The 56,101-nt window shown below is 73.5% G+C and carries 52 protein-coding genes; 38 read left to right on the plus strand and 14 right to left on the minus strand.

Annotated elements, in window-relative coordinates; all coding sequences use genetic code 11:
• Positions 1-148 precede the first annotated feature (148 nt).
• From IEZ05_RS34770 to IEZ05_RS34820, 11 genes are all read left to right on the plus strand, one after another.
• Positions 149-331, plus strand: coding sequence for an LxmA leader domain family RiPP (locus IEZ05_RS34770; RefSeq protein WP_189234317.1), 183 nt, complete (start codon positions 149-151; stop codon positions 329-331).
• A gap of 195 nt (positions 332-526) precedes the next feature.
• On the plus strand, positions 527-748 hold the full coding sequence (locus tag IEZ05_RS34775; protein ID WP_229869998.1) for an LxmA leader domain family RiPP: 222 nt from the start codon (positions 527-529) through the stop codon (positions 746-748).
• Positions 718-900, plus strand: a complete 183-nt coding sequence (locus IEZ05_RS34780; RefSeq protein ID WP_189234319.1) for an LxmA leader domain family RiPP — start codon at positions 718-720, stop codon at positions 898-900. The genes IEZ05_RS34775 and IEZ05_RS34780 overlap by 31 nt, the downstream gene beginning before the upstream one ends.
• Before the next feature lie 138 nt (positions 901-1,038).
• Positions 1,039-2,049: a methyltransferase gene (locus IEZ05_RS34785; RefSeq protein WP_189234320.1), complete on the plus strand. Its 1,011-nt coding sequence runs from the start codon at positions 1,039-1,041 to the stop codon at positions 2,047-2,049.
• The gene (locus IEZ05_RS34790) at positions 2,043-2,933 is read left to right on the plus strand and encodes an ABC transporter ATP-binding protein (RefSeq protein ID WP_189234321.1); all 891 of its coding nucleotides are present in this window, start codon (positions 2,043-2,045) and stop codon (positions 2,931-2,933) included. Before IEZ05_RS34785 ends, IEZ05_RS34790 begins: the two co-directional genes overlap by 7 nt.
• Complete coding sequence (locus tag IEZ05_RS34795) at positions 2,930-4,099, plus strand: ABC transporter permease (RefSeq protein WP_189234322.1); 1,170 nt, start codon at positions 2,930-2,932, stop codon at positions 4,097-4,099. Before IEZ05_RS34790 ends, IEZ05_RS34795 begins: the two co-directional genes overlap by 4 nt.
• A gap of 37 nt (positions 4,100-4,136) precedes the next feature.
• A complete protein-coding gene (locus IEZ05_RS34800) occupies positions 4,137-5,936 on the plus strand; it encodes an ABC transporter ATP-binding protein (protein ID WP_189234323.1) in 1,800 nt (599 codons plus the stop codon).
• 94 nt (positions 5,937-6,030) lie between these two features.
• The gene (locus tag IEZ05_RS34805; RefSeq protein ID WP_189234378.1) at positions 6,031-6,972 is read left to right on the plus strand and encodes an LLM class flavin-dependent oxidoreductase; all 942 of its coding nucleotides are present in this window, start codon (positions 6,031-6,033) and stop codon (positions 6,970-6,972) included.
• Positions 6,969-7,661 (plus strand): flavoprotein, encoded by a 693-nt coding sequence (locus tag IEZ05_RS34810; RefSeq protein ID WP_229869992.1) that lies wholly within the window; start codon positions 6,969-6,971, stop codon positions 7,659-7,661. The genes IEZ05_RS34805 and IEZ05_RS34810 overlap by 4 nt, the downstream gene beginning before the upstream one ends.
• A complete protein-coding gene (locus IEZ05_RS34815) occupies positions 7,658-8,584 on the plus strand; it encodes an aminoglycoside phosphotransferase family protein (protein ID WP_189234324.1) in 927 nt (308 codons plus the stop codon). Before IEZ05_RS34810 ends, IEZ05_RS34815 begins: the two co-directional genes overlap by 4 nt.
• A gap of 76 nt (positions 8,585-8,660) precedes the next feature.
• A complete protein-coding gene (locus IEZ05_RS34820; protein ID WP_189234325.1) occupies positions 8,661-11,273 on the plus strand; it encodes a M16 family metallopeptidase in 2,613 nt (870 codons plus the stop codon).
• Between the two features lie 114 nt (positions 11,274-11,387).
• On the opposite strand, the gene IEZ05_RS34825 is transcribed toward IEZ05_RS34820, so the two are convergent.
• The 3 genes from IEZ05_RS34825 to IEZ05_RS34835 all read right to left on the minus strand — a co-directional run bounded on the left by IEZ05_RS34825 (position 11,388) and on the right by IEZ05_RS34835 (position 13,218).
• The gene (locus tag IEZ05_RS34825; protein ID WP_189234380.1) at positions 11,388-11,687 is read right to left on the minus strand and encodes a transcriptional regulator; all 300 of its coding nucleotides are present in this window, start codon (positions 11,685-11,687) and stop codon (positions 11,388-11,390) included.
• Positions 11,688-11,689: 2 nt separating this feature from the next.
• Positions 11,690-12,157 (minus strand): hypothetical protein, encoded by a 468-nt coding sequence (locus IEZ05_RS34830; protein ID WP_229869993.1) that lies wholly within the window; start codon positions 12,155-12,157, stop codon positions 11,690-11,692.
• A 74-nt stretch (positions 12,158-12,231) separates the two neighbouring features.
• Complete coding sequence (locus IEZ05_RS34835) at positions 12,232-13,218, minus strand: helix-turn-helix transcriptional regulator (protein WP_229869994.1); 987 nt, start codon at positions 13,216-13,218, stop codon at positions 12,232-12,234.
• A 280-nt stretch (positions 13,219-13,498) separates the two neighbouring features.
• Between IEZ05_RS34835 and IEZ05_RS34840 the strand changes: the two genes are divergently transcribed.
• The gene (locus IEZ05_RS34840) at positions 13,499-14,674 is read left to right on the plus strand and encodes a 4-hydroxybenzoate 3-monooxygenase (protein WP_189234326.1); all 1,176 of its coding nucleotides are present in this window, start codon (positions 13,499-13,501) and stop codon (positions 14,672-14,674) included.
• A gap of 159 nt (positions 14,675-14,833) precedes the next feature.
• The gene (locus IEZ05_RS34845) at positions 14,834-15,745 is read left to right on the plus strand and encodes a Bax inhibitor-1/YccA family protein (protein ID WP_189234327.1); all 912 of its coding nucleotides are present in this window, start codon (positions 14,834-14,836) and stop codon (positions 15,743-15,745) included.
• Between the two features lie 113 nt (positions 15,746-15,858).
• Here IEZ05_RS34845 and IEZ05_RS34850 read toward each other — a convergent pair whose 3' ends face one another.
• Positions 15,859-16,089: a DUF4287 domain-containing protein gene (locus tag IEZ05_RS34850; RefSeq protein WP_189234328.1), complete on the minus strand. Its 231-nt coding sequence runs from the start codon at positions 16,087-16,089 to the stop codon at positions 15,859-15,861.
• A 103-nt stretch (positions 16,090-16,192) separates the two neighbouring features.
• Between IEZ05_RS34850 and IEZ05_RS34855 the strand changes: the two genes are divergently transcribed.
• On the plus strand, positions 16,193-16,504 hold the full coding sequence (locus IEZ05_RS34855; RefSeq protein WP_189234329.1) for a hypothetical protein: 312 nt from the start codon (positions 16,193-16,195) through the stop codon (positions 16,502-16,504).
• 15 nt (positions 16,505-16,519) lie between these two features.
• Here IEZ05_RS34855 and IEZ05_RS34860 read toward each other — a convergent pair whose 3' ends face one another.
• From IEZ05_RS34860 to IEZ05_RS34870, 3 genes are all read right to left on the minus strand, one after another.
• Complete coding sequence (locus tag IEZ05_RS34860) at positions 16,520-17,302, minus strand: hypothetical protein (RefSeq protein WP_189234330.1); 783 nt, start codon at positions 17,300-17,302, stop codon at positions 16,520-16,522.
• Between the two features lie 292 nt (positions 17,303-17,594).
• A complete protein-coding gene (locus IEZ05_RS34865; RefSeq protein ID WP_189234331.1) occupies positions 17,595-18,815 on the minus strand; it encodes an acetyl-CoA C-acetyltransferase in 1,221 nt (406 codons plus the stop codon).
• A gap of 254 nt (positions 18,816-19,069) precedes the next feature.
• Positions 19,070-20,095, minus strand: coding sequence for an SGNH/GDSL hydrolase family protein (locus tag IEZ05_RS34870; protein ID WP_189234332.1), 1,026 nt, complete (start codon positions 20,093-20,095; stop codon positions 19,070-19,072).
• Positions 20,096-20,263: 168 nt separating this feature from the next.
• Between IEZ05_RS34870 and IEZ05_RS34875 the strand changes: the two genes are divergently transcribed.
• Positions 20,264-21,652, plus strand: a complete 1,389-nt coding sequence (locus tag IEZ05_RS34875; protein ID WP_189234333.1) for a cystathionine beta-synthase — start codon at positions 20,264-20,266, stop codon at positions 21,650-21,652.
• 302 nt (positions 21,653-21,954) lie between these two features.
• On the opposite strand, the gene IEZ05_RS34880 is transcribed toward IEZ05_RS34875, so the two are convergent.
• From IEZ05_RS34880 to IEZ05_RS34890, 3 genes are all read right to left on the minus strand, one after another.
• Positions 21,955-22,380 carry a hypothetical protein gene (locus tag IEZ05_RS34880; RefSeq protein ID WP_189234383.1) on the minus strand — a complete coding sequence of 142 codons (426 nt, stop codon included), beginning with the start codon at positions 22,378-22,380 and terminating at the stop codon, positions 21,955-21,957.
• Positions 22,381-22,532: 152 nt separating this feature from the next.
• Positions 22,533-23,024, minus strand: a complete 492-nt coding sequence (locus IEZ05_RS34885; RefSeq protein WP_189234334.1) for a hypothetical protein — start codon at positions 23,022-23,024, stop codon at positions 22,533-22,535.
• Positions 23,021-23,587: an RNA polymerase sigma factor gene (locus IEZ05_RS34890; RefSeq protein WP_189234335.1), complete on the minus strand. Its 567-nt coding sequence runs from the start codon at positions 23,585-23,587 to the stop codon at positions 23,021-23,023. The genes IEZ05_RS34885 and IEZ05_RS34890 overlap by 4 nt, the downstream gene beginning before the upstream one ends.
• 656 nt (positions 23,588-24,243) lie before the next feature.
• On the opposite strand from IEZ05_RS34890, the gene IEZ05_RS34895 reads away from it, so the two are divergent.
• Positions 24,244-24,780: an RNA polymerase sigma factor gene (locus IEZ05_RS34895; RefSeq protein WP_229869995.1), complete on the plus strand. Its 537-nt coding sequence runs from the start codon at positions 24,244-24,246 to the stop codon at positions 24,778-24,780.
• Here IEZ05_RS34895 and IEZ05_RS34900 read toward each other — a convergent pair.
• The gene (locus IEZ05_RS34900) at positions 24,757-25,260 is read right to left on the minus strand and encodes a hypothetical protein (protein WP_189234336.1); all 504 of its coding nucleotides are present in this window, start codon (positions 25,258-25,260) and stop codon (positions 24,757-24,759) included. The genes IEZ05_RS34895 and IEZ05_RS34900 overlap by 24 nt on opposite strands.
• A 351-nt stretch (positions 25,261-25,611) precedes the next feature.
• On the opposite strand from IEZ05_RS34900, the gene IEZ05_RS34905 reads away from it, so the two are divergent.
• The 16 genes from IEZ05_RS34905 (at position 25,612) to IEZ05_RS34980 (ending at position 44,302) form a co-directional block, all read left to right on the plus strand.
• Positions 25,612-26,208 (plus strand): 4'-phosphopantetheinyl transferase superfamily protein, encoded by a 597-nt coding sequence (locus tag IEZ05_RS34905; protein ID WP_189234337.1) that lies wholly within the window; start codon positions 25,612-25,614, stop codon positions 26,206-26,208.
• 142 nt (positions 26,209-26,350) lie between these two features.
• Positions 26,351-27,571: a 3-deoxy-7-phosphoheptulonate synthase gene (locus IEZ05_RS34910; protein ID WP_229869996.1), complete on the plus strand. Its 1,221-nt coding sequence runs from the start codon at positions 26,351-26,353 to the stop codon at positions 27,569-27,571.
• Between the two features lie 315 nt (positions 27,572-27,886).
• Positions 27,887-28,792, plus strand: coding sequence for an alpha/beta fold hydrolase (locus IEZ05_RS34915; RefSeq protein WP_189234339.1), 906 nt, complete (start codon positions 27,887-27,889; stop codon positions 28,790-28,792).
• 254 nt (positions 28,793-29,046) lie between these two features.
• The gene (locus IEZ05_RS34920; RefSeq protein WP_189234340.1) at positions 29,047-30,645 is read left to right on the plus strand and encodes a class I adenylate-forming enzyme family protein; all 1,599 of its coding nucleotides are present in this window, start codon (positions 29,047-29,049) and stop codon (positions 30,643-30,645) included.
• 5 nt (positions 30,646-30,650) lie between these two features.
• Positions 30,651-32,324, plus strand: a complete 1,674-nt coding sequence (locus tag IEZ05_RS34925) for an AMP-binding protein (protein ID WP_189234341.1) — start codon at positions 30,651-30,653, stop codon at positions 32,322-32,324.
• Positions 32,321-32,578: an acyl carrier protein gene (locus IEZ05_RS34930; RefSeq protein ID WP_189234342.1), complete on the plus strand. Its 258-nt coding sequence runs from the start codon at positions 32,321-32,323 to the stop codon at positions 32,576-32,578. Before IEZ05_RS34925 ends, IEZ05_RS34930 begins: the two co-directional genes overlap by 4 nt.
• On the plus strand, positions 32,575-33,594 hold the full coding sequence (locus tag IEZ05_RS34935) for a transglutaminase (RefSeq protein ID WP_189234343.1): 1,020 nt from the start codon (positions 32,575-32,577) through the stop codon (positions 33,592-33,594). Before IEZ05_RS34930 ends, IEZ05_RS34935 begins: the two co-directional genes overlap by 4 nt.
• Entirely contained in the window at positions 33,591-33,836 is a 246-nt protein-coding gene (locus tag IEZ05_RS34940) for a phosphopantetheine-binding protein (protein WP_189234344.1), read from the plus strand. Before IEZ05_RS34935 ends, IEZ05_RS34940 begins: the two co-directional genes overlap by 4 nt.
• Position 33,837: 1 nt before the next feature.
• Positions 33,838-35,370, plus strand: coding sequence for a class I adenylate-forming enzyme family protein (locus IEZ05_RS34945; protein ID WP_189234345.1), 1,533 nt, complete (start codon positions 33,838-33,840; stop codon positions 35,368-35,370).
• Positions 35,367-36,494, plus strand: coding sequence for a ferritin-like domain-containing protein (locus IEZ05_RS34950; RefSeq protein WP_189234346.1), 1,128 nt, complete (start codon positions 35,367-35,369; stop codon positions 36,492-36,494). The genes IEZ05_RS34945 and IEZ05_RS34950 overlap by 4 nt, the downstream gene beginning before the upstream one ends.
• 515 nt (positions 36,495-37,009) lie before the next feature.
• Positions 37,010-37,537: a PaaI family thioesterase gene (locus tag IEZ05_RS34955; RefSeq protein ID WP_189234347.1), complete on the plus strand. Its 528-nt coding sequence runs from the start codon at positions 37,010-37,012 to the stop codon at positions 37,535-37,537.
• Positions 37,519-38,661 carry an acyl-CoA dehydrogenase family protein gene (locus IEZ05_RS34960; RefSeq protein WP_189234348.1) on the plus strand — a complete coding sequence of 381 codons (1,143 nt, stop codon included), beginning with the start codon at positions 37,519-37,521 and terminating at the stop codon, positions 38,659-38,661. Before IEZ05_RS34955 ends, IEZ05_RS34960 begins: the two co-directional genes overlap by 19 nt.
• Positions 38,662-38,819: 158 nt before the next feature.
• On the plus strand, positions 38,820-41,087 hold the full coding sequence (locus IEZ05_RS34965) for an anthranilate synthase component I (protein WP_189234349.1): 2,268 nt from the start codon (positions 38,820-38,822) through the stop codon (positions 41,085-41,087).
• A 254-nt stretch (positions 41,088-41,341) separates the two neighbouring features.
• Positions 41,342-42,649 (plus strand): ABC1 kinase family protein, encoded by a 1,308-nt coding sequence (locus IEZ05_RS34970; protein ID WP_189234384.1) that lies wholly within the window; start codon positions 41,342-41,344, stop codon positions 42,647-42,649.
• Between the two features lie 110 nt (positions 42,650-42,759).
• Positions 42,760-43,602, plus strand: coding sequence for a MurR/RpiR family transcriptional regulator (locus IEZ05_RS34975; RefSeq protein ID WP_189234350.1), 843 nt, complete (start codon positions 42,760-42,762; stop codon positions 43,600-43,602).
• Positions 43,603-43,717: 115 nt separating this feature from the next.
• Complete coding sequence (locus IEZ05_RS34980; RefSeq protein WP_189234351.1) at positions 43,718-44,302, plus strand: hypothetical protein; 585 nt, start codon at positions 43,718-43,720, stop codon at positions 44,300-44,302.
• Between the two features lie 105 nt (positions 44,303-44,407).
• Here the strand turns inward: IEZ05_RS34980 and IEZ05_RS34985 are convergent, their stop codons facing one another.
• Positions 44,408-45,805, minus strand: coding sequence for a type III PLP-dependent enzyme domain-containing protein (locus IEZ05_RS34985; protein ID WP_189234352.1), 1,398 nt, complete (start codon positions 45,803-45,805; stop codon positions 44,408-44,410).
• Between the two features lie 160 nt (positions 45,806-45,965).
• Between IEZ05_RS34985 and hutU the strand changes: the two genes are divergently transcribed.
• From hutU to hutI, 4 genes are read left to right on the plus strand one after another with little or no spacing between them, the layout of a single operon-like run.
• Positions 45,966-47,657 carry a urocanate hydratase gene (hutU, locus tag IEZ05_RS34990; RefSeq protein WP_189234353.1) on the plus strand — a complete coding sequence of 564 codons (1,692 nt, stop codon included), beginning with the start codon at positions 45,966-45,968 and terminating at the stop codon, positions 47,655-47,657.
• Positions 47,654-48,871 carry an allantoate amidohydrolase gene (locus IEZ05_RS34995; RefSeq protein ID WP_189234354.1) on the plus strand — a complete coding sequence of 406 codons (1,218 nt, stop codon included), beginning with the start codon at positions 47,654-47,656 and terminating at the stop codon, positions 48,869-48,871. Before hutU ends, IEZ05_RS34995 begins: the two co-directional genes overlap by 4 nt.
• Positions 48,868-50,211: a formimidoylglutamate deiminase gene (locus IEZ05_RS35000; RefSeq protein WP_189234355.1), complete on the plus strand. Its 1,344-nt coding sequence runs from the start codon at positions 48,868-48,870 to the stop codon at positions 50,209-50,211. The genes IEZ05_RS34995 and IEZ05_RS35000 overlap by 4 nt, the downstream gene beginning before the upstream one ends.
• Positions 50,212-50,249: 38 nt before the next feature.
• Positions 50,250-51,425 carry an imidazolonepropionase gene (hutI, locus tag IEZ05_RS35005; RefSeq protein ID WP_189234356.1) on the plus strand — a complete coding sequence of 392 codons (1,176 nt, stop codon included), beginning with the start codon at positions 50,250-50,252 and terminating at the stop codon, positions 51,423-51,425.
• Positions 51,426-51,444: 19 nt separating this feature from the next.
• Here the strand turns inward: hutI and IEZ05_RS35010 are convergent, their stop codons facing one another.
• Together IEZ05_RS35010 and IEZ05_RS35015 are read right to left on the minus strand one after the other, a co-directional pair.
• Positions 51,445-53,013 (minus strand): RICIN domain-containing protein, encoded by a 1,569-nt coding sequence (locus IEZ05_RS35010; RefSeq protein ID WP_189234357.1) that lies wholly within the window; start codon positions 53,011-53,013, stop codon positions 51,445-51,447.
• Between the two features lie 208 nt (positions 53,014-53,221).
• Positions 53,222-54,148 carry an RNA polymerase sigma factor SigF gene (locus tag IEZ05_RS35015; protein ID WP_189234358.1) on the minus strand — a complete coding sequence of 309 codons (927 nt, stop codon included), beginning with the start codon at positions 54,146-54,148 and terminating at the stop codon, positions 53,222-53,224.
• Positions 54,149-54,387: 239 nt separating this feature from the next.
• On the opposite strand from IEZ05_RS35015, the gene IEZ05_RS35020 reads away from it, so the two are divergent.
• Both IEZ05_RS35020 and IEZ05_RS35025 read left to right on the plus strand, forming a co-directional pair.
• Positions 54,388-54,765 carry an STAS domain-containing protein gene (locus IEZ05_RS35020; RefSeq protein ID WP_161164769.1) on the plus strand — a complete coding sequence of 126 codons (378 nt, stop codon included), beginning with the start codon at positions 54,388-54,390 and terminating at the stop codon, positions 54,763-54,765.
• 188 nt (positions 54,766-54,953) lie between these two features.
• Positions 54,954-55,529: an ATP-binding protein gene (locus IEZ05_RS35025; protein WP_189234359.1), complete on the plus strand. Its 576-nt coding sequence runs from the start codon at positions 54,954-54,956 to the stop codon at positions 55,527-55,529.
• The last annotated feature ends 572 nt before the right edge of the window (positions 55,530-56,101 follow it).

Raw genomic sequence — 56,101 nt, forward strand, 5'->3', positions numbered from 1 at the left:
ACGACCCCGGTCTGCGCGGCCAGTGTCGCCAGCTCCAGCTGGTGTGCCGCGTCGGCGAGCGCGGTCAGCGGTGCCACCTACGAGCTGACCTGCTGACCCGCCCCTTGAGCCTGCCGGTGACCGCCGGCGGTACACAAGGAGGAATCCCATGGAGAAGACCACCGCGATCATGGAGCTGATGGCCGGTTACGAGGCCTACAGCGACGCTCGTGAGCTGAACGTGACGGCCGCTGCCGAGGCGCCCGCCACTTCGCCCGCCTGCATCGCCAGTGCCACCGCCAGCTTCGTCGCCAGCCAGTTCTCCGCCAAGACGATCGCCGGCGGCTGCTGAACCGAGGAACCCTCCGCATTCCGTCACCTTTCCGTCCGCGGGACACCCTTGTCGAAAAAGGGGGTGCCGAATCAACGGAAAACATGCCGAACGCATGGGTGGCGGAATACCGAAGGAATCGCGTCGAAGCGGTTCCGAAGAAAAAGAGAAACGCAAAACAAAAGGGAGAGATTCATGGACAAGTCCATGGCCATCATGGAGCTCGTTTCGCACTACGACGCCTACGCGGACGTCGACGAGCTGAACATCACGGCGGCGGCCGACGCCCCCGCCACGACCCCGGTCTGCGCGGCCAGTGTCGCCAGCTCCAGCTGGTGTGCCGCGNGAACCTGCCGGCACGGGCCGGCAGCGCTCCTTCACGGAGCACATGAAGAGAGGGAAATCCCATGGAGAAGACCACCGCGATCATGGAGCTGATGGCCGGTTACGAGGCCTACAGCGACGCTCGTGAGCTGAACGTGACGGCCGCTGCCGAGGCGCCCGCCACTTCGCCCGCCTGCATCGCCAGCGCCACCGCCAGCTTCGTCGCCAGCCAGTTCTCGGCCAGGACGATCGCCGGCGGCTGCTGATCGTGGCTCGCCGGCCGGCCGGCCACGGAACGTCCGCGTCACCGTGTCCGGCCGCCCGGCGGTCTTCACCTCCCGGCCCTCCCCTCTCGGGGCCGGGGAACAACCCCGTTCACCCGCGCACCAGATGGGAACCGACCGATGGCGCACCAACAGGACAGCGGAGATCTGCTGGAGATGGCGGACCTCCTCACCCCCGCCGCGATCCGGGCCGCCGCCACCCTGCGTCTCGCGGACCGTCTCGACGGCCCGGCCGACGTGGTGAAGCTGGCGGAGATCACCGGCACCCGTGCGGACCTGCTGGAACTGCTGCTGCGTCACCTCACGGACAAGGGTGTGCTGACCCTCGGCGACGACGGCACCCACGCCGTCACCGAACTCGGCGCCCGGCTCCGCTCGGACCACCCGGAGAGCCTGCGCGCCCACCTGGCGCAGGACGGCCTGTACGGAAGGGCCGAACTGGCCCTGGTCGACCTCACGCACACGCTGCGCACCGGAGAGCCGGCCCATGCGGCGGTCTTCGGACGCGGCTACTGGGAGACCGTCAACGAGGACCCCGCCTTCGTCGAGGCGCTGGAGCAGACCGAGGAACGGCCGCAGCTCGGCTGGGGTGCGGAGCTCATCTTCGACAGCTACGACTGGCGGCAGGTCCGGCGGGTGGTCGACGTCGGCGGTCACAGCGGCGCCGTCCTCATGGAACTGCTGCGCCGTCAGCCCGGCCTGCACGGCACCCTGGTCGACCTCAAGAACGTGGCCGAGGTCGCCGGCCGGCGGTTCGCCGCCGCCGGTCTGGCGGACCGCGCCCGGGCCGTGGTCGGCAGCTTCTTCGATCCGCTGCCCACGGGCGGCGACGTCTACCTGCTGTCGGCCATCCTCGCCGACTGGTCGGACGAGCGGGCGGTCGCGATCCTGCGCCGCTGCGCCGAGGCGGCGGGACCGGCCGGCAAGGTCCTCGTCGCCGAGGTGAACCTCCGGGTTCCGCGGGATGCCCCCGGCTCGGCGGCCCTGGAACTGTGGCTGCGGGCCACGATGCCCGCCCCCGTCCGCACCGTCGAGCAGGTGAAGGCCCTCGCCGAGGCCGCGGGCCTGCGCCCCACGTGGGAGGGCCCCGTCACCCCCGTACGCTCCCTCCTCGAGTTCACGCCGTGCTGAGCTTCGACGACGTACGCAAGAGTTTCGGCGGCCGGCGCGTCCTGGACGACCTGGCCTTCGACGTGCGGCCCGGCGAGCTGTTCGGGTTCTGCGGAGCCAACGGCGCCGGCAAGACGACCGCCCTGCGCATCGCGCTCGGGGTGGTGCGCGCCGACCGGGGGGCGGTGCGCTGGAACGGCGCCGAGGCGGACGCCCACTCCCGCCGCCGCTTCGGCTACATGCCCGAGGAGCGCGGCCTGTACGCCAAGATGACCCCCCTCGACCAGCTCGTGTACTTCGCACGGCTGAGCGGCGTCCGGCCCCGCGAGGCCAAGCGCCGTGCCGCCGAGTGGATGGACCGCCTCGGTGTGGCGGCCGGACCCAAGGACCCGCTCGAGAAGCTGTCCCTCGGCAACCAGCAGAAGGTCCAGCTGATCGCGGCGCTCATCCACGACCCGGCCGTCCTGGTCCTGGACGAGCCCTTCTCGGGGCTCGATCCGGTCGCCGTGGACGCCATGGCCGACGTGCTGCTGGAGCGCGCCCGTGAGGGCGTGCCGGTCGTCTTCTCCAGCCACCAGCTGGAACTGGTGGAGCGACTGTGCGACCGCGTCGGCATCCTCCGCGGCGGCCGTCTGGTGGCCGAGGGGACCGTCCAGGAGCTGCGCCGCGCCGCCGGCCGGGGGCGGGTGCTGATGTCGGTGCGCGACGTGACTCCGGCGTGGGCGAGGAGCCTGACCGGGGCGCGGGTGCTGGCCGAGGAGGACGGGCTGACCAGCCTGGAGCTGGAGTCCGACCGGGCGGCGCAGGAAGCCCTGGCCGCGGCGCAGGCAGCCGGGCGCGTGGAGTTCTTCGGCCGACGGGAAGCGGGCCTCGTGGACATCTTCAGGGAAGCGGTGGAGGCATGAACCGGCGTGCCGACCTGGAACTGGTGCGCGTCATCGCCGCCCGCGAGATCGTGCGGCAACTGCGCAACAAGGCCTTCTGGGCGTCGGTGATCGTGACCGCCGCGATGATGGCCCTCTCGTTCGCCCTGACCGGCGTACTGAAAGGCGACGGCGACGGTCCGCCCTCCGTCGCCGTGGTGGGGGAGCGCACGGTCGCCTCGGCGCTGCGCACCGACGTCACGGTGAAGGAGTACCCGGACACGGACGCCGCCCGCACGGCGGTACGCGACGGCACGGTGGACGCGGCGGTGCTGCCCGGCGGTGAGGTGCTGGTGCTGCGCGCGCTGGACGCGGATCTCGGGCTCGTGATCCGGCAGGCCGAGCAGACCGCCGCCCACGTCGAGCAGATGGCGGAACTCGGCGCGGGGCCCGGCCGGACCGCACGGGCGCTCACCCCGCCGGCCCTGCGCGTCAGCGCGATCGACGCGGACGCGGACGCGGAGCGGGAACGGACGATGACCGCCGGGATCGGTGTGCTCCTGCTGTTCGTCCTGATGCTGCTGTCCGGGCTGGGCATCGCCCAGGGCGTCGCGGAGGAGAAGTCCAGCCGCATCGTGGAGGTGCTGCTGGCCAAGGCCCGCGCCTGGCATCTGCTGACCGGCAAGATCGTCGGCCTGGGCGCCGCGGCCCTGGTGCAGATCCTGCTGATGGCGATCGCGACCCTGGGGGCCGCGATCGGGTTCGAGGCGCTGACCGCGCCGCTCGGCGCCATCGGCACCGCCGCCAACCTGCTGCTGTGGTTCGCCCCGGGCTACGTCCTGTTCGTGACCCTCTACGCGGTGGCGGGCGCGCTGGTCTCCCGGCAGGAGGACGTCAACCACGTCATCGGGCCGGTGAACATGCTCCAGATGCTGAGCCTGGCCGGACCCGCCCTCGCGGCGCGCGGCGCCGAGGACGACACGGTGCTGACCGTCGTGTCCCTGGTGCCCGGCCTGTCCTGGGCCGCGATGCCCATGCGCATGGCCACCACCGACGTGCCCTGGTGGCAGGTGGGAACGGCGTTCGCGCTGATGCTGCTGGCGATCGTCGCCCTCGTCCGGTTCGGCGGCCGCGTCTACCGCGGCGGCCTGCTCAGGTACGGCGGGATCGTCAAGGTCGGAGAGGCGCTGCGCGGTGCGGCGCACTGAGAGCTCGGTACGGGAAGGTCGAGGAGGGGAGCCGGGTATGGGACACGTGGTCACCGAGCGCGGGGACACGCATGCCGAGGAGGCATGGCGGTTGCACGTCCTGCGGGAACTGGCCCGAGGCAAGGGGGTGCAGGTCGGCGTCATCGCCGTGCTCGCCCTGGCCTCCGCCGGAGCGACGCTGGCGCTCCCGATGGTGGTGGGCCGGCTGCTGGCCGTGATCCAGAACGGAGACAACCCGGTCTGGTGGGTGCTGGCCATGGTCGCGGCCGGCTTCGGCTCGGCCGCCGCCGGAGCGCTGGCCACGTATCTGCTGAGCGGAATGGGACGGCGGCTGATCCTGCGGCTGCGCGTGCGCACCATGCGGCACGCCCTGGAACTGCGGCTGCGCGACGCCCAGGCGGAGGGCCCCGGCAACCTCGTCTCCCGCCTGACCGCCGACGCCGCCATGGTCAAGAACCTCATCGACATCGGGCCGATGCAGCTGCCGATGGCCGGCATCACCGTCGTGGGCACGCTCGTGATCATGGGGCTGCTCGACTGGGTCCTGCTGCTGATCACCGTCGCGGCGTTCCTGGTGGCGGTCGGGCTCATCACGCTCGTGGTCAAGGGACTGCGCCGCACCTACACGGCGGTCCAGGGCGAGGTCGGAGGGCTGGCGCAGCACTTCGTCGCCGCGCTCGGCGCGCTGACCATCATCAAGGCCTACCGCGCGGAGAGGACCACCGGCGACCGGCTCGCCGAGCGGGCAGGCCGGGTGGCCCAGCTGGAGGCCGTCGCGGCCCGCATGGAGTCGCTGATGGTGCCGATCATCACCCTCGGCCAGCAGGTGGCCCTGGTCAGCGTGGTGATCGGAGGCGGCAGCCGGATGATGCACGGTCACCTCAGCCTGGCCGACTTCGTCTCCTTCCTGCTCTACCTCCTCCAGCTCACCGCGCCGCTGATCATGGCGGCCTCGGGCGTGAGCGGTCTCCAGACGGGCCTGGTGGCCCGCAAGCGGTTCGAGGCCCTGTTCGCGCTGCCGACGGAGACCTCGGCCCGGGCCGCCACTGCCGCCGGGCCCCGGCCCCACCCGGCCCCCGGGCGGGCCGTGTCAGCGGCGCCGGCGGCCGTGCGCTTCGAGAACGTCGGCTTCGGCTACGGCGACCAGCCGGTCCTGCGGGACGTCGGCCTGACGGTCCCCGCCCACGGGCTCACCGCCCTGGTCGGCCTGTCGGGATCGGGCAAGACCACCGCGCTGGGCCTGATCGAGGGCTTCATGGAACCGGACAGCGGCCGCGTCGAGGTGCTGGGCCGGGACCTGGCCGACTGGCCGCTCACCGACCTGCGCGCCCGGATCGCCTACGTGGACCAGTCGTGCACGCTGCTCCAGGACACCGTCCGCGAGAACCTGCTGCTGGGGCACGAGCGGACGCCCGCCGACGCGGAGCTCATGGCCGCGCTCGACCGCGTGGGTCTCGGGGAGGAGATCCGCCGCCTGCCGCAGGGCCTGGACACCGTCCTGGGCGGTGCGAGCGACCTCTCCGGCGGACAGCGCCAGCGGCTGGCGCTCGCGCGGGCCGTCCTGTCCGACGCCCCGCTGGTGCTGCTCGACGAGCCGTCGTCGCACCTGGACTCCATCAACGAGCAGAAGCTCCGGGACGTCGTGGACGCACTCGCCGCCGACCGCGCGGTCGTGGTCGTCGCCCACCGCATCTCCACCGTCCAGCACGCCGGCCACGTGATCGTGCTCGACGGCGGCCGGGTCGTCGACCAGGGGACCCACCTGGGCCTCCTCGACCGCTGCCCCGACTACGCCGACCTGGTGAGCGGTCAGACCCTCAGCACCGCGTCCCGATGAGACCCGTAACGACGACCCCGGCCGCCGGCCGGCGGACAGACCGGCCAGGAGCGGCCCAGTGACTCAGCGATCCACGCCCACGTACTCGATCCTCATGCCCTTCGCCCCGCCGCGGCCGGAGATGATCCTGCCCTACGCGGCGCTCACCCAGTGGAGCGCCGCACACCGGCTGTGGCAGGGCCAGGCCATGCTCAACCAGCCGCACCAGGCGTTCGCCTACGCCGCCGCGTCCGGCTTCCGGGTGCCGGTCGGGCTGGGCGTGACCCTCATGCCGTTCACCCACCCCTACGAGGCGGCGCTCCAGGCGCAGTCGGTGGCCGCGGCGACCGGCCACCCCGTGGTGGCCGGCTTCGGGCCGGGCGCGGCGGTGCTCCAGCGCAGCATGCGCGGCGCCCCCTACCGCAGCCCGCTGACCGCGTCGCGCGAGTACCTCACGGCGGTACGCGGCCTGCTGGCCGGCGAGTCCGTCGCCCAGGACGGCACCTACTTCACCTGCCACGGCAAGCTGCTGCCGGTGCCGCGTCCGCCCGTCGAGGTGGGACTCGGGGTGCTGCGCCCCGGGATGGCCCGGCTGGCCGGAGAGGTGGCCGACACGGCCATCACCTGGCTCACGCCCGCCGCCTACCTGCGCGACACCATCGTCCCCGCCCTGCGCGAGGGCGCCGAGGCCGCAGGGCGCGCGGTCCCCCGGCTGGTGTCCATCGTCCCGGTCGCCCTGGCCGCACCGGACCGGGACCCGGCCGCCCTCGCCCTCGCGAGCAACCTCGGCCACCTCCAGCTGCCGCACTACGTCGACATGCTGCGCCGCTCCGGCATCGACGCCGACACCGACGACCCCGCCTCCGGCGCCGCCGCCCTGGTCGCGGGGCGGGCCTTCCTGTACGGGGAGCCGAAGGTGCTCGCCGAGGAACTCGCCGCGTTCCACGAGGCGGGGGTCGACGAGATCGTCCTCAACGTGACGGGAGTGAACGCTACCTACGGCGGCCAGAGCGCGCTGCGCGAACTGGAGCGGATCCTCACGGAGGTGACCTCGTGAGCGGTCACCTCCGAGAGCCCGGACCGGCCGCCCCGCCCCAGGCGCCCGGCACCGAGCCTCCCGCCCTGAACGTCGACCGGCTGCTGGTGGTCACCGCGGGCTCCGCGTTCGCGACCGGCATGCCGTACTGGGTGGACTGGCTGCGGCTGTCCTATCCCGACCTCGAGATCAAGCTCGTCCTCACCCGGACCGCCCGGCGCTTCGTCACCCGGCAGGCACTGGCCGGGCGGCTGCACCGGGTCGGCGAGGTGCTGTTCGACGAGTGGCCGCAGGACGAGGCGACGGCACGCCACGTCGAATGGGCCGAGTGGGCCCAGGCGGTGATGGTCTATCCCGCGACGTTCCACTTCACCGCGCGACTGGCACTGGGGCTGGCCGACTCCCCGGCCCTGCTCGCCTGCCACTGCACCCGGGCCCCCGTGGCGGTGGCCCCCGCCCTGCCTCCCGGCGGGCTGGAGAGCGCCGCCTTCCAGACCCACTGGGCGGCGCTGGCCGCCCGGCCGAACCTCGTCCTCGTACCCCCGCACCCCGGCATCAGCCTGACCACCGGTCGGGCCGAGGCGTGGGTGCCACCGCTGTTGCCGGAGGCCGTCAGCATGCTGGAACACCGCCGCGCCGAGCTGGAGGCGGGCCCGCCTGGACCGCCCGCGACCCCGGCCCAGTTCGCCGCCGACCTGGCCCGGTCATGAGCGGGCGGGAAGCGGTGTCCGCGACCGCCTCCGCCGCGTCCGCGGCGCCGGAGGAGCTGGAGTACGGCACCGATCTGCTGCGCACCCGGGTCAGTGCCGTGCCCGGTGGTCACGAGTGGACCAGGACCGCGGGACGCCTGGCGCCGGACCCCTTCCGGTCCGCCACCGGGCTCGGCGACCGGCTGGCCATGGCCGACGGCAGGGGAGCCGTCCGGCTGGCCGTGGGGCACGGCAGCCCGACGAGCCGCACGTACCGGATCGCGGGCGGGGAGTCGGTGGCGAACGGACTGCTGTCCTGCGGCCCGCTGCCCGAGCTGCGGGAACCGATGCGCGGACTCGGCCTGGCGCTGCGCCGGCTGCACGCCGGCGGTCCGCCGGACCGGGGCACCGGCACGGGGCCGTGGCCCGGGCCGCCGCGCGGGCTTCTCCGCCTCGACACCTGGCTGGCGGGCCGGGCCCCGGTCGCCCGCGCCGCCTACGTGGGCGCCCAGTTGCGGGGCCGGCTGGGCCCCGAGCGCTGGGGCCGGGTCACCGACTGGTGCCACCGGGTCCGCGAGGATCCCGACGTGACCCTGGTGCACGGCGCCCCCGGGCTCGGCTCCCTGATCGCCGGGGACGGCACCGGGTCCGCCGCCCTCCTGACGGGCGAGGACCTGGCCGTCGCTCCCTGGTACTTCGACCTCGGCTGGGTGCTGGGCGAACTGGTCGAACTGAGATGGCAGCTGGGCGGCGACCAGGAAGGCTGGCAGCTCCTGCTGGAGGCGCTCTTCGAGGGGTACGGCCGCGATGCCGGAGAGCAGTGGAACCGGCTCGCGGCGCTGCGCATCCTGCTGCACGTCCACGACATCGCGGCCTACGTCGGCTGGCACACCGCCGGGTTCGACCACTACGCCACGTTCCTGACGTTCCTGGTCGACCTGTGACCGTGCCCGCCCGCCCGACGGCGCAACCCACCCCCTTCGCACCGCACTCCTTCACGACCCACGGGAGACGCACGCCATGAACGCCAGTCGTCCGCAGCCGGGCCCGATCCGGTTCACCCTGCCGAACGGGCTCCGGGTGGTGCTGGACTGCCGGTTCCCGCAGCCGAGGGTGGCCGTGGCCGTGCACTACGGCACCGGGTTCCGGTCCGAGCCGCCCGGCCGGGAGGGATTCGCCCACCTCTTCGAGCACCTGATGTTCCGTGGCAGCGCCAGCCTCCCCGAGGGACGCTTCTACGACCATGTGCACCGATTCGGCGCCCACGCCAACGGCACCACGCACCAGGACTACACCGACTACTACCAGGTGGTCCCGGCGCAGGCGCTGGAGAAGGCCCTGTTCGCGGAGGCGGACCGGATGCGCGCGCCGCTCTTCACCGAGGCCGCCCTGGCGGAGCAGCTCGTCGGTGTGGAAGAGGAGATCCGGCAGGCGGTGCAGGACCGGCCCTACGGAGGCTTCCCCTGGCCGCTGATGCCCGGGGTGCTGTTCCGGCGCTTCGCCAACGCGCACGACGGGTACGGCGACCCCGAGCGGCTGCGCACCACCACGGTGGCGGACTGCGCGGAGTTCTTCGCCGCCCACTACGCGCCCGGCAACGCCGTGCTCACCGTCGTCGGCGCGGCGGACCCCGAGGTGGTCCGCGCACTGGTGGAGCGGCACTTCGGGGAGATCGAGGCCCGCCCCCTGCCGCCGGAGCCCGTGCTCGCCGAGCCCCTCCCCGCGAAGGAGCGGTGGGCGGAGGGGACCGAGCCGGGATTCGCGGCGACCGCGCTGGCCGCCGGATACCGGCTGCCCGACCCGGACACGGACCTGGCGGGCTACCTTGCGCACGCGGTACTGGCCCGGCTCACCGCCGAGCAGGGCCCGCCGGCAGCCGGCCTGCCCCCCGTCAGCACGAGCTGCGGCTTCTTCGGGCCCCTGGACGCCAAGGACCCCGACGCGCTGGTGGTCACGGCGCTGCTGCGGTCCGGCACCGACCCGCGGGACGTGGTCACCGCTCTCGGCCGGCGATGGGCCGGCTGGGCGGACGGGCCCCCGGCGGACGCGGTGCGGCGGACGGCCGGGCTGATGGTGAGCGAGCATTACCGGCTGCACGCGGGCCTGGAGGCCCGGTGCCGCGCCCTCGGCCGGCTGGAGATCCTCTTCGGCCGGGCCGAGCTCCTCGACCTGCTCCCCGACCGTCTCGCCGCCGTCGGCCCCGCCGATGTCGCCCGCGCCGCCGGCGAACTGGCCGGCTCCGCCGCGTCGGTGCTGGTGCTGCGCCCCGGCACCGAGCGCACCCGGCCTCGGCGGCCGTTCGCGGACGGAGCCGGCCCCGCGGACACCGGGGAGGGGAGCGGCGCCCGGCGGAACCCGGCCGGGGCCGTGCCCGCGGCCCGGCCGCCGGCGCCGTACGGCGTGCCGTCCTGGCCGGCGCAGCCGGACCCGCACGAGGTGACGTGGGAGAACGGAACGCGCGTGGTCGCTGTCGCCGACCGGCGGATGCCCTACGTGGAGGCGCGGCTGCGGCTGCCCCTGGGGCCGGCCGGCTGGGCGGACCCGGCGGGGACCGAGACCCTGCTGCGCGCCGCACTCGCCCGCATCCGCGCCGCGGAGCGCGCGGCGGCCCTGGGAGCCACCCTGGGGGCGTCCGTGGACGGGCAGTGGCTGGACGTCACGGGCTGCGCGCCCGCGCAGCGGCTTCCCGCCTGGCTGGCCCTGCTCGCCGAACTCGTCGCCCCGCACGCCGGACCCGCCGGCCCGGAGGCCGTGCCCGCCCTGCCACCGGCTGCCCGGCCGCCCGCGCAACGCCTCGTCGACGACGCCCTGCGCCGGCACTGGCTCGCTCCGGACACGGGCGGTGAACTCCCCGGTCGTGCGCGGGGCGGGGACCGGCGGCCGCTCGGAGATCCGCGCGGCGGCGTCCTCGTCCTGCTCGGCGACCTGGACCCCGGGCAGGCGGTCGCCGCGGCGGCCGGGGCGCTCTCCGGCTGGCGGTCCGGCCGCCCGGCCCCCGCGGAACCCGAAGCCGTGCGGCGGCCGTCGGCGGGCGGACGGCTGCTGGTCCTGCGGGATCCGGCCGAAGCCGAGGTGCATCTGACCCTGTGCGCACCCGAACGGCGGGCGCCGGACGGGCGCGCCGCGCAGACCGAGGCGGCCCGCTACCTGGCCACGGCGGTGTTCGGCGGCTACTTCGGCTCCCGGCTGGCCCGGCGCCTGCGCGCGGTGACCGGCGCGGGAGGCGAGGCCTACAGCGGGCGGGACGTGATGCTCGGGACCCCGCGTGTCTTCGTACGGGCGAGGGTGGCGCCCGGCTCCGCCGAGGGGCTGCTCGCGCAGCTGCGCGAGGAACTGCGCCGTGCCGGGGAGGAGCCGTTCGCCGAGGCGGAGGTCGAGGCGGCGCGGGAGTTCTGCGCCGCGCAGGCGCTCGGCGCCTTCGACTCCCCGGCGGCGCAGGCCGACCTGCTGCGCCAGCTGACCGCCACGGGCCGGGACCCGGGGTGGCTGACCGCGCTTCCGCGCCTGCTCACCGAGGTCCCCGCGCAGGAGGTGGCCCGGGCCGGCCGCGAACTCTTCGCGGACGCCGCCATGGACACGGTGCTGCTCGGCGCCCTGGGTCCGGACCTGGCGTCGCTTCCGGCCGGCGCCTGAGGGGCCCGGGACGGAGGTACGGACCCGGTGTACTGCCGAGGGGTACACCGGGTCCGTACGTGATCGTCGATCCTAGGCCCTGACGTCACCCTCCCGCCCCGGCACCGGCGGATCTCAGGGGGCGGCGGGGTCGGCGAGGGCGGCGATACGGCGCAGTTCCGCGAGGTGTCCGGCGAGCGCCTCCCGGCCCGCCTCGGTCAGGGCGAGCCAGGTGTGGGTGCGGGAGTTCATGGGGACCTTGCGCACGGTCGCGTAGCCGGCCGTCTGCAGCACCTTGACCTGCTTGCTCAGGACGGAGTCGCTGACCGCGAGGGCGTCACGGACGACGGAGAACTCCAGGGAGTCGACCGCCGCGAGCATGGCGCAGATCTGCAAGCGGTGCGCCGGGTGGATCACTTCGTCCAGACCGGGCACGGTCACGCCTGCCGCTGCATGTCGCGGCGCAGCGCCTCGTCGTTGCGCCTGGTGACGTACACGGTGAGGACGAGCGCCACGAGTCCGGCCACCGACATGGCGCCGGGCACGTCCGCGGCCAGCTTCAGGCTGAGGCCCAGGGCGCCGAGGGCGAGGAGGAGCACCAGGTACAGGCCGTTGAGGCCACGGGTGCCGGGGGCGGACACCGAGCGGTTGACCGAGATGCCGCGGGAGCGGGCGACGCTCAGGGTGAGCGCCGCGGGGAGGACGATGCCACCGGCGATGACACCCGAGGGCACCATGCTTCCGCCCATGTCGATCGACGCGAAAACGATGCCCACGCCGAGGCCCAGCCCGGCGTGGTACCACCAGGGCGCGGTGGCGCGGTCGGCGAGCGCGGCACGGGCGGAGGCGGCGCTGTCCAGGGCCGAGCGCGCGGCGGCGGGGTCTTCCGGGATGCTGTTTTCCATGATGGAAAGTGTACCCCGACTTTCCATCATGGCAAGTGTCTTTCGCGGGTCCGGTCACCCGGTCCGGAAGGTGGTCACACCCAGCCCCGTTCGCGGGCGAGCAGGGCCGCCTGCGGACGGCTCGCCGCCTCCAGTGACTGCAGGATGCTCGCCACGTAACGGCGGTAGGTGCGCACGGACACCCCCAGCTGCCGGGCGCCGATCTCGTCCTTCGTGCCGCGGCACATGGCTTCCAGAACCTGCTGCTCGACCTCCGGCAGCCGCTCCGGTTCGCCCTCGTCGCCGAGCGAGGCCAGTTCCGTACCGGTCGACCAGGTCCCCTCGAACAACGCGACCATGTTGGCCACCAGCCCCGGTTCCTGGGCCACCAGGGCACCGCGCGAGCTGTCCGCGGGATCGACCGGCGTCAGCGCGATGTGGCGGTCGTAGACGAGGATGCGGGTGGGTATCTCCTCCACCACGCGTATCTCCGCTCCCAGGGAGACCAGTTCACGCAGGTAGTCGGCGGTGAGGGGATCCTCCAGCGCCTGGGTGCGCACGATGTTCCTGATCCGCACGCCCCGCCTGATACATCGCAGGTCCAGCGGCCGGGCGTGCTGGATGTTCTCGTGCGTCAGCTTCGTGTACGGCTCGGCCGACAGGATCTCCTCGCGGGCGAAGAAGGCGAGGGTGTCGATCTTGCTCCGGATGGTGTCCAGGTTGTCGAGCTTCTCCACGTCGGGCGCCTCGGCCGGCGCCGACTCCTGCTCGGCGCGGAAGGACGCGACCAGGTGCCGGGCCTGGGTGACGGCCCGCATCTCGTCGTGCAGCTGCCTCAGCCGCATGCCGGTCAGATTGTCCACGACCAGTTCGGGGACGCCCGGCAGCAGGCCGCCGTCGGCACCCTCCGTGACGACCGTCAGGGAGAGGAGGCGTTCCAGCGCGCTCTCGATCTCGTGGAGCGGTGCGTGTACCGGTGGCTGGAGTTCGCTGGGTCTCGCACCCGGGTTTCTCAGGAGATGGCGGTAGAGCTGCTCTTCCAGCTCCGACAGCCCCAGGACCGACATCGAGCCGACAGTCATGCGACATCCCCCTACGTCGTTTCAGCGATCGTGCCCATACCCGTGGTCAGCGGGCCACACAGCGTGGCTGAAAGCGCGATCATATGGGAATCGACGACTCCGCGGCAGTCGCGGTTCCGCATCCTTCCCCCGCCCTTCGGCGCGGTGCGAAGTGGCCCGGAACCGTTGACAGCGGAGCGCGGGAGGCCGAGACTCAGCGCAGAAATTCGTGAAGGAATTTTCACTACGCGAACAGCGTGACAGCCTCCGCGGCAACGACGCCAATCGAAGGGAACGACCGATGCGCACCACCGTCGGCATCATCGGGGCCGGCCCCGCCGGACTCCTGCTCGCCCGGCTGCTCCACAACGCCGGGATCGACTCGGTCGTCCTGGAGAGCCGCGACCGCGCCTACGTCGAGCGGCGCCAGCGCGCCGGGATCCTGGAGCAGGGCACGGTGGACGTCCTGCGCGCGGCCGGTGCGGCGGAGCGCATGGACCGCGAGGGGCTGCGCCACGACGGCATCGAGCTGCGCTTCGACAAGCGGCGCCACCGCGTCGACTTCCCCGCCCTCACCGGCGGCAGGACCGTGATGGTCTACGCCCAGACCGAGGTCTGCAAGGACCTCATCGCCCTCCAGCTCAAGGAGGGCGGCCCGCTGCTCTTCGAGGCGGAGGCACTGGCCGTCGAGGACGCCGACACCGACCGGCCGCGCGTCCGCTTCCGGCACGAGGGCGTCGAGGACGTCCTGGAGTGCGACTACGTCGTCGGCTGCGACGGCTTCTGGGGCGTGGCCCGCCGGGCGGTCCCGGCCGGCCTGAGCCGCACCTTCGAGCGGACGTACCCCTTCGGCTGGCTCGGCATCCTCGCCGACGTCGCCCCCTCCCACGACGAGCTGGTCTACGCCCGCCACGACCGCGGCTTCGCCCTGCTGTCCATGCGCTCCCCGTCCGTCTCCCGCCTCTACCTCCAGGTGCCCGAGGGCACCGACGCCGAGGCGTGGAGCGACGAGGAGATCTGGGCCGAGCTGGAACGCCGCTTCGAGACGGACGACGACTGGACGCTCCAGCGGGGACCCATCACCCAGAAGTCCGTCACCCCCATGCGCTCCTACGTCCACGAGCCCATGCGGCACGGCCGCCTCTTCCTGGCCGGCGACGCCGCGCACATCGTGCCGCCCACCGGCGCCAAGGGCCTCAACCTCGCCGTCGGCGACGTCGTCACCTTCGCCCGCGCCCTGACGCACCAGCGGGAGACCGGCTCCGCCGAGCTGCTCGACGCCTACTCCGCCACCTGTCTGCGCCGGGTGTGGCAGGCCGAGCGGTTCTCGTACGACATGACGACCCTCCTGCACCGCGCGCCCGACGCCACGCCCTTCGACGACCGCCTCCAGGTGGCGCGCCTGGACCGGATCGCCTCTTCCCGCGCCGCCGAGACCGACCTCGCCGAGGCCTACACCGGCTTCCCGATCGGGTGAACGCCAGGTGCGGCCGGGGGCAGTGAGGGGAATCACCGCCCCGCACAGCGTGTTGCCCGACAGGACGAGGGAAAGATCCTCCCCAAGCAGTAGGGTCAATCCTTTGCCGTTCTATTACTCTTAGGCCAAGGCTGCGCAGTGTGGCCATGGAGGAGTGAAATGAGGAGCAGAAACCCGGTCTTCTCGCGACGGGGGTTCAGCCGCGACAACGGCTACGCGGGCTTCAACGCCGCGCCGCAGGCCGGGGGCCCCGCCGTCGCCACGCAGGGCAATCCGTACGCGCAGGGCGCTCCGTACGCCCAGCCCGCCGGCAACCCCTACGCGCAGAACCCGTACGCCCAGCAGGACCAGCAGTACGGCACGCCGCCGCAGGCGCCGGCGACCACCGGCCGGATGACGATCGACGACGTCGTCGTCCGCACCGGATCCACGCTCGGTGTCCTCATCGTCACCGCCGCGCTCGCCTGGGCGCTGCTGCCGGTCGACGACGCCAACATCAGCCGCTCGTACGGCATCGGTATCGGCGCCGCGCTGATCGGCATGGTGCTGGCGTTCGTCCAGTCCTTCAAGCGCAAGGCCTCGCCCGCGCTGATCCTGTCCTACGCGGCGTTCGAGGGCGTGTTCCTCGGCGTCGTCTCCAGCGTCGTCGACAACCGCATCGCCGACGGCGCGGCCATGCAGGCCGTGATCGGCACCATGGCGGTCTTCGCCGGTGTGCTGATCGCGTACAAGGCCGGCTGGATCCGGGTCAACCGGCGCTTCTACGGCTTCGTGATGGCGGCCGCGCTCGGCTTCGTCTTCCTGATGATGGTGAACCTGCTGTTCGCCGTCTTCGGCGGCGGTGACGGCCTCGGCTTCCGCAGCGGCGCCCTCGGTGTCGTCTTCGGCATCGTCGGCATCATCCTCGGCGCCTGCTTCCTCGCCCTGGACTTCAAGCAGGTCGAGGACGGCATCGCCTACGGTGCCCCGCGCGAGGAGGCCTGGCTCGCCGCCTTCGGCCTCACGCTGACGCTGGTGTGGATCTACCTGGAGTTCCTGCGGCTCATCTCGATCCTCAACAGCAGCGACTAGCGGTACCGCGACGCCCCGCCTGCCGGAGCGACGCGTGAAGGGGCCCCGGGCACTGTGCCCGGGGCCCCTTCGTCGTCCTCGCGGCTCGTCACCGCCGGTGGAACGGTGCACGCCTAGAGCAGATTGCGCGCGGCCCTCCTCAGGTCGTACTCGTGGACGATGGCCTTCGCGTGGCCGTACGCGAGGTTGTGTTCGTGGCGGAGCCAGCTGACCTTCTCCTCGAAGCGGAAGAGAGAGGGTCCGTCCTCGACGGCGCGCAGCCAGTCGGCGATCTCACGACCGGTGCAGTGGGGGATGCGGGCGAGCAGATTGCGGTGGGTCTCCTCGGAGAAGACATGGGACATCGGCGCCTCCGGGCGAAAGGGGATGTAAGCCGGTCCTTCAGGTCACCGTGCCTGAGCGTTCGCCCGTTGGCAACAGTCCCGGAACGCCGCGTACGCTCGCGCCGTGGTTGATACGACGCCTTTGACCCGTGCCGTGGACGACTTCGCCGACCGGCTGCGGGCCGCACCGCAGAGCAGGCTGCAGCGCGGTGCCGCCGCCGAGGCGCTGGAGCTGGCCAGGGAGCTGGCCCGGCGCGCCCAGCTCGTCGAGGAACCGGACGCCGAGCCGCGGCGGATGCCGGACGCGGGGATGTTCGCCGCCGCCGACCAGATCGCCGTCGCCGCGCACGACCTGGCCGTCGTCCTGACGGACGCGGCGCAGGTGGAGGAGGCGGTGCGGCTGGTGGAGGAGGCCCGCAAGCGGGCCGGGGTGTGAGGCGGGCACCCGTCGCTACAGGGACGCGATGACCCGGTCCGCCAGGATGTAGACGTTCTCCTCGCCGCACGCGAAGGTCAGCGTGTAGGCGCCGGAGATGCCCGAGCCGCCCAGGAGGTACGGGGTCCGGCCCGCGCGCAGGGCGGCGGCCAGGCGCTCCGCGGTCTCGCGGTGGCCCGGCGTCATGCACAGGGTGGTGCCGTCGGCGAAGACGTACACGTCGAGGGTGCCCAGCGGGCCCGGGCGGACGTCCGCCAGCGCGATGTGCGAGGCCGCCAGCTCCTCCAGCGCGGCGACGGTGCGCTCGTGGTCGTTCACGGCCGGCGACGGGTTCGGGACGAAGTCCGGGTGCGAGGGGTGCCGGCGGCGGGCCGCGGCCAGCTCGGCGGACTCCCCGGCCGGCTCGTCGGCGTCCGCGCCCGGCTCGGTCACCGGCTCCAGGCCCACGAGGTCGGCCTGGCGGGGCAGGAAGAGCTCGCTGTCGGACAGGCCGAGCAGCAGAGGGGCGTCGGAGGCGTCGCGGGACTCCTGGGCGGCCCAGAAGGCGCGCGCCTCGGCCAGCTCCCGCTCGCGCTCCTCGGCGAGTGCCTCGGCGACGGCGGCGCGTATCTCCTCGGCGTCGCTGGTGGTGCGGGCGGCCGGGACCCGGCCCCGCGTGGCGGCGGCGCGGCTCTCGGCCAGCTCGGTGTGCAGGGCCGCGACCTGGCGGCGCAGCACGAGGACAGCGCGCAGGACGGCGACGCCCACGGCGCCGGTGGCGGCCGTGGTGAGCAGCAGGGCGATCGGCATGGCGCTCACGGACGTACTCCCGGTTCAAAGTCGACCCCCGACTTCCTACCTCAGCTTGAAGGGCGGACTAACCGTCTGTCAGTGCGTAACGTCACGAAACGGACAGGACTTTGGGCCCGTGAGGTACGGGTGTGGCTGGTCTGACCTGCGGAAATCAGGGTGGCGGGAGAGGTAGGTCACATCCTGGGGGAGGTTGGGTCACAAATCGGCCCAGAACCCGGATGTCAGCGGGGTTCTGGGCCGAGGGGTGACGCTGGGTCCCCGAAGGGCTACTGACGGTTTTTCAGCAGCCCGTTCCGGTTCAGCTGAGGCGCTCGATGACCATGGCCATGCCCTGGCCGCCGCCGACGCACATCGTCTCCAGGCCGAACTGCTTGTCGTGCGTCTGGAGGGAGTTGATCAGCGTGCCGGTGATGCGGGCGCCGGTCATGCCGAAGGGGTGGCCGACGGCGATGGCACCGCCGTTGACGTTCAGCTTCTCCAGCGGGACGCCCAGGTCCCGGTAGGAGGGGATGACCTGCGCGGCGAAGGCCTCGTTGATCTCGACCAGGTCGATGTCGTCGATGGTCAGCCCGGCGCGGGACAGCGCCTGCTTGCTCGCCTCGACCGGGCCGAGGCCCATGATCTCGGGGGAGAGGCCGGAAACGCCGGTGGAGACGATGCGGGCGAGCGGGGTCAGGCCCAGCTCACGGGCCTTGGTGTCGCTCATGATCACGAGGGCGGCGGCGCCGTCGTTGAGCGGGCAGCAGTTGCCGGCGGTGACCATGCCGTCGGGACGGAAGACGGGCTTGAGGCCCTGCACGGCCTCCAGGGTGACGCCGGCGCGCGGACCGTCGTCCTTGGACACGACGGTGCCGTCGGGGAGGGTGACCGGGGTGATCTCGCGCTCCCAGAAGCCGTTCTTGATGGCTTCCTCGGCGAGGTTCTGCGAGCGGACACCGAACTCGTCCATGTCCTGCCGGGTCACGCCCTTGACGCGGGCGAGGTTCTCGGCGGTCTGGCCCATCGCGATGTACGGGTCGGGGACCAGGCCGTCCTCGCGCGGGTCGTGCCAGGTGGTGCCCTCCTGCTGCGCGACCTCGGCGGTACGGGCCTCGGCCTCGGCGAAGAGCGGGTTGCGGGTGTCCGGCAGGCTGTCGGAGTTGCCCTTGGCGAACCGGGAGACCATCTCGACACCGGCCGAGATGAAGACGTCGCCCTCGCCGGCCTTGATGGCGTGCAGGGCCATGCGGGAGGTCTGCAGGGACGAGGAGCAGTACCGGGTGATGGTGCAGCCGGGCAGGTGGTCCATGCCCATCTCGACGGCGACGATCCGGCCGAGGTTGTTGCCCTGCTCACCGCCGGGCAGGCCGCAGCCGAGCATCAGGTCGTCGATGTCCCTCGGGTCCAGCTCGGGGACCTTGGCGAGGGCCGCCTGGATGATCGTGGCGGCCAGGTCGTCGGGGCGCAGGTCCTTCAGGGAGCCCTTGAAGGCGCGGCCGATGGGGGAGCGGGCGGCTGAGACGATCACGGCTTCGGGCATCACGGCTCCAGTGGCGTCGCGGGGATGAGGCGGCTGGTTGGGAAGTTACCCGGCCGTATGGCCTGGGTCACGGGTATGGGTGTGTGACATGGACCGCAACTTTCTAAGCGCTTGCTTGGGCCTCCGGCGGTCCGGTGCCTTGTCAGTGCGGGGCCGCTGCGGCGCGGGGGTCCGGGGCCGGGCGCGGGTCGTCCCTGACCGGTCGCGCAGTTCCCCGCGCCCCTTGGGGCGCGGATGCCGACGCCCCTCCCCGCCTACCCGCGCTGTGCCGGTGTCGCCGGTTCCGCCTCCGAGACCCTCCGGCGCCTGCGCCGCTTGAGCAGGGCCCAGGGGCCCCGCGGGCCCGTGGGCATCGCCGCCGCGACCTCCGTGCCGGCCTCGTCCGCGGCCTCGGCCGCCGCCCGTGCCACCGGCAGGAAGCCCTCCCGGCGGGCGGCGTCGGGACGCTCCTCCTCCGCCGGCCACAGGCCGAGTGCCGCGCAGACCGACGGGAGGACCGCCATCGCCGCCGTGGCATAGCCCTCCGCGGAGGGGTGGTAGTTGTCGGGGCCGAACAGCTCCCGCGGATTCTCGGCGAACTCCGGGCCCAGCAGGTCGCCCAGCGACACCGTGCGCCCGCCCTGCTCCACCACGCCGATCGTCTGCGCCGCCGCCAGCTGCCGCGAGGTCCGCCGGGCCAGCCAGCGCAGCGGCTGCGGCACCGGCTCGATGGTGCCGAGGTCCGGGCAGGTGCCGACCACCACCTCCGCGCCGGCCGTGCGCAGCCGTCGTACCGCCGTCGCCAGGTGCCGCACCGAGCGGGTGGCCGGCATGCGGTGGGTGACGTCGTTCGCGCCGACCATGATCACGCAGATGTCGGCCACCCGGTCCGGATCGGCGAGCGCCAGCCCCACCTGGCGGTCCAGGTCGTCCGAACGGGCCCCCGGCACCGCGACCGAGGTCAGCTCCACCGGCCGCTCGGCCACCGCCGCGAGCCCGGAGGCCAGCAGCGCGCCCGGTGTCTGGCCGGCCCGGTGCACGCCCTGACCGGCGGCCGTGGAGTCGCCCAGCATCACCAGCCGCAGCGGTGGGACGGCGGCCGTCGTGAGGGAGCCGCCGTACAGTCCCTCCGCGTTCGGCACCCGGTCGGGCGTGCCGATGCCCACCCGGCGCCTGGCCAGCTGCACCTCCGCCAGCAGCAGACCGACCGCGGCCGCGCCGGCCAGCCCGATCCCGCCGCCGCCGTACGCCGCGCCGGCCGCGATCCGCCGGGCCACCCTCGCCCTCGACATGCTCGTCATACGTCGCCGCCACCTCCATCGAGCCGTACACCCACTGCTTGCCCCGTACGGACGGTCGCCCAATCTCAACGGGGAGTGAACGACCGACACAGGGCATCGGCGGGCCCGCAGGCCATAGGCTGGCGGAACCAATCACGACCACATCTTTTGCGGCATCCGGAGACCACGGTGCATTTCCACGACTCGATGATCAGCCTCGTCGGCAACACCCCGCTGGTGCGGCTCAACAGCGTGACCAAGGGCATCAGGGCCACCGTCCTGGCCAAGGTGGAGTACTTCAACCCGGGCGGCTCGGTGAAGGACCGCATCGCCCTGCGCATGATCGAGGCCGCCGAGCAGAGCGGCGAGCTGAAGCCCGGCGGCACCATCGTCGAGCCGACCAGCGGCAACACGGGCGTCGGCCTCGCCATCGTGGCCCAGCAGAAGGGCTACAAGTGCATCTTCGTCTGCCCTGACAAGGTGTCCACGGACAAGATCAACGTGCTGCGCGCGTACGGCGCCGAGGTCGTCGTCTGCCCGACGGCGGTCGACCCCGAGCACCCGGACTCCTACTACAACGTCTCCGACCGCCTGGTCCGCGAGACGCCGGGCGCCTGGAAGCCGGACCAGTACTCCAACCCGCACAACCCGCTCTCCCACTACCACTCGACCGGCCCCGAGCTGTGGGAGCAGACGGAGGGGAAGATCACCCACTTCGTCGCCGGCGTCGGCACCGGCGGCACCATCTCGGGCACCGGGCGGTACCTGAAGGAGGCCAGCGACGGCGCGGTGAAGGTGATCGGCGCCGACCCCGAGGGCTCCGTCTACTCCGGCGGCTCCGGACGCCCGTACCTCGTGGAGGGCGTCGGCGAGGACTTCTGGCCCACGGCCTACGACCGCGACGTCGCGGACGAGATCGTCGCCGTCTCCGACAAGGACTCCTTCCAGATGACCCGCCGCCTCGCCAAGGAGGAGGGCCTGCTGGTGGGCGGCTCCTGCGGCATGGCCGTCGTCGCGGCGCTGGAGGTGGCCGAGCGGCTCGGCGAGGACGACGTGGTCGTCGTCCTGCTGCCGGACAGCGGGCGCGGCTACCTGAGCAAGATCTTCAACGACGAGTGGATGGCCGACTACGGCTTCCTGGAGGACGCCGGCCCCAGCGCCCGCGTCGGCGACGTCCTGAACGACAAGGAGCACGGCGCCATCCCCTCCCTCGTCCACATGCACCCGGACGAGACCGTCGGCCAGGCCATCGAGGTGCTGCGCGAGTACGGCGTCTCGCAGATGCCGATCGTCAAGCCCGGCGCCGGTCACCCGGACGTGATGGCCGCCGAGGTCGTCGGCTCGGTCGTCGAACGCGAGCTGCTGGACGCCCTGTTCGCCAAGCGCGCCTCGCTGGAGGACCCGCTGGAGAAGCACATGTCCGCCCCGCTGCCGCAGGTCGGCTCCGGTGAGCCGGTCGCCGACCTGATGTCCGTGCTCGGCTCCGCCGACGCGGCGATCGTCCTGGTCGAGGGCAAGCCGACGGGTGTGGTGAGCCGTCAGGACCTGCTGGCCTTCCTCGCCAAGGGCGGCAAGTAGGTCCGTGATCCGTGCTCGCCCGCGGACTTCGCGGAAGTGGTACGCGCGCGTCACGTTCGCGCAGCACCCGCTTAACACGAGGTCGGCACAGTAGGGGGTGTCGGCAGGGCGGGAGCGGCTCCCCGCCCGGGCCGGCACCGAACGGCGTCGAGGACCTTCCGGAGCGGCTCCCGGACCTCCACGGACGCCACGGACGCGCCGCCCGGCCGTGAGGCCCGGCACCGCGTCCCCCGCGGGGACCGCCGTCGTCCCGCCCCTCAGCGATGGGGGTGCGGCGGTCCCCGCGCAGTCTTCCGGCGTGCTCAGTCCTCCCAGCGGTCCTCGCGGCCGGGGGTGCGGCGACGGCCGAAGAGGCCCGGGTTGGTGCGGGCGGCCTGGACGACGTTGACCCCGACGATGCCCGCCCAGGCGGTCAGCAGCCCGGGGAGGTGGGCGACGCCGCCGCCGATCGCGGAGAGCGGGACGGCGAGGACCAGCGAGACGATGCCGAAGCCGAAGCGCTCGCCGAAGGAGTCGGTGGACCGCGGCGAGCGGCTGTCCCGGGCCGCCGTCATCTGCTGCTCGGCGAACTGCCGGCGCACCCGGCGCTCGACCGCGCCGTCGATGCGCTGGTCGACCTTCTCCAGGAACGAGTCGACCAGTGCCGACTCGTACTCCTCACCGAGCTCCCTGCGAGTCTGCAGGGTGGCGTCGAGTTCCTTCTTGAGGTCGGTGTCCCGCCCGTCCATTCCCGTCATGCGTCCCACGGTAGGGGGCGGGGACGGCGCCGGCACGGGGGTTAGCCCCCGTCTTCGGCGGGGGTGAGCGGTACGGGCCGGGCGGCGGGCGGAGGTCCGCCGCCGCCGGTCCCGTCCGGCGGCGGCGTCCGTGCCCCGGGTGCTCAGCCGGCCTCCCGGGTGTCCCGCCGGAGCCGTGCGCGCCGGGTGGCCCGGTCGATCATCAGCAGTCCCCGGGAGCGGCCGAGCGGGCGCAGGGCGTTCTGGAGGGGTGCCGACCAGGGCCGGCGCAGCCCGCCGAGGACCGCGAAGCGCGTGCCCGACCCCTCGGGGACGGCCGCCATGCCGCCGACCACGTACCGGCTCTGCATCAGGCACCAGCCGGGCTGGAGCCGGACGTCGAAGCGGGCGGTGTGGCCGAGGGGACCGTACGCCTGGCCGTGGAAGCGGTCCCCGCCGCAGGGACGGCACCGGAACTCGCGCAGTGTCGGCACCAGATGGGGGAGTTCCCCCTCCAGGTCCCCGGCGACGGACCACACGTCCGCCACCGGCAGGTCGACATGGGCCTCCGCGTACATGACGGCGTGCAGTCCCGCGGCCAGGACGCGCAGGCGCCGGACCGGGTCGAGGTCGGCCGTAGGCCAGTTGGTCGTCATCGCGGCCACGCCTTTCGGAAGCTGTGACGGGCACGGTGGAGCCGGGACTTCATCGTGCCGCAGGAGATGTCGAGGATCTGGCTCGCCGACCGCTCGTCCAGGCCCTCGAGTTCGCGCAGGACCAGGACCGCGCGGTGTTCCGTGGACATGCGGGTGAGCACGTCCTGGATGTCCACCGCCAGTTCCGGGCTGCCCGGCCAGACGATGTCGTCGAACTCGCACACGGGTGTCTCGCGTTCGGTCCGGCGGGCCACCCGCACCGCCTCGCGCACCGTGATGGTGCGCACCCACGCGTACAGGGCGCGGGGGTCGCGGAGCCGGGGCAGGCCCTGGAAGACCGCGATCAGCGCCTCCTGCACGGCGTCGGCGCTGTGCCCGAGGGCGATCGGCCGGCACAGCCGGCTCACGTACGGGGTGAGCAGGCCCAGCAGCTCGTTGAGGGCCATGGCGTCACCGGACTGGGCAGCCCGCACGAGGACGCCTCCCGCGGCCCAGGGATCCTCCTGTGTGTCCTGCCGCGGGGCAGGGGCCTTGCGCAGGGTGCCCGCTCGGGCTGTGTTCATGTGCCGTTCTCCTCCCTTGGACGTCGGCGCTCCAGCGGCGGCACCAGGACGGCGTCGGTGTGGGAGCTTTCGTGGAGGAGGAGGAGCGGCGGCGGCCGGGCACTCCCGTCCGTCGTGAACTGGCTGGAACTGGAATCGGCGCCCGAGGGAGTGCATGGCCCCCGGCGGGCCTCTGTCCGGGTGGGGATGTCCGTCCCGCGGGCCGGGGAACCGGTCCGCCGGCCGGCAGCGGACTTGGCGGACAGTGAGTGCCGGGCGGAGGCGAACGCCGAGGCACTCTTCGGCATGCGCGGAGGACTGTTTCGGAGTGCCGGATTATCGCCGAGGTGTGGAGAGGTGATGCGTTCTGAGCCGATCTGTTGCGGCCGCCGTCCGGCATATGCCCGGCCGGGGCGGGCTCCTCGGCTCAACCTCCCGGATTTCTGCACCCGGTGCTAGGGTGGGCGCGATGTGCGGCTATTGAATTAGCCATCTACGGGGGGTCCGTTACACATGGTGCAGCTATTAATCCGGAAAGCGGTCGTCGGCAAGCTCTGTTTGAATTCCCGTCAATACGAGAGGGTTCGGCGCCGCCCGTTCCCGGCGTCCGGTTATCCGGTTGAATCTGGAAATTCCTTCCGCGTTCCCTGCCCGGTCACGGCGCCAGCGGGGGTGCGGTGAGCGGGGGCGGGGAAGGGCACACGGGACACCGGGATCCGGAGCTGCTGGCCCGCCTGGTCGAGGGGGCGCGGCGCGGGGACGCGCTGGCGATGGACGAACTGCTGGAGATCCTCGCCCCCTTCGTCGGCCGGATCTGTGGCCCGGTGGCGTTGCAGGACGGTCCCGACGCCGCGCAGGAGGCGCTGATCGCGGTGTTCCGCAGCATCCGCCAGCTCAAGGAGCCGGCGGCCCTGTTCGGATGGGTGCGGGCGATCGCCGTGCGGGAGGCGCTGAAGTTCGCCAACCAGCGCCGGCGCCAGCCGACCGTGCCGATGGAGTGGGAGGACCCGCCGGTCGCGGGGGACCTGCACCTCGCCTCGGACATCACGGACGCGCTGGGCCGCCTGATGCCGGAGCACCGGGCCGTGCTGATGCTGCGTCACGTCGAGGGGCTGAGCGAACAGGAGGTCTCCGCCCTGCTGGAGATACCCGTGGGGACGGTCAGGTCCCGGCTGTTCCGGGCCCGGCGGTCATTCCGCTCGGCCTGGGGCTGAGCGGGCCGCGACCCGTTCGCCCAGGCGGTCGAGCATCCGCTGGGCCCGCCGCGCCGACCAGGGGGCGCGCATCCGGTCCAGCGTGTCGCCGCCCGGCAGGCGCAGGGTGCTGAAGAAGGCGAAGCGGCAGCCGCCACCGTCCGGCGTGGCGGCCATGCCGCTGGTCAGCGCGGTGCCCTGCATCAGGCACCACCCGGGACGCAGGACGACGTCGAAGCGCTCGCGGTAGCCGAAGGCGCCGACCGCCCGGCCCGACAGCCGGTCACCGGAGGACGCCGTGACGGTGAAGGACCGCAGCCCCGGCACGATGAGCGGCAGTTCGGTCTCGAGGTCGGACGCGACGGACCAGAAGTGGCCGACCGGCACGTCGAAACGGCGCTCGGCGAAGGCCGGGTGCCGGGCACTGGACGCGATGATCCTCAGCCGGCGTATCGGGTCGAGTTCGGCCAGCGGCCAGCCGTTGTCCACCGCACCGGTCATTGCTGTCGCTCCCTCTTCACGCGTACGTGAGGTTACGTATGTGAGGGAGCGTCGCACTGTCTCCCGGGATGGTCAAGACCTGGAAAAACTTCACGTCATGGGCTGGCGGGCCGCGGAGGAAGGGATTTGACGCACAGGGAGTACTTGCGTGCCGGGCGGCCTCTTCCTTGTGTGAGAAACCAGGTTACCGAACCGTTGCGCACGCCGGGAGAAGGGTTCGCCCGGGTGGTCGGTCACCGGTTCTCAGGGATACCGACGACAACGGACGGGGAAGCGAGCATCGTGTATTTCAGTGGGCCGCTCCACAACCTTCACCGCGCTTTTTCCAGCAATGGTCCGCGCATTCCGGGCATGGGATTCGGGGTCGCGTCGGCCCACGAGGGACCGCCCGTCGCGGTGACCGACGAGGAGCGGAGCCTGGCGCGGACCATGCCCGAAGCGCGCCGGAGCGACTTCCTCATCGGACGCAGCGCCCTGCACCGGGCGGTGCGCGCGGCGGGACTGTCCGCCGGTTCCGTGCTGTGCGACGGGCCCCGCCCCCGGCTGCCCGAGGGGATCGCCGCGTCGATCAGTCACTCCGGCGGTGTCGCGGTCGCCGTCGCGGGCCCCTCGGGTCTGTTCCGGACCCTGGGCGTCGACCTGGAGATGACCCCGCTGCCCGTGCGAGCGGCCCACCTGGTGCTGCGCGGGCCCGAACGCCCGCTGCTCGGCCCGCCCCGCACGGCGGCCCGGCGCCTGCTCGCCCTCTACTCCGCGAAGGAGTCCGCCTTCAAGGCGCTCCACGCCGTGGTGGACCCGGCCCCGCGAGGGCTGCGGGACGTGCGGCTGGAGCCGGACGGGGCCGGCTACCTCGCCTGGGCGGCGGGCCGGCCCCACACCCGCGTCCACGTGAGCGTCCGGCACCTGCCCGACCGGGGCGTCCTGTGCTGGGCGCTGCCCCAGGACTGAGGCCGGGCGCCGCTTCCCGCTTCCGCACGTGCTCCCCGCTTGCCCTCACCTTGCCCTCTCCTGCCCTCGCCCTTGCCCGCATCCGACGACGGAGGCCGATCTCGTCATGCACCCGCCCGCTGTACTCGCCTCACCCCGCCGCGTGCCCCAGTGGACTCCGTCCGACTGGCGCGAACGCCCGGCCGCACAGCAGCCCGACTGGCCCGACCAGGGGCTGCTGCGCCGCATCCGCGCCCGGCTGGCCGGCGCCGCACCCCTCGTACGGTCCGACGAGATCCTCGACCTGCGCCGCGCACTCGCCGGGGCCGCCGCCGGGGAGGCCTTCGTGGTGCAGCTGGGGGACTGCGCGGAGACCTTCGACGCCCCGACGTTCGCCGGCGTGGCGGCGCGGGTCGGCCAGCTGCACGGCACCGCGGGCACCCTGCGGGCCGCGCTGGGCCGGCCCGTGATACCCATCGGCCGGCTGGCCGGGCAGTACGCCAAACCGCGTTCCTCCCCGACCGAGCGGGTCGGCGGGCTCGTGCTGCCGTCGTTCCGCGGGCACCTCGTGAACGATCCGCGCCCCGAGCCCGCCGCGCGCGTACCCGACGCGATGCGGCTGCTGCGCGGGCACGCGCACGCGCGCGAGGTCCTGGACCTGCTGCGGGAGCTCGCCGAGTCCGGCATGGCCCTGCCCGGGGCGACGGTGTCCGGTGTCCCGGCGGTGTGGACCAGCCACGAGATGCTGGTCCTCGACTACGAGGAGCCCCAGGTACGGCGCGACCCCGTGTCGGGCAGCCTGTGCCTGACCTCCGCCCATCTGCCCTGGATCGGCGCGCGCACCGGTGACCCCGACGGGGCGCACGTGCGGTTCCTGTCCGGGGTCGCCAACCCGGTGGGCGTCAAGATCGGGCCGGGCACCGACCGCGACCGGCTGGCCGCGCTGTGCGCCCGCCTCGACCCGGACCGGGAGCCGGGGCGCCTCGTGCTGATCTCGCGGATGGGGGCCGGCCAGGTGCGTGAGCTGCTCCCGCCGCTGCTGGAGGTGGTGGCGGGCTCGGGCCACCGGGTGGTGTGGATGTGCGACCCGATGCACGGCAACACCTATGTGGGCGGCAGCGGTCACAAGACCAGGGACGTGGCGACGGTGGGCGCCGAGATCCGCGGCTTCTTCGCGGCGGCGCGCGCCGCCGGCGCGATCCCCGGCGGTCTCCACCTGGAGGCCACGCCCGCCGAGGTCACCGAGTGCGTCGGGGGCTCCGTGGGCATCGCCGAGGACGGTCTGCACGTGCGGTACGAGACCGCCTGCGATCCCCGCCTCAACGGCTCCCAGACCGCCGAGATCGCCGAGCTGACCGCGCGGCTGTGCGCGGGGGAGATCTAGGGGGCTAGGGGGGCGTCGTTCGGATTGCCGGATGCGGGGTCCGGTGCAGGCCGGCCACCAGGCACCGTCGCCCGGAGCCGGCCCGATCCGAACGACACCCCCTGGCGCGGGCCCGAGCGGGCGCCGCGTCATCCGATGCCGCCGGGCCCCGGTCCGGCGGCATCGGCGTGTCCGCAGCCGGACCGGGCTCCGGTCCGTCCCCCCGCCGGGTGCGGTCCCGTGGGAGACCTCGTACCCGGCGGGAACCTTTGGCACGGCCGCCGCCTCCTGACCGACCGAACGAACGAACCGGTCCGACAACCCTCAGGAGCTCGCGTGGAGTCCGTGGAGAACGTCTCGGCGTCACCGCCCCAGCCCGAACTGGCGGGCGTACGCCACCGCTGGGTGACCGTGCGGGGCGGCGTACGCCTGCACGTCGCCGAGGCGGGAGAGGGGGAGCCCGTCGTGCTGCTGCACGGCTTCCCCCAGCACTGGTACGGCTGGCGGCGGCTGATCCCGCTGCTGTCCGGCCGCTACCGGCTGATCTGCGTGGACCAGCGCGGTTTCGGCTGGTCCGACGCGCCGGGCAAGGGCTACGACACCGACAGCAGGGTGGCCGACGTGGTCGCCCTGCTGGACGAACTGGGCCTGGACCGGGTGCGCCTCATCGGGCACGACTGGGGCGCCTGGACGGGCTTCCACCTCTGCCTCGGCGCACCAGAACGCGTCACGCACTACCTGGCGCTGAACATGATGCACCCCTGGCCGCAGCACCGGCGCCTGATGCCGCAGTCCTGGCGGTTCTGGTACACGGCACTGCTGGAGCAGCCGTTCCTCGGGCGCCGGCTGCTGCGCAACCGGCCCGGGTTCACGCGTTACCTGATGCGCAAGGGCGTGGTGGACCGGACGGTCTGGACCCCGGACGCGATGGAGGAGTTCGTCCGCTCCAGCCGGGAGCCCGCGCGGGCGCGCGCCGGGGAGGCACTGCACCGGGCCTTCGCCTTGCGGGACATCGCGCGGCTGCTGACGGGCCGGTACAAGAAGCTCCGGCTCACCACCCCGACCGTGATCATGGGAGGGGCGCGTGACTTCATGCTGCCCCCGGGCGTGCTGACGCCGGCCGGCCGGCACGCCGACGACCTGCGGGTCCAGGTGGTCCCGGAGTGCGGTCACTACCTCCACGAAGAACGGCCCGACCTGGTCGCCCGGACCGCCGAGCGGCTCTTCTCCCGCCCGCGCTGACCCCGCCCGGCCACGGCTCCGCCGCGCACCGCGCACCGGGGGCGCGCCGGGTGCGGCCGTGGCGGAGCCGGAGCGTCCGGAAAATCTCGGATTCCGGTGGAGTGCATGGCCCGGAAACCACCTCTTGTCTCATGTCGGCCGCTCCCGACCGGACGGTGAGCGATCCCGACCACTTCCGACACCGGACAGCCGCAACCCGGCGCGCACTTCGTGCTGCCCGGACGTCTTCGCCAGGCCGAGCAGGGGGACTTTCCATGCCTGACATATCCGCACTGAAGCTCGATGTCATGCCGCAGCCGACCGCACCCCTCGGGATCCTCCCGGCCGTCGCGGCGGAGAAGTACCCCGACACCCCCTTCCTCTCCGACACGCCCTGGCGCACGTACGACCACCCGGTCCGCGACTTCGCGGACTTCGCGCGGGCCGTCGACGACTACGCCGACCGGTTCTGGGCCGGCGGCATCCGGCGCGGAGACGTCGTCGCCGTGGTGCAGCGCAACCACATCGAGGTCGAGGGCGTGATGTGCGCCCTCGGCAAGATCGGTGCCCTGCCCGCCCTGCTCTCCTCCGCCATGGAGACCGGGGAACTCCTGGAGTGCTTCGCGCGCCTGGACGACCCGTACCTCGTCGTCGACTCGACCGGCCTGTCGCGGCTCACCGAACACCGGCACGCACTGCGCCGGCTGACCCGCAACGTGCTGTGCCTGGAGGAGACGGACGAGAACTGGGTCGTACCGCTGCAGGAGCGCCTCGCGCACACCGCGGGCCCGCGCGACGCCGACGAGTGGTTCGTCATCACCCACTCCTCGGGCACCACCGGGGCGCCCAAGATGGCCGCGCACTCCACCCGTTCCCTGTTCGGCATGGTCGCCCCGATGATCATGATCTTCCGCGACCAGTACTCGCCGCAGGACCTGAACGCCAAGCACCTGTCCTTCGTGCACGCCCGTACCTGCGCGGGCACGCTCGCCTCACTGGAGACCGCGATGCCCGCTCTGGCCATCGCCGACCCGGACCCCGCGAACGTCAAGCGGCTCATGCTGGAGCACCGCCCGACCTCCCTGGAGACCCACCCCAACGTCTACATCCAGTGGGAGTCCCTCGCCGGCGACCCCGACCGCCCCTTCCAGCACGTCGAACGGTTCATCAGCACCTTCGACGCCATGCACCCGCGCACCGTGCGGACGCTGCTGAACGCCTCCGAACACCCCCGCGCCCACTACTTCCAGGCCTACGGGCAGACCGAGTCCGGACCCATCTGCCTGCGCATCGTCACGCGTGAGGAGTCCGCCGACTACTCGCCGCGCAACGTCGGCCACAGCGGCGGCGGCATGGAGATCCGGATCGTCGACGAGCACGGCGTCCCGCAGCCGCCGAACACGCCCGGCCTGATCGAGACCCGCTCGCCCGGCCGCATGCGCGGATACGTCGGCGGCGACCCGATGCCGCCCGAGGACTCCTGGTGGCCGATGGGGGACATCGGCCGCCTCCTCGACGACGGCTCGCTGGAACTGCTCGACCGCTCCGTCGAGCACGTCGACGGCGTCGGCAGCCTCCTGGAGAAGGAGGACCACCTGCTGGAGGCCCTGCCCGAACTGGTCGAACTCGTCCTGGTCAAGGACGACGACGGCACCGTCTTCGCGGTGGCCTGCCCCCGCCCGGACACCACCCCGGACGCCGAACGGTTCCACGCCGTCGCCGCCGAAGCCGGCCTCCCCGGCCTCCAGGTGCGCTTCTGGGAGTGGGAGGCCATGCCCGTCACCGGCACCAGCAAGGTCCGCCGGTCCGTGCTGCGCCGCAAGCTCGCCGGCCGGATCCACCGCACCGCCGCCACCGCCCCGAAGGAGGCCTGAGCAGCATGACGCACCTCTGGCACGAACTGTCCCGCGGCCTGCGCGACGGCACCCTGCTGCACACGCCCTCGCGCACGGAGGAACCGGTCTCCGGCACCGCCCTGTTCGACCGCGCCGAGCGCACGGCCGGTGCCGTCCTCGCGGCCCGCGACGGCCGCGCCCCGCGCCGGGTGGGCCTGCTCATGGCCAACGGCGAACCCTGGGTCCGCGGCCTGCTCGCCGCGCTCCGCCTCGACGCGGCGGCCGTCCCGCTGGCCCTCCCGGTCGCCTTCGGCGGCGCCGACGCCTACGCCGCCCACGTGCGGCGCATCGCCGAGGACGCCGCACTGGACGCCATGCTCGTCGACGGCAGCCTCGGCGGCCGGATCGTCGCCCGCGTCGCCGAGGCCGTCCCGCACATCCCGTTCATCGACATCGCCGACGCCCCGCACTCCCGCGAGGACCTGCCGGCCCCGAACGGCGGCGGCACGGCACCCGCGATCGTCCAGTACACCTCCGGCTCCACCTCCGCCCCCAAGGGCGTCGTGGTCACCCACGCCAACGTGTCCGCCGGTCTCGACGCGATCGAGGCCGGAACCGGGTGGACGAGCGAGGACGGGCTCGGCGAGTGGCTGCCGCTCTTCCACGACATGGGCCTGTTCACGCTGCTCGCCGCACTGCGCGCCGGCTCGCCGATCTCGCTGTGGCAGCCCGGCGACTTCGTCCGCCGCCCGATGCGGTGGCTCACCGAGTTCGGCGCCAGCCGCGCCACGATCCTGCCCGCCCCGAACTTCTTCTACGACTACCTGGTCGCCGCCGCCGCCAAGGGCATCCCCGACGACCTGGACCTGTCCGCCTGGCGCTACGGCGGCAACGGCTCCGAGCCGGTGCGCCGCTCCAGCCTGGAGGAGTTCCAGCGGACGTTCGAGCCGTACGGGCTGCGCCCCCAGGTCGTCCAGCCCAACTACGGGCTCGCCGAGGCCACCCTCATCGTCAGCACCGGCACCCCCGGCACCCCGTACCGCAGCCTGGAGGCGGAACGTTCCAGCCTCGCCGTCGGCGACCGCGTCAGGGAAGCCGCCGAGCCCGGCCCCACCACCCGCACCGTCGTCTCCTGCGGCAGGCCCGTCGAGGGCGTCGAGGTGCGCATCGGCGACGCCGACGGCACACCCCTCGAGGACGGCGTGGTCGGCGAGGTGCAGATCGGCGGCGCCCCCGTCACACCCGGCTACCTCGGGCTGCCCGACGAGCAGCAGCCCTTCACCCCGGACGGCATGCTCCGCACCGGCGACATCGGCTTCCGCCACGACGGCGAGCTCTACGTCATGGGCCGCGTGAAGGCCATGGCCGTCGTCCGCGGCCAGAACTACTACGCCGAGGACGTCGAGGAGATCGTCAAGTCCACCCCCGGCGTCGACCGCCGGCACTGCGCCGCCTTCGCCTGGGAGGACGACCGGGAGGAGTACATGGTCGTGATCTGGGAGACGAAGCTCGACACCGACACGGCCCGCGCCGTCGGTGAGGCCATCCGCACCCGGCTGGCCGAACACCTCGGCCTCACCGCCGTCGAGACCCTCGCGGTCTCCCCGCAGACCCTCCCCTTCACCAGCTCCGGCAAGGTCAAGCGCTCCGGCGCGGCCGACCTGTACCGCCGCCACCACTCCGCACAGCCCACCGCCCCGGAAGGACAGCACTCGTGAGCGTCACCGCGACCCTGGACATCGTCGTACGGGCACTGGCCGCACAGGCCGGCGTCGCCGAGTCGTCCGTCGACCCCGAGAAGCCGCTGTCGGCCGTGCCGGGCATCGAGTCCGTCAAGGCCCTGCGCGCGATCACCGAGATCGAGGACGAGTGCGACGTCGTCATCCCCGACGACTTCCTCTTCGAGACCGCGACCGTGCGCGAACTGGCGGACTTCGTCGCCAAGCTGACACGGGAGGGCAGCTCCATATGACCGTGGAGACCGCCGCCGCCGACACCCTGCTCGGCGCCCTCGACCGGTTCCGCACCGCGCCGCCCGACGTCGCCCGCTACGACACCGACACCACGACCGCGGCCCGCGCCCTGCGGGCCGCCCCCGAACAGGTCGCCCGGCTCGCCTCGGCGGGACTGCCGCACGTCGTCGACTCCGCGCGGGGGCCGCTGTTCGACTACGACGACCTGATGAACGTCGGCATGTTCTGCGGCACCGGCCAGACCGTGCCCGAACTCGGCCTGCGCTTCCTGATGCGCTTCGCCGCCGCCCCCCGGGCGAGCTGGTTCGCACCGCGCGACTGGGAGATCGGCGTCCATCCCTCCCGTACGGCCGGCGGCGAGGCGGCGGAGGACCGCGCCGCCGGCGACGGGGAGCGGAAGGTGACCGTGCGGGTCCCCGACCTGTCGGCGCCCGGCGTGGAACTGCTGGAGGGCGGACCGTTCGACCGGCCGCTGCACGACTCGGGATACACCGCGGCCATCCGGCTGACCGGCGCCGCGCACACCGTGCGCGACCCGCGCATCCACGAGGCGTGGTCCGAGGTCGTCGACGCCCTGGCCGCGCGCCGCGTGATCTACCAGACCGTGCCCGAACCCCTGCGCGCCGACCACCACCGGGCCTGGGAACTCGGCATCGCCGACTGCGTCGTCGCCTCCCGGCTGCTCGCCGACCGGCTGCGCGCGGCCGGACTGGAGGCGACCGCCCGCCGCGGCTACCTCCTCGGGCTGTTCGGCAGCGACCACGCCTGGTGCGACGTCGTCGAGGACGGCGTGCACAAGTCGCTCGACCCGGTCTTCGCCTTCGTCGCCACCGTCGGCGACGAACGGGGCGTCGCCGAGTCGCCCGAGTTCGCCGCCGCCTGCCTCGGCAGCCGCTTCAACCGGCTGCTGCCCTGCCGCACCGACAGCGCCGAACCCCTCGTCCACTTCGACGGCGAACCCGCCCCCTACTGGGCGATGGTCGGCGTCGGCGCCCGCCCCAGGAGGAGCTCATGACCGCCGTCCGCTCCCTGACCGACGTACGCGCCCTGATCCGGGGCAGCCTCGACCACCCCGTCCTGCTGGACCGGCTCGGCGACGACGACGACTTCGCCGGCGCCGGCATCGGCTCGGGCGAGCTGATCCGCATCGCGCTGAACCTGGAGGACGAGCTCGGCCGGCCGCTGGAGGACGAGGAACTCCTCGGCCTCACCACGGTCCGCGCCGTCGCCCGGCTGGCCGGGACGGAGGCGAGCTGACATGTGGCTGAACCACGTGATGCGCCGGGGCCTCGACCGGGACCCCGACGCCCTCGCCCTGCGCGACGTCCGCCGCGACGTCAGCTGGCGCACCCTGCACCGGGACGTACGGGCCCTGGCCGCCCGGCTGCGCCACGACACCCTGCCCGGCAGCCGCGTCCTGGTGCTCAGCGCCAACCGCGTCGAGGTGCTGGAGACCTACTTCGCCTGCGCCGTCGCCGGCCTGGTCGCGGTGCCGGTCAACCCGGCGCTGACCGACCCGGAGATCGGCGCCATCATGGAGTCCGTCGAGCCCTCGGCGGCCGTCGCCGAGGAGGCGTACGCGGCCCGGCTGGGCGCCCTGTACCCGGGGCTGCCCGTCACCGACATCGCGACCGTCGCCGAACTGCCCGACGAGACCGCCGGGTCCGCGGACGCGGGGGCCGCGGACGAGGACGGCACCGGCATGTCCGACCCCGTGCTGATCCTGCACACCTCGGCGACGACCGGCCGCGCCAAGGGCGTCGTCGTCGACCAGCGCTCGCTCCAGATCAACGCGCTGTCCTGGATCGCCGACGTCGGCCCGCGCCCGGGCACCGCCTTCCTCAACGCCGGCCCGCTCTTCCACGGCAGCGTCGTCATCGCCCTGGACCACCTGGCCGCGGGCGGCATCGTCTGCGTCCTGGACCGCTTCACCCCGCAGGGCTGCCTGGCCGCCCTGGAGCGGTGGGGGATCGAGCACGCCTTCCTCGTGCCGTCCATGGTCCGGCTCCTGCTGCGGGCCAAGGGCCTGCCCGGCACCGACCTGTCCCGGCTGCGGCTGCTGCTGCACGGCGCCGCCCCGATGCCCGAGGGCCTGGCCCGCGAGGCGCGCGAACGGCTCGGCGCCGACCTGCAGACCATCTTCGGGATCACCGAGGGCGGCGGACCCGTCCTCACCCTGCGCCCGGACACCCCCGTCGGTCCGCCGCCGGTCCCCGGAGCCGTCTGCGTCGGCGTGCCGATGCTCGGCGCCGGGCTGCGCGTCACCGACGCCGACGGGCACGAGGTGCCCGCCGGGGTCATCGGCGAACTCCAGGTCAGCGGCGACGGGCTGATGCAGGCCTACTGGAAGAACCCGGAGGCCACCGCCGACGTCCTGCGCGACGGCCGGCTCAACACGCACGACGTGGGCTGCGTCGACGAGGACGGTCGGGTCTGGGTCGTCGACCGGCGCAACGACCTCATCCTGCGCGGCGGCCAGAACGTCTACCCGGCCGAGATCGAGTACGTCCTGCGGCAGTCCGGCAACGTCGCCGACGTGGTCGTCGTCCCCGTGCCGTCCGAGACCTGGGGCCAGACGCCGGTGGCGTTCGTGCAGCCCGCCGACGACGACCGGTTCGACCCGGAGGAACTGCTGCGGCTGTGCGTGGCGGGCCTCGCCCCCTACAAGCGGCCCACCCACTTCCTGCCGATCGAGCGCATCCCGCGCAACCCGGCGGGCAAGGCCCTGCGCACCGACCTGCGCGAGATCGCCCGGCAGACGCTCACCGCCGACAGGGAGAACACCTCATGAGCACCACCGACTACACGCGTCCCGAGGTCCTGACCGACCTCGCCGGTGAGTGGGCCGTCCCGGTCAACGGCAGGGCCGTCATCCAGTGGGACTACGACCGGCGCAACGACAAACTGGTCCGGCTGTACCAGCAGGGCAAGCAGCGCCAGTGGGACATGGACGAGCGGCTCGACTGGGACCACGAGGTGGACCCCGACGACCCGCTGGGCCTGCCCGACGACTTCATCTCCATCGCCGGTTCCAAGCTGTGGGACCGCCTGCCGGAGAGCGAGCGGCGCATCGTGCGCCGGCACAGCAGCGGCTGGCTGTACTCGCAGTTCCTCCACTCCGAGCAGGCCGCGCTCATCGCGGTCGGCAAGATCCTGCTGACCGTGGAGGACCTGGACTCCAAGCTGTACGCGGCCACGCAGATGATGGACGAGGCCCGGCACGTGGAGGGCTTCAACCGGTTCCTGCACACGAAGATCGGGCTGCGCTACGGCCTGTCCCCGTCGATCTCCGCCATGTTCGAGCAGGCGATGCGCGAACCCCGCTGGGACTTCGGGGTGCTGGCGGCGCACATCCTCGTCGAGAACATGGGCCTGGCCACCTTCGGCGTGCACCGCGAGCGGCTGCGCGACCCGCTGGCCCGCGCCTTCAGCGCCTACGTCGCCCGCGACGAGGCCCGGCACGTGGCCTTCGGCCGGCTGCTGCTGCGCGGCTACTATCCGCACCTGTCCGAGGCGGAGCTCAAGGAACGCGAGGACTTCGTCGTCGAGGGCTGCTGGGCGCTGCGCGACCGGTACGTCGACGACGAGATCTGGCAGCACCTCGGGTACGGCGAGGAGGCGATCAAGGCCTCCCGGCGCTCGCCCGCCAAGCGGGAGTTCCGCCGGCTGGTCTTCATGCGCATCGTGCCCGGCCTCAAGGAGATCGGGATGTTCGGGCCCCGGGTCCAGGAGGCGCTGGCCAAGATGGGCGTCCTCGGCTTCCACGAGGTGGACGAGGAAGCGCTGCGCGCCCTGGACGACAAGGCCGCCGTGGACGCGCTGACCGAGCGGGAGATGGCGTTCCGGCACCGCGACATCGAGCAGGTCGCCGACCTCGGCAGCGCGGCGCCCTCGGACGGCACGCCGGCCCCCTGAACCGGGCCGCCGCCGCGCCGGGGTACATCCCCCGGCCCCGTCGCGGCGGCGGCCCCATCACCCCGGTCCGCGACGCGGCGCCGCGGACACCGGCGGTGCCGTGCGGTCCGACGCCGGGGTGGCCCGACCTTTGCTGCGGGCCGGGTACGGTCCCGCCCGGCGCCGCCGGCCGGTGGGGGCCACGGGCATCTGCGGTGCCGTGCCGTCCGACGCGTCCTGCGGGGCCGGGGCCGGCTCGTGCGGCGGCCGTCCGGCGGCGCTGCGCCGCGGTCCGGCCCGCTGCCCGGCACCCCGAACGGCCCCGGGCCGCCACGGCAGCGGCGCCCGGCGTCCGCTGCCTGCCGGCCGATCAGCCGGTGACCGGCGACCCCGGTCCGCCGCAGCACCGGCCCCACGCGGTGCGCACGGCCGGTACCCCGGAACGCCCGGTGGCCGGTGGGACCTCGCGGTGCCCGGCAGGGCGCGGCGCCCACCCCGTACCGGTCCTCGACCCCTGGAAAAGCGGAGATGCCAGCATGCTCGAAACCACCCCGCCACCCACCCGGCCGACCCGGCTGCGCGGCCTGGCACCGGACGGTGCGGACACCAGCGGCCGGCGCATGCTCGTCGGCCTGGCCGACGGCTCGGTGCCCGACCCGCCGGCCGCCCGCACGCTCACGCTGCCGCCCGCCACCTCCTGGCTGCCCGGCCTGGTCGTCTGCGAGACGTCCTTCGACGAGGAGCTGACCCTCACCCCCGGCGTCGTCTTCGGCGGCTGGATCGCCTGCCTGGTCGACCACTTCGCCGGACTGGTGATGCTGTCGGCGATCCCGGACGGCACCGGTTTCCTCACCGCCGGGCTGTCCGTCGACTACCACGCCCCGCTGGTGCCCGGCCCCGTCCGCATCGAGACCGTACTGACCAGCTGCTCCACCCGGCGTGCCGTGGCCGAGGTGCGCTTCGTGCAGGCCGGCAGCCGGGCCTGCACCGGAACCGTCGAACAGATCACCCACCGCACGACCGGCCCGCAGACGGAGCGAGGGACATGCGCGACAGCGAACTGACCCAGGACCACCGCGACTTCCAGGCCATGGTGCGCGACTTCGTCGAGCGGGAGATCGTCCCGTTCCACGCGGACTGGGAGCGCGCCGGACTCGTCGACCGCGAGGTGTGGCGCCGCGCCGGCAAGCTCGGGCTGCTGGGCATCGACGTACCGGAGGAGTACGGCGGCGGAGGTGTCCGCGACTTCCGCTACCAGGTCCTCCTCAGCGAGGAGATCATGCGCGTCGGCGCGACCGGCATCGGCTTCGCCCTGCACAACGACGTCGTCGCGCCCTACCTCCTGGAACTCGCCACCGACGAGCAGAAGCGGCGCTGGCTGCCCGGCTTCTGCTCGGGCGACCTGGTCACCGCCATCGCGATGACCGAACCGGAGGCCGGCAGCGACCTCCAGGCCATCCGGACCACCGCCTTCCAGGACGGCGACGACTATGTGCTCCGGGGCGCGAAGACGTTCATCACCAACGGCATCCACGCCGACCTGGTCGTCGTGGTCGCCCGGACCCGCCCAGGCCGGGGCGCGCGGGGGCTGAGCCTGCTCGTGGTCGAGCGCGACATGCCCGGGTTCTCCCGCGGCCGCAAGCTGGAGAAGATCGGCATGGCCGCGCAGGACACCGCCGAGCTGTTCTTCGACGACGTCCGGGTCCCGGCGGCCAACCTGCTCGGCACGCCCGGCCGCGCCTTCCTGCACCTGGCCGCCAACCTGCCGCAGGAGCGGCTCGGCATCGCCGCCTACGCCGTGGCCGCCGCCGAGACCGCCTTCGCCCAGACCCTCGAGTACTGCAAGCACCGCTCCGCCTTCGGGCAGCCCGTCGGCACGTTCCAGCACGTCCGCTTCGAACTGGCCGAGATGGCCACGGAACTGGACGTCGCCCGCACCTACGTCGACCGGGCGGTGGCCGAGCACAACGCGGGACGCCTCGACGCGGTGGCCGCGGCCAAGGCCAAGTGGTGGGCCACCGACGTCCAGCGCCGGGTGCTCGACCGCTGCGTGCAACTGCACGGCGGCTACGGCTTCATGCGGGAGACGCCCGTCGCCAGGGCGTTCGTGGACAACCGGGTGCACCCGATCTACGGCGGCACCAACGAAATCATGAAGGAGATCATCGGCCGGGACCTGGGCGTCTGATCCGGTCGCCCGCGCCGTTTCCGGGGGCCCCTCCGACCGCTCCCGGCCTCACCCCGGCCGCATAGACCGGCGCTCCTCACCGGCCGCCCCCGCCCGGCCGTCAGCTCCGGCCGCACCAGTGCGGCGAACCCGCCGACGACCCGACGCAAAGGACCACGATGACGGCAACGACCCACCGGACCGCGGCGACGGCACACCAGTGGACCACCCCGGCCGGCGCCGAGGTGACCCGCCTGTCCGAGCCCCTGGACCTCGCACGGGCGGAGACCGAGCTGGCCCGTCTGGAAGAAGCCCTGGACACCCGGCGCGGACTGCTGATGTCGGGCCGCTGCGACCAGCCGGGCCGCTACCGGCCGTACGACATCGCCTACGTCGACCCGCCTGTGGAGGTGACCGCCCATCAGGACGACGTCCGGCTGCGCGCGCTCAACGAACGCGGCCGGGTCCTGCTGCCCGCGCTCTTCCGGGCCCTGACGCCGCTCGGGCCACGCCGGGACGACACCGCGGGCACCGTCACGGTCCCGATCGACCCGAGCGGCGGCGCCCGGCACGACCGGGTCCCCGTCGCCGAAGAGGACCGCACCCGGCTGCCCTCGGCCTTCACCGTGCTGCGCGCCGTCGTCGCCGCCCTGGCGGGACCGCACGACGACGTGTGGGGCCTGTACGGGGCGTTCGGCTACGACCTCGTCCTGCAGCTCGACCCCGTACCGCAGCACCAGGACCGTGACCCCCGCGACCGCGTCCTCGCCCTGCACCTGCCGGACCGGATCCTGTGCATCGACCGGCACCGGGGCACCGCGGTGCGCCACAGCTACGACTTCTCCCACGCCGGCCGCAGCACCGTCGGGCTCGACCGCGCCACGCCCGCCGCGCCCCTCGCGCCGCCGGCCCGGCCGGCCGCCCCGCGCGACCACGCCCCGGGGGCGTACGCGGAGCTCGCCGACCTCGCCAAGGAGCGGTTCCGCTCCGGCGACCTGTTCGAGGTCGTGCCCGGCCAGAGCTTCCACCGGCGCGCCGGGGCACCGCCCTCGGAGGTGTTCCGCAGGCTGCGCACCCGCAATCCGGCGCCGTACGGCCTGCTGATGAACCTCGCCGACGGTGAGCACCTGGTGGGGGCGTCGCCGGAGATGTTCGTACGCGTCGACCCGCACGCCCGCACCGTCGAGTCCTGCCCGATCAGCGGCACCGTCGCGCGCGGCCGGAACCCCCAGGAGGACGCCGAACAGATCCGCACGCTGCTCGGCTCCGACAAGGAGGAGTCGGAGCTGACGATGTGCACGGACGTCGACCGCAACGACAAGGCACGGGTGTGCGTGCCCGGCAGCGTGGAGCTCCTGGCGCGCCGGCAGATCGAGATGTACTCGCGGCTCATCCACACCGTCGACCACGTCCGCGGCCGGCTCCGCGACGACCGCGACGCGCTCGACGCCTTCATGAGCCACATGTGGGCGGTGACCGTCACGGGAGCGCCCAAGCGTGCCGCGATCGCCTTCGTCGAGGAGCACGAGCGCAGCCCGCGCCGCTGGTACGGCGGTGCGGTGGGCCGCATCGGCTTCGACGGGGGCCTGGAGACCGCGCTCACCCTGCGCACCGTCCAGTTCCGCGACGGCGTCGCCACCGTGCGGGCCGGGGCGACGCTGCTGTTCGACTCGGACCCGCGGGCGGAGGAGGACGAGACCGCGCTCAAGGCGAGCGCGCTGCTCGACGCGGTCGAGAATGCGGGCGAGCACGCGGGCCGGGACGCGGTGGAACGGACCGGCGTGCGGCCGGGAGCCGCGCCGGCGGTGCGGACCGGCGAGCGGCGCCGCGTCCTGCTCGTCGACCACCAGGACTCCTTCGTGCACACGCTCGGCGACTACGTCCGGCAGACCGGCGCGGAGGTGGTCACGTACCGCGCCGGGTTCCCCCTGGACCTGCTCGACACCGTGGCCCCCGACCTGGTGCTCCTGTCACCCGGCCCCGGCCGCCCCGCGGACTTCGGGATGTCCGCCCTGCTGGACGGGGTCCTGACCCGCGGGCTGCCGGTGTTCGGGGTCTGCCTGGGCCTGCAGGGCATCGTGGAGCACTTCGGCGGGACCCTCGGCACGCTGCCGTGGCCCGTGCACGGCAAGCCGTCGTCCGTCGAGGTCGCCGGTGACGGGGGGACCGTGTTCCGGAACATGCCGGCCCGGTTCCGCGCCGGGCGCTACCACTCCCTGTACGCCGATCCGGCGACGCTGCCGGACGGGCTGAGGGTGACCGCCCGCACCGCCGACGGCACGGTGATGGGCATCGAGCACCGCACGCTGCCGGTGGCGGCCGTGCAGTTCCACCCCGAGTCGATCATGACGACGGGGGAGGGCGCGGGACTGGCTTTGATCGCCAACGCCGTGACCGGACTCAAGGGCCCTGTACGGGCCACCGTGACGGCGGGGAGCCCGCGATGACGAAGAACGAGACCCACCGAGACCCGGCGGCCGACCGCGCCGGAGACCTCGCGGACGACCCTGCCGGGACACCGGCGGACCAGGGCACCGCGGAACCGGCGGACCAGGCCGCGGGTGCACCCGCGGACGAGCGTGTCGCGGGCGTCGGGGAAGAGCACGCGGGGGCACCGCACGACGCTCCCACCGCGGCACCGCACGACGCTCCCACCGCCCGTGCCATCCCCCGCTCCTCCTTCACCCGCGGCGCACGCCTGATGTCCCTGCCGCTCGGCTTCGCCGGCCGCTCCGCGCTCGGGTTCGGGCGGCGTCTGCTGGGGGAGCCCGTCGACCTGCTCGCCGGCGAACTGCAGCGCCGCACCGCCGGGCACCTCTTCCGCGTCCTGGGCGAACTCAAGGGCGGGGCCATGAAGTTCGGCCAGATGCTCTCCGTCTTCGAGGCGGCGCTCCCCCCGGAGGTGGTCGGCCCCTACCGGGCCGCCCTGACCCTGCTCCAGGAGGCCGCGCCCGCCCTGCCGGCGGACCAGGTGCACGCCGTCCTGAGGGAGGAACTCGGCCCCGACTGGCGCGAACGGTTCACCGCGTTCGAGGACACGCCCGCGGCGGCCGCGTCCATCGGCCAGGTGCACCGGGCCGTCCACACCGACGGCAGAACCGTCGCCGTGAAGATCCAGTACCCGGGCGCCGGTGAGGCACTGCTCGGGGACTACGCCCGACTCGGCCGCCTGATCCGGCTGTTCTCCCTGGCCACCCCCGGCCTGGATGTCGAGCCCATGCTGCGCGAACTGCGCGAACGGGTCGCCGACGAGCTGGACTACCGGCTGGAGGCCGAGGCCCAGCAGGCGTTCGCCGACGAGTACCGGGGTGACAAGGAGATCCTGGTGCCCGACGTGGTGACGTACACCCGCCGGGTGCTCGTCACGGAGTGGCTGGAGGGGACACCGCTCGCCTCCGTCATCCGGGAGGGATCGCAGGCCGAGCGCGACGACGCGGGCCTCATGTACGCGCGCTTCCTGTTCTCCGGGCCCGAGCGGGCGGGACGCCTGCACGCCGACCCGCACCCCGGGAACTTCCGCCTGCTCCCGGACGGCAGGCTCGGCGTCCTGGACTTCGGCGCCGTCAAACACCTCCCCGACGGCTTCCCCGCGGCCCTCGGCAGCCTGATCCGGCTGGCCCAGGACGGGGACTGGGCCGCCGCTCAGGAAGTCCTCGTACAGGAGGGCTTCATCACGCCGGGCGCGCCGCTCGACCACGCCGCCCTCGGCGCGTTCCTGCTGCCCGTGGCCACGCCGTCGGCCGGTGAGACGTACCGCTTCACGCGCGAGTGGCTCCGCGAGGAAGTCGTGCAGTCCGTCGACCTGCGCGAGGGCGGACTGCTGCGCCGCTTCAACCTCCCGCCCTCCTACGTGCTGGTGAACCGGGTCGTCGGCGCGGCCACGGCGGTGCTGTGCCAGCTGGAGTGCGAGATCCCGTTCCGCGCGGAGGTGGCCCGGTGGCTGCCGGGATTCGTGCCCGGGACGGCCGACGCGCGGCAGGGGGTGGCGGGGGAGGCCGGGGGCCACTGAACGGCTGGAGCAGTCCGGCCCTCCCGGCAGCGCGTGCCCCCGATCCCCGTTCGCCTGTATAACGGTATGCAGAATCCGGTACGGGTGAATAGGTCGAGGGGGAGCACGTCATGATCGGGACGGACGGCCCGGCCGCGCGGCTGCAGGCGCTCTTCGAGGGGCACCGGCTGACGCCGACCCAGCGGCGCATCGCGCACAGCATGGTGCGGCGCGCCGCCGACGTGCCCTTCCTGTCCAGCGTGGAACTGGCCGAGCTGGCCGGGGTCAGCCAGCCGTCCGTGACCCGCTTCGCCGTCGCCCTCGGCTTCGACGGCTACCCGGCGCTGCGCCGGCACCTGCGCGAGGTCGCCCCCGCGGAGACGGCGACGGATGCGGGCGCCGTGAACGAGTACCAGCAGGCCGTGGAGGCCGAGATCGAGAACCTGCGGCACCTGGCGGAGGCGCTGGCCGACCCGGGGCCGGTGCGGGAGGCGGGCCGGGTCCTCGCGGGCAGCCGGCCCCTCCCGGTCCTCGGGCTGCGGGCGGCGGCCGCCCAGGCGCACGGCTTCGCCTACTTCGCCGCCAAGGTCCACCCCGACGTGCGGCTCCTCAACGAGGGCGGCACGATGATCCACGACCGCATCGACGCCGCCGTCCGGGCCGGCGCGAGCGCCCTGATCTGCTTCGCCCTGCCCCGGCATCCGCGCGAGGTCGTCGACACCCTCGCGCACGCCAAGGAGGCGGGGCTCACGGTGGTGACCGTCGCCGACTCCGCCTTCGCGCCGGTCGCCAAGGTGTCCGACCTGGTGCTGCCCGCCGCCGTCGGCACGGGGCTCGCCTTCGACACGGCCTGCGCGCCGATGCTGATCGGCCGGGTGCTGCTGGAGGCGATGTGCGACGACCTGCCGGACGCCCAGGCCCGGCTGGAGGAGTTCGACGCCAGGGCGGCGGCCCGGGGCCTGTTCGTGGAGTGACCCGGACGGCCGACGGGTTCTCAGATTCGTCTCAGCTTCCCCCGCTACAGTGCGGCGCCCGACACTTCCGTCGGACGCATCGCACAGACAGGACTGGGGACGAGGAGGCCGGAACGTGGCGCGCGGAGGACAGGGACTGGCTCGGGTCGCCGTCGTCGTACGGGCGGGGGCGGCGCCGTTGTGGTGGCTGGGCGTACTCGCGGCGGGCATCGGCGTGCTGGTGCCGGGACTGACCGGGCGCCGGATCGGCGTCCTGGCCGGTGCGGCGCTGTTCATCGTGGCGACGGCCGTGGTGGCGTCCGTGCGCCGCAAGCGGTACACCGCGCTGGCCGGCTCGGCCGCCCGCGCGGGCAAGCACGACGTGCTCCAGGACCGCGCGGTGACCGTGCGCAACTGGCGCCGGGGTCACCGCTGGTGGCTGCTGCTCGCCTTCCTCGCCGCACTCGGCAGCGCCTTCGCCGTCCCGGCGGCGGCCGGACTGCTGATGGCGGGCTGCGGCGCCGGGCTGTGGCTGAAGTCCGCCTGGATCGGCCGCCGCGAACAGGCCGGGGACGCCCTGCTGTGGGTCCGCGTGGACTGGCTCGCCCGCAACGCGGGCCGCCCGGCGGGCAAGACGGTCAAGGCCTACCGCAGCACGGGCATCGCGGCGGGCGACGCGGCCCCCGGTGGAGCGAGGCGAAAGACGCCGGCGCTGGTCTGACCGGGGCAGGGAACGGGGTGGGGGCGCGCAGCGCCCCCACCCAGGGGCTGTGACACCGTGCGGCTCCGCCGCGTGGGCGCGACCGACCACGACGTACGCCGCACCTTACGAACCACCCGCACCCCCACGGCGAAGACCGCTCAACGAGCCGGCGTACTCACCACCCGCCTCGGCCACGATCTCCTCGACGCTCTGGGCTTCCCGCACGGTCGCGAAGGCCACACCCTGGTCCCCGCCCCCGGCGAACCCGTACACCCCCGGCCGCGCCAGCGAGTTGTACGCGTAGTGGTGCGCGAAGTAGTACGCCCCCGTGTCCAGCGCCGCCGCGTAGTCCCCCTGCTCCAGCAGCGGCAGCGCACGCCCCGCCGCCAGCAGGTCCCCCGCGAAGCACGCCGGTCCCGCCACGTCCTGCACCACGTCCGGCCCCTCCTTCGGCAGCCCCTTGCCGTCGTACGCGGCGATCCGCAGCGGCCACGCCCCCGGCGCGTACACCGTCCGCGTCGCCACCTGCACGCCCGCGTGCGTCACCGCGACCGGCCGGCCCCCGGCGCTCTTGGCGTACTCCACGCGGGCCACGACCGTGCCGTGCTTGGCCAGCAGCGACCGCCCGAACTCGGTGACCAGCCCGTACCGCCCGTCGAACAGTCCCGGCACCGCCTCGCGCAGCACCCGCGCGTACTGGGCGTACGTCGGTGCCGTCTCGTCGGAGGTGAAGTTCACCGGCAGCCCGCCGCCGATGTCGAGGGTGTCCACCTGCCGGCGCCCGGCCCGGTCGTTGATCTCCTCGGCGAGCGCGTACGTCTCGGCCACGCCCTCGGCCATCAACGTGAGCGGGATGCCCTGGGAGCCGGTGTGCGCGTGCAGCCGGGTCAGCCAAGGCCGGTCCAGATACGCCCGCACCACCCACTCGCGCGCCCCCTCGTCGCGCAGCGCCACGCCGAACTTCGAGGTCGCCGTGGCCGTCGACAGCGCCTCGATGGAGCCCCCTCCGACCTGCGGGTTCACCCTCATGCCGAGCGGGGAGCGGCTCGTCCCCGCCGCCATCAGGGCGTCGAGGCGCCCCAGCTCCTGCGGGTTGTCCGCGTTGACGGCGATGCCCAGCGCCAGCGCCTCGCGCAGCTCGCCCGGCGTCTTGGCGGGCGAGTCCAGCACCGTCCGCTCCGCAGGCACCCCCGCGGCCCGCGCCAGGGCCAGCTCACCCGGGCTCGCGACCTCCGCGCCGACGCCCTCCTCGTGCAGCAGCCGCAGCACCGGGACCAGAGGGCTCGCCTTCACCGCGAACGCGTGCAGCACGGGCGTCCCGGGGGCCGTCACCGCCTCGAACGCGGCCCGCAGCGCCGCCGCCGACTCACGGATCCCGGCGACGTCCAGCAGCCCGACGATCGGGGCGTCGGGCCCGAGCAGCCCTTGCTCCACGGCCGCCCGCACCGCCTGGTCCCGCCGCGCGGCCCGCTCCGCGTCGCTGCCGTCCAGATCACCGCTCGTGCCCACGCCGTCGCTCACGCGATCCTCCGTCCCTTCGCCGCCTGCCCGGACGTCCAGCCAAACATCCGCGCCGCGCCCGCGCCGCGACACGGGCGTATTGACTAGTTCTATTCACGAGGCGAGGATATGAATATCCGCAGTAACAATCCGCCGGGAGCAAGCCACCAGGAGGCAGACCATGTCCGGACCCCGCCCTGTCCGAGCGCCACGCGGTACGCAGCCGAGCGCCCTGGGCTGGCAGCAGGAGGCCGCCCTGCGGATGCTGCAGAACAACCTCGACCCCGAGGTCGCCGAGCACCCCGACAAGCTCGTCGTCTACGGCGGCACCGGCAAGGCGGCCCGCGACTGGCGCTCCTTCGACGCCATGGTCCGCACCCTGAAGACCCTCAAGCAGGACGAGACGATGCTCGTCCAGTCGGGCCGCCCGGTCGGCGTCATGCAGACCCACGAATGGGCCCCGCGCGTCCTCATCGCCAACTCCAACCTCGTCGGCGACTGGGCCAACTGGGAGGAGTTCCGCCGTCTGGAGGCCCTCGGCCTGACCATGTACGGGCAGATGACGGCCGGCTCCTGGATCTACATCGGCACCCAGGGCATCCTCCAGGGCACCTACGAGACCTTCGCCGCCGTCGCCGCGAAGCTGCATTCGATGGGCAAAGGGGTCGGCGGCACCCTCGCCGGGACCATCACCCTCACCGCCGGCCTCGGCGGCATGGGCGGCGCCCAGCCCCTCGCCGTCACCATGAACGACGGCGTCGCGATCTGCATCGACTGCGACCCCCGCGCCATCGACCGCCGCATCGAGCACCGGTACCTCGACGTGCGGGCCGACTCCCTCGACCACGCCCTCCACCTGGCCACCGAGGCCCGCGACCAGCGCAAGCCGCTGTCCATCGGCGTCCTCGGCAACGCCGCCGAGCTGGTGCCGCAGCTCCTCGCCATGGGCGCCCCCATCGACATCGTGACCGACCAGACCTCGGCCCACGACCCGCTGGCGTACCTCCCCGTCGGCATCGCCTTCGAGGACATGGCCGACGCCGCCGCCAAGGACCCGGCGGGCTTCACCACCCGCGCCCGCGAGTCCATGGCCCGGCACGTCGAGGCCATGGTCGGCTTCCAGGACGCCGGCGCCGAGGTCTTCGACTACGGCAACTCCATCCGCGGCGAGGCCCAGCTCGCCGGATACGACCGGGCCTTCGCCTTCCCCGGCTTCGTCCCCGCCTACATCCGCCCCCTCTTCTGCGAGGGCAAGGGCCCCTTCCGCTGGGCCGCCCTGTCCGGCGACCCCGCCGACATCGCCAAGACCGACAAGGCGATCCTCGACCTCTTCCCGGAGAACGAGTCGCTGGCCCGCTGGATCAAGATGGCCGGCGAGCGCGTCCACTTCCAGGGCCTGCCCGCCCGCATCTGCTGGCTCGGCTACGGCGAGCGCGACAAGGCCGGTGAGCGGTTCAACGACATGGTCGCGAGCGGCGAGCTGGCCGCGCCGATCGTCATCGGCCGCGACCACCTCGACTGCGGCTCCGTCGCCTCCCCCTACCGCGAGACCGAGGCCATGCTCGACGGCTCCGACGCCATCGCCGACTGGCCGCTGCTCAACGCCATGGTCAACGTGGCCTCCGGCGCCTCCTGGGTCTCCCTGCACCACGGCGGCGGCGTCGGCATGGGCCGCTCCCTCCACGCCGGGCAGGTCACGGTCGCCGACGGCACCGCCCTGGCCGGCGAGAAGATCCGCCGGGTCCTCACCAACGACCCCGGCATGGGCGTCATCCGGCACGTCGACGCCGGATACGACATCGCGGAGTCGGTGGCCGCCGAACGGGACGTGCGGGTGCCGATGCGCGAAGGCCACGAGGGCGGCGCCGCGTGAGCTTCCACAGCATGTGGGCGGAGCTGCTGCCGATCGGCCGCAGCTCCGCCTCCGGCGGCTACCGCCGCTTCGCCTGGACCGGCGCCGACGCCGACTGCCGGGCCTGGTTCCGGCAGCAGGCGCAGGCACGCGGACTGGCCTACGAGGTCGACCGCAACGGCAACCAGTGGGCGTGGCTCGGCGACCCGGCCGCCGGGAACGCCGTCGTCACCGGCTCCCACCTGGACTCCGTCCCCGACGGGGGCGCCTTCGACGGCCCCCTCGGGGTGGTCTCCGCCTTCGCGGCACTGGACGAACTGCGCGGCAGGGGAGCGCGGATCGCCAGGCCCCTGGGCATCGTCAACTTCGGCGACGAGGAGGGCGCCCGCTTCGGCCTCGCCTGCGTCGGCTCCCGGCTGACCTCCGGGGCGCTCACCGTCGAACAGGCCCACCGCCTGACCGACGCCGACGGCATCACGCTGCCCCAGGCCATGGAGACGGCCGGCCACGACCCGGGCACCATCGGCCCCGACCCCGAACGCCTCGACCGCATCGGCGCCTTCGTCGAACTCCACGTCGAGCAGGGCCGCGCCCTCGACCTGTCCGGCGACCGGATCGGCGTCGCCAGCGCCATCTGGCCGCACGGACGCTGGCGGTTCGACTTCCGGGGCGAGGCCAACCACGCCGGCACCACCCGGCTCGCCGACCGGCGCGACCCCATGCTCGGCTACGCCGAGACCGTCCTCGCCGCCCGCCGCGAGGCCGAACTCGCAGGTGCCGTCGCCACCTTCGGAAAGATCGCCGTCGAGCCGAACGGCGTCAACGCCATCCCCTCCCTCGTCCGCGGCTGGCTCGACTCCCGCGCCGCCGACCAGGCGAGCCTGGACACCGTGGTCACCGGCATCGAGAAGGCCGCCCGCGAGTACGCCGCCGCCCACGGCGTCGACCTCGACGTCGTCCGCGAGTCCTTCACGCCCGTCGTGGAGTTCGACCACGCCCTGCGCGACGAACTCGCCCGCATCCTGGGCAGCGACACCGAGCTGAAGGTCCCCGTGCTCGGCACCGGCGCCGGACACGACGCCGGAATCCTCTCCGGACGCGTCCCTACCGCCATGCTGTTCGTACGCAACCCCACCGGGGTCTCGCACTCCCCGGCCGAATCCGCCACCGAGGACGACTGCGTGGCCGGGGTGAACGCACTCGCCGACGTACTGGAAGGGCTGGCCCGCACGTGACCCCCACCGCACGGACGTACTGGCTGGAACACGCCTGGCTCGGCACCCACGTCGAGCCGGGCGTCGCCGTGGACGTGCGCGACGGCCGCGTCGCCGCCGTCCGTACGGACACCCCCACCCCGCCCCCGGGCGCCGAGATCCTGCGCGGACTGACCCTCCCCGGTCTCGCCGACGCCCACAGCCACGCCTTCCACCGCGCCCTGCGCGGCACCGTCCAGGTCGGCTCCGGCACCTTCTGGACCTGGCGCGAGGTCATGTACTCCGTCGCCGACCGGCTGACTCCCGAGACGTACCGCGACCTCGCCCGCGCCGTGTACGCCGAGATGGCCCTGGCCGGCATCACCACCGTCGGCGAGTTCCACTACGTCCACCACGCCCCCGGCGGCACCCCCTACGCCGACCCCAACGCGATGGGCGAGGCCCTGATCCAGGCCGCCGCCGAAGCCGGCGTCCGCATCACCCTCCTCGACACCTGCTACCTCTCCGCCGGCTTCGGCGAACCCCCGAACACCCACCAGCTCCGCTTCTCCGACGGGACGGCGGACGCCTGGGCGGAACGCTGTTCGGTTCTCAAGGAACGGGATCACGCACGGATCGGGGCGGCGATCCACTCCGTACGGGCCGTGCCCGCCGACCAGTTGGCGACCGTGGCACGCTGGGCCGAGGAACGGCGGGCCCCGCTGCACGTGCACCTGTCCGAGCAGACCGCCGAGAACGACGCCTGCCGACGGGCCCACGGATGCACCCCGACCCGGCTCCTCGCCGACCACGGTGTGCTCGGACCCCGCACCACCGGCGTCCACAACACCCACCTCACCGACGAGGACATCGCCCTGCTCGGCGACAGCCGCACCGGCACCTGCATGTGCCCGACCACGGAACGGGACCTCGCCGACGGCATCGGACCCGCACCCGCACTCCAGCGGGCGGGCTCGCCCCTCTCCCTCGGCTCCGACAGCCACGCCGTCGTCGACCTGCTGGAAGAGGCGCGCGCGATGGAGCTGAACGAGCGGCTGCGCTCGCGCACCCGCGGCCACTGGACCGCCGCCGCCCTGCTGCGCGCGGCCACCGCCGACGGCCACGCCGCCCTCGGCTGGGACGACGCCGGCCGCATCGAGGCCGGCGTCCGAGCCGACCTCACGACGATCGCGCTGGACTCGGTCAGAACAGCGGGGCCGCTGCCCAGGCTCGGCGCCGAGACGGCCGTATTCGCGGCGACGGCAGCGGACGTACGGCACACGGTCGTGGGCGGGCGGCACGTCGTACGCGACGGGGCGCACACCCTCGTCCCCGATGTGCCGCAGGCCCTCGCACGGGCCGTCGAAGCCCTGCGCGCCTGACCACCCGACCCCGCCCCCACGAGGACGTCACGCACACCATGAGCAGCAGCACCGTCATCACCAACATCGCCACACTCGTCACCAACGACCCCTCCCTCGGCGACGACTCCCCCCTCGGACTGGTCCGGGACGCGGCCGTCGTCATCGACGGCGACCGCATCGCGTGGACCGGTGAAGCAAGCAAAGCACCCGCCACTGACAAGCGCGTCGACGCCGGCGGCCGGGCCGTCCTGCCCGGCTTCGTCGACTCCCACTCCCACCTCCTCTTCGCGGGCGACCGCACCGAGGAGTTCAACGCCCGCATGTCCGGCCGCCCCTACAGCGCCGGCGGCATCCGCACCACCGTCGCCGCCACCCGCGCCGCGAGCGACGAGGAACTGGAGGCGGGACTCACCCGCTACCTCGCGGAGGCCCTGCGCCAGGGCACCACGACCTTCGAGACCAAGTCCGGTTACGGCCTGACCACCGCCGACGAGTCCCGCGCCCTGCGCATCGCCGCCCGCCACACCGACGAGGTCACCTACCTCGGCGCCCACGTCGTCGCCCCCGAACTCGCCGACGACCCGGCCGCCTACGTCGCCCTCGTCACCGGCGAGATGCTCGACGCCTGCGCCCCGCACGCCCGCTGGGTCGACGTGTTCTGCGAGAAGGGCGCCTTCGACGGCGACCAGGCCCGCGCGATCCTCACCGCCGGCCAGGCCAAGGGCCTGCACCCGCGCATCCACGCCAACCAGCTCTCCTACGGCCCCGGCGTCCAGCTGGCCGTCGAGCTGGACGCCGCCAGCGCCGACCACTGCACCCACCTCACCGACGCCGACGTGGACGCCCTCGCCCACAGCGACACCGTCGCGACCCTGCTGCCCGGGGCCGAGTTCTCCACCCGCGCCGAGTGGCCGGACGCCCGACGCCTCATCGACGCCGGCGTCACGGTCGCGCTCTCCACCGACTGCAACCCCGGCTCGTCCTTCACGTCCTCCGTCCCCTTCTGCATCGCGCTCGCGGTGCGGGACATGGGGATGACGCCGGACGAGGCGGTCTGGTCGGCCACCGCGGGCGGTGCGGCGGCCCTGCGCCGCGACGACGTCGGCCGCGTCACTCCGGGCGCGTACGCCGACCTGACCCTCCTCGACGCCCCGAGCCACGTCCACCTGGCCTACCGGCCCGGCGTGCCGCTGGTCGACGGGGTGTGGCGGCGCGGCGTACGCGTGGTGTGACGCCCTCCCCCGGGACCGCTCAGGAGCCGGCGGCCCCGGCACGCCACCGCTGGTTCGTGCGCCCCGCGTCCGTCCCGACGAGGACCACCGACGTTCCCCCGCCCGGCGTCACCGCACGGTCGGGAGCGATGCCGGGGCGGATCACCCCGCGCCCGTCCACCGAGAAGCGGAGGTTCTGGCCGTTGCGCCCGTCGACCGAGTCGCACAGCCAGATGCCGACGCCCCGGTCGACCGAGCCGCGACTGTCCAGGCAGTAGTCGTCGTCGGCGTACGACTGGACCACCCCGCGCCCGGCGTCGACCCGCCACAGCTGGGTGCGGGCGGCGGTGCACGCGGCCATGACGACGTCCGCCCCCTTCTCCAGGCCGCCGTCCCGGATGTCCAGGCACTGGCCCGACGCGGCGTTCACCACCTGGGCGTAGGCGCTGCCCGGTGGCCGGTACGACGGTGCCGGGGCGGCGGGCGAGGGCGTCGGCCGGGCCGTGCGCGAGGGGGCGGCCGGGCTCGCCGTCCGCGTCGGGGACGAGGACGGGGAGGTCGCCGAGGGGGACGGCGCGGGGGAGGACGGGGGAGCGGGGACGGTCGCCGTCACCGTCACCGGCGGTGGTCCGGCCGGGGGTTCGGAGGTCGCGTCCGCCGCCGGACGGGACGGGGCGTCGCCCGGGGACAGCAGGAGGAAGAGCAGCGGCGCCAGCGCCACGCCCAGAGCCGCCGAGGCCAGCGCGAAACGGCGTGCCGGCGCCCGCCCCCCGGGGACCGCGAGGGACGGGACACCGCCCGCCTCGCGCGCCGCGTACGCCGTGCCCGCCCACGGCAGCAGCCCCTCCGCCAGGGCCGTGCGCGGGGTGTCCCGCAGGGTGCACTGCTCCTCGTACGCGGCCGCGCAGTGTGCGCAGTGCGCCATGTGGGCGTGCAGATCGGCGCTGTCGCGGGGGCTGTCGGGCCGTACCGACTCCTCGACGAGCCGCCGGAAGTCCACGCAGCGCGGGTCGTCGGAGGCGGCGAGCCGGGACCGCAGACAGGCCTGGGCGAGCGACTGGAGCGCCGGGTCGGTGCCGTGGACGACGTCCTGCGGGGTGAGGCCGAGCAGCGTGGCGGTGCGGTCGGCCGGCTCCCGGTCCACGAGCCCGTACCAGATCAGGCCCCGGGACCGGGACGGCAGGGAGCGGAAGGCGGACAGCATGGGCGGGACCGGAGGGCGGCCGGTGCCCGCCGTGTTCAGTACGAGGAGCAGGTTCGGGTCGAGTCCGGCGGCCCGCTCGTCGGCCGCCCACCCGGCCGCGACCTCCGCGGTCAGCGTCAGCAGCCGGTGGCGCCACGGTCCGCCGCCGTCGGTGCCGCGCGCGGCCTGACGCGCCGCCAGGGTGAAGGCCGCGGCAGCCAGTTGGCGTGCCGCGGACTCGCCGGCCGCGCACAGACGGGCGTAGGCGAGGACCGGCGGCTGGTGCCGCGCCCGCAGCTCCTGGAGCGCCGGATACGCGGTGGGCGTGTCGGTGCGCAGCAGTTCGGTCAGCCGCGCGTCGGACGCGCCGGTGCGCGCCCCGCCCCCGGCCTGGGCATCGCCGCCGGTCCCGTCGCCCCGAGCCATCCGTCCGCCTCCTCGCACCGCGTCGCCACCGCACCGGTCCTGACGTACCGGCCAGTTTGCGGGTGCCCATAGTGATGGAACGGGGCCCGGGAGGAAAGAGGTTGCCGTGGGTAACAGCGGGCGTCCGCCGCTCGGCGGGTGCGGAACCCGAAGGGGGGCGGCCCGGCCCGGACCGCCCCTCTGGAGGACAAGCGTCACCCGGTGAGGATCACTCCTCGACCGTGAGCCCCTTGCGCAGCCGTACCAGCGTCCGCGACAGCAGCCGGGACACGTGCATCTGGGAGATGCCGAGTTCCTCGCCGATCTCCGACTGGGTCATGCCCGCCACGAAGCGCAGGGACAGGATCTTCCGGTCCCGGGGCGGGAGTTCGGCGATCAGCGGCTTCAGCGACTCGACGTACTCGATGCCCTCGAGTCCGTGGTCCTCGTAGCCGATGCGGTCGGCGAGCGCGCCCTCCGCGTCGTCCTCCTCCGGCTGGGCGTCCAGCGAGGAGGCGGTGTAGGCGTTCGAGGCGGCCATGCCCTCGACGACCTCGTCCCGGGACAGGCCGAGGTGCTCGGCCAGTTCGGACACCGTCGGGGCGCGGTCGAGGCGCTGGGCCAGCTCGTCGCCGGCCTTGGCCAGGTCGAGCCGCAGCTCCTGCAGCCGGCGCGGGACGCGCACGGACCACGAGGTGTCGCGGAAGAAACGCTTGATCTCGCCGATGATGGTCGGCATCGCGAACGTGGGGAACTCGACACCGCGCGACATCTCGAAGCGGTCGATCGCCTTGATCAGGCCGATGGTGCCGACCTGGATGATGTCCTCCATCGGCTCGCTGCGGGAGCGGAAGCGGGAGGCGGCGAACTTGACCAGTGCGAGGTTGAGCTCGACGAGCGTGTTGCGCACGTACGAGAAGTCGTGGGTGCCTTCCTCCAGCGATTCCAGCCGCTCGAAGAGGGTCTTCGACAGGGCTCGGGCGTCCGCCGGAGTCACCTCGTCGAAGGCGGGGATGTCCGGGAGCCCGGCGAGGGTGCCGTCGTGACCGACGGCAGCGTCATGGTGCTCGATGGGATCCAGATGTTCCGGAGGGAGTGTCGACGTCGCTTCCTGGGTACGCGATCCGTCGAGCCGGGGTGACATGGTGTCCTCCATCGTTCTCGGCATACGGCTGCCGAAGCCAATTGCGTGCACTGCGGTGTGCGGCGCCTCCAAAGCCGGCCGTGTCGGGTGTGTGTTCCTACTAGCCCTACCGGGTTTACCGAGCCCACCGCAAGTGTGTTCTGTGTGGGTATGTCCGTTTGTGTGCACTTGTTCGGGTGTCGGAGTGCCGTGGGAAGGCGTAGTGTTCGAGGGCGTCAGCAGCAGTCACGACGTCGGGAGAGAGAAACGGCATGGACCGCGGGACGGTCGGCAGCGCACAGTCGGGCCGGCTTCTGGTCGAGGTGCGCGAAGAGGGCCCCAGTGCCGTCGTGACTCCGGCGGGTGAGTTGGATCACCACACCGCCGATCTGTTGCGCGAGCCACTGGAGGAATGCCTCGCCAAGGGATTCAACCGGCTCGTCGTCGACTGTTCGCGCCTGGAGTTCTGTGACTCCACGGGACTCAACGTCCTGCTCGGCGCGCGGTTGAAGGCGGAAGCCGCAGGGGGTGGCGTACATCTCGTGGCCATGCAGCCGGTGGTGGCGCGCGTGTTCGAGATCACGGGGGCCGAAGCGGTCTTCACCCTCCATGACACGCTCGAGGCGGCGCTGTCGGACGAGTCCGACTGAGCCGTGGCCCCGGGCACGGCGGCGGGTCTCGTGCGGCCTCTGATGCCGGCGTTTTCACCCCGTCCCGTGTTTCGTGGCGAATACAGGGGTGTTCAGCCGGTCCGGTCGGGCAGGAGACATCCTGACTGTGACTGTGACTGTGTACGACTTTGAAACGTGAACTGGTGAATCGGTGAGGTGAAGCGCTGATGAGCACCACCCGGCCCTACTCGCCGGGCGACCGCGGTCCGGAGCCCAGCGGCGCTTCCGGGGCGTCCGACGGGGGCGCGCCCGGGGCCGGTGAGCCCGGGGGAGGCGGCGCGCCCGCTCCTGGGACCGGCGTGCCCGCATCCGCGTCGGCGGCCGTGGCGGGTGGCCGCCAGGTCCGCAGGCTGAGCTTCGACGACCAGAGCGGTGTCGTCCCGCTCGCCCGTGACTTCACCCGCGAGGCGCTGTACGCGTGGGGCTGGCTGCCCTCCGCCACCGCCGACCAGCGTGCCGCCGCGGAGGACGTGCTGCTCGTCGTCTCCGAGCTGGTCACCAACGCGTGCCTGCATGCCGAGGGGCCGGACGAGCTGTCGATCACCTGCGACAAGAAGGTGATCCGGCTGGAGGTCTCCGACCGCGGCGCGGGCCAGCCCGCACCCCGCACCCCGCATCGCGCGGGCCGCCCCGGCGGCCACGGCATGTTCATCGTGCAGCGCCTGTGCCTGGACTGGGGCGTCGTACGGACCCCGGGCGTCGCGGGCAAACGAGTCTGGGCGGAGCTGGGCGCCCCGGCGTAACCGCCGACCGCCTCCGGCGGTACGCCGGCCGATCGCGCCTCGCGGCAGGTCGGCCTGTGCGCCCCCTGGCCGCACCGCGCAGCACGCCGCCGGCCTGTGCGCCCGCAGGCTGCATCCCACGCCCGGGCGTGGCGCCGGGCTCGCTCCGCCGTCAACGCACGGTGCCGAGGCGCAGACCGCGGCGCGCCTGCCCGGTACCGCCAGGTGTCCGTCGGCCTCACCTCATCCGGCCGACCGGCCGCACACGGCGAGGATCACGCCTGGACGTCTCGAGCCTGCACGGGGCCCCGCGCCCCACGAACGGCCCTCGCAGCCGCGAGAGGCCGGCGAGGCTCGACCCGCGCGCCGCGTCGCCCCCACATCCCGTGCTGTGGCCGCCTTACCGCCGAGACGGATCCCTGTCCCCGCGTCGGGGTGTGCTGCGATGCGCGGCGGGCTGGGCGGGGGTGGGTCGCGCGGCCCGGCGCTGACGGGGTGCCGCTGCGCCCACCCGTGCCGCCCCCGCGGCACGACTGCCCGCAGCTGGGGCGGTGCGGATGACCCGCAGCCAGGGCGGCAGGGGCCGGGTGCTC

The sequence above is a fragment of the Streptomyces flaveolus genome (assembly GCF_014648815.1).
Lineage (GTDB): Bacteria > Actinomycetota > Actinomycetes > Streptomycetales > Streptomycetaceae > Streptomyces > Streptomyces flaveolus.

What these genes read in the sequence shown, in the direction of transcription:
- IEZ05_RS34770 (WP_189234317.1), top strand. Translation starts at nt 149, where the DNA reads ATGGAGAAGACCACCGCGATCATGGAGCTGATGGCCGGTTACGAGGCC.
- IEZ05_RS34780 (WP_189234319.1), top strand. Translation starts at nt 718, where the DNA reads ATGGAGAAGACCACCGCGATCATGGAGCTGATGGCCGGTTACGAGGCC.
- IEZ05_RS34785 (WP_189234320.1), top strand. Translation starts at nt 1,039, where the DNA reads ATGGCGCACCAACAGGACAGCGGAGATCTGCTGGAGATGGCGGACCTC.
- IEZ05_RS34795 (WP_189234322.1), top strand. Translation starts at nt 2,930, where the DNA reads ATGAACCGGCGTGCCGACCTGGAACTGGTGCGCGTCATCGCCGCCCGC.
- IEZ05_RS34800 (WP_189234323.1), top strand. Translation starts at nt 4,137, where the DNA reads ATGGGACACGTGGTCACCGAGCGCGGGGACACGCATGCCGAGGAGGCA.
- IEZ05_RS34805 (WP_189234378.1), top strand. Translation starts at nt 6,031, where the DNA reads ATGCCCTTCGCCCCGCCGCGGCCGGAGATGATCCTGCCCTACGCGGCG.
- IEZ05_RS34815 (WP_189234324.1), top strand. Translation starts at nt 7,658, where the DNA reads ATGAGCGGGCGGGAAGCGGTGTCCGCGACCGCCTCCGCCGCGTCCGCG.
- IEZ05_RS34820 (WP_189234325.1), top strand. Translation starts at nt 8,661, where the DNA reads ATGAACGCCAGTCGTCCGCAGCCGGGCCCGATCCGGTTCACCCTGCCG.
- IEZ05_RS34830 (WP_229869993.1), bottom strand. Translation starts at nt 12,157, where the DNA reads ATGGAAAACAGCATCCCGGAAGACCCCGCCGCCGCGCGCTCGGCCCTG.
- IEZ05_RS34835 (WP_229869994.1), bottom strand. Translation starts at nt 13,218, where the DNA reads ATGACTGTCGGCTCGATGTCGGTCCTGGGGCTGTCGGAGCTGGAAGAG.
- IEZ05_RS34840 (WP_189234326.1), top strand. Translation starts at nt 13,499, where the DNA reads ATGCGCACCACCGTCGGCATCATCGGGGCCGGCCCCGCCGGACTCCTG.
- IEZ05_RS34845 (WP_189234327.1), top strand. Translation starts at nt 14,834, where the DNA reads ATGAGGAGCAGAAACCCGGTCTTCTCGCGACGGGGGTTCAGCCGCGAC.
- IEZ05_RS34850 (WP_189234328.1), bottom strand. Translation starts at nt 16,089, where the DNA reads ATGTCCCATGTCTTCTCCGAGGAGACCCACCGCAATCTGCTCGCCCGC.
- IEZ05_RS34865 (WP_189234331.1), bottom strand. Translation starts at nt 18,815, where the DNA reads ATGCCCGAAGCCGTGATCGTCTCAGCCGCCCGCTCCCCCATCGGCCGC.
- IEZ05_RS34870 (WP_189234332.1), bottom strand. Translation starts at nt 20,095, where the DNA reads ATGACGAGCATGTCGAGGGCGAGGGTGGCCCGGCGGATCGCGGCCGGC.
- IEZ05_RS34880 (WP_189234383.1), bottom strand. Translation starts at nt 22,380, where the DNA reads ATGGACGGGCGGGACACCGACCTCAAGAAGGAACTCGACGCCACCCTG.
- IEZ05_RS34885 (WP_189234334.1), bottom strand. Translation starts at nt 23,024, where the DNA reads ATGACGACCAACTGGCCTACGGCCGACCTCGACCCGGTCCGGCGCCTG.
- IEZ05_RS34890 (WP_189234335.1), bottom strand. Translation starts at nt 23,587, where the DNA reads ATGAACACAGCCCGAGCGGGCACCCTGCGCAAGGCCCCTGCCCCGCGG.
- IEZ05_RS34900 (WP_189234336.1), bottom strand. Translation starts at nt 25,260, where the DNA reads ATGACCGGTGCGGTGGACAACGGCTGGCCGCTGGCCGAACTCGACCCG.
- IEZ05_RS34905 (WP_189234337.1), top strand. Translation starts at nt 25,612, where the DNA reads ATGGGATTCGGGGTCGCGTCGGCCCACGAGGGACCGCCCGTCGCGGTG.
- IEZ05_RS34920 (WP_189234340.1), top strand. Translation starts at nt 29,047, where the DNA reads ATGCCTGACATATCCGCACTGAAGCTCGATGTCATGCCGCAGCCGACC.
- IEZ05_RS34925 (WP_189234341.1), top strand. Translation starts at nt 30,651, where the DNA reads ATGACGCACCTCTGGCACGAACTGTCCCGCGGCCTGCGCGACGGCACC.
- IEZ05_RS34935 (WP_189234343.1), top strand. Translation starts at nt 32,575, where the DNA reads ATGACCGTGGAGACCGCCGCCGCCGACACCCTGCTCGGCGCCCTCGAC.
- IEZ05_RS34940 (WP_189234344.1), top strand. Translation starts at nt 33,591, where the DNA reads ATGACCGCCGTCCGCTCCCTGACCGACGTACGCGCCCTGATCCGGGGC.
- IEZ05_RS34945 (WP_189234345.1), top strand. Translation starts at nt 33,838, where the DNA reads ATGTGGCTGAACCACGTGATGCGCCGGGGCCTCGACCGGGACCCCGAC.
- IEZ05_RS34950 (WP_189234346.1), top strand. Translation starts at nt 35,367, where the DNA reads ATGAGCACCACCGACTACACGCGTCCCGAGGTCCTGACCGACCTCGCC.
- IEZ05_RS34955 (WP_189234347.1), top strand. Translation starts at nt 37,010, where the DNA reads ATGCTCGAAACCACCCCGCCACCCACCCGGCCGACCCGGCTGCGCGGC.
- IEZ05_RS34960 (WP_189234348.1), top strand. Translation starts at nt 37,519, where the DNA reads ATGCGCGACAGCGAACTGACCCAGGACCACCGCGACTTCCAGGCCATG.
- IEZ05_RS34965 (WP_189234349.1), top strand. Translation starts at nt 38,820, where the DNA reads ATGACGGCAACGACCCACCGGACCGCGGCGACGGCACACCAGTGGACC.
- IEZ05_RS34970 (WP_189234384.1), top strand. Translation starts at nt 41,342, where the DNA reads ATGTCCCTGCCGCTCGGCTTCGCCGGCCGCTCCGCGCTCGGGTTCGGG.
- IEZ05_RS34975 (WP_189234350.1), top strand. Translation starts at nt 42,760, where the DNA reads ATGATCGGGACGGACGGCCCGGCCGCGCGGCTGCAGGCGCTCTTCGAG.
- hutU (WP_189234353.1), top strand. Translation starts at nt 45,966, where the DNA reads ATGTCCGGACCCCGCCCTGTCCGAGCGCCACGCGGTACGCAGCCGAGC.
- hutI (WP_189234356.1), top strand. Translation starts at nt 50,250, where the DNA reads ATGAGCAGCAGCACCGTCATCACCAACATCGCCACACTCGTCACCAAC.
- IEZ05_RS35010 (WP_189234357.1), bottom strand. Translation starts at nt 53,013, where the DNA reads ATGGCTCGGGGCGACGGGACCGGCGGCGATGCCCAGGCCGGGGGCGGG.
- IEZ05_RS35015 (WP_189234358.1), bottom strand. Translation starts at nt 54,148, where the DNA reads ATGGAGGACACCATGTCACCCCGGCTCGACGGATCGCGTACCCAGGAA.
- IEZ05_RS35020 (WP_161164769.1), top strand. Translation starts at nt 54,388, where the DNA reads ATGGACCGCGGGACGGTCGGCAGCGCACAGTCGGGCCGGCTTCTGGTC.
- IEZ05_RS35025 (WP_189234359.1), top strand. Translation starts at nt 54,954, where the DNA reads ATGAGCACCACCCGGCCCTACTCGCCGGGCGACCGCGGTCCGGAGCCC.